Genomic DNA, 47,140 nt, shown 5'->3' with positions numbered 1-47,140 from the left:
AATTAGTGACAGAACCTCTCCACTAAATAAGGGCAAGTCCAATCGGCGTGACGCTCCCGGCGGTCGCCGATCGTGTCGATCGTGACATTGTGCCGGATGCAGGTGACGACGTCCTGGAGGATCCGGCGGGCGGGCTCATGGAAGAGGACGTCGTTCGTCACCACGGTCGCAACTCGCATCTGGGTGGCCAGGTTCGACAGCTCATGAAGGCGGAGCTGGTCATTGGGCCGACGGCGCAGCGTCAGCGCCAGGTAGGCCCGATCGCCGAACGCGTCGCGCAGGCGGCGCAGCCGAAGGCCGCATTCCTCGTCGGCGAGATCCGGCACGAGAACGGCGATCAAGCCTTCGCCGTAGGCGACGAGGTCCTGCCATTCGAGCACGCACTTCGCCTTTCCGCCGCGCCGCTTGCCGAGCGACAGAAGCCGGCACAGACGGGAATAAGCGGGTCGGTCGGTTGGATAAACCAGCACCGACATGCCGTCGGTGAGGTCGAGACGGCAGCCGACAATCAGACGAACCCCGGTCGTCTTCGCCGCTTCGTGGGCCCGGACGATGCCGGCGAGCGAATTCCGGTCCACCACGGCCAGCGCTTCGATCCCGGCGAGCGCGGCTTGGGCGAACAACTCCTCGCAAGACGAGGCCCCCCGGAGAAAGCTGAAATGCGAAGTGACCTGAAGCTCGACGTAGCGGGGCTCGCTCATCCGAAGACCCCGTGAATGAACCAGCGGTGCGAGCCTGTGGCGGTGTCCTCGCCGTCGCCGGCGCGAAACAGCCAGTAGCGTTCGCCGGCGTCGTCCTCGACCCGGAAATAGTCGCGGACGGCAACCAACTCGGCATCGCGCTTCCACCATTCGCCAAACACGCGCTCCGGCCCGTCGCCACGCCGAAGGCGGCGGCGGATGCCGCGCCAGGTGAAAGACACCGGCGGATGGTCGGGAAGCAACGCCACGGTCTCGACCGGCTCAGGGGCCGGCAGAAGGCGGGAGGGCCGCGGCCAATGGCCGGGCCAGCCCGCTCCCGTATCGGCCGCTATCGCCGGGATACGACAGACAGATCGCTCCGGAACATCGCTGGCGACCGGTGCAAGCCGATAGAGGGCACGCTCGCCCACGCGGTTCATCAAGGTGTCAATTAGATCGGAGACGTCCGGGGTGCTCTCTTCGACCAGCGAGCTGACGATCTGCTTGCACTCAAGCGGCTCAGCGACGCTTGCGGCGAGGGTCATCACCTCGATGCCGAAGCCGGGCGAGATGGTCTCGATCTTGTCGCACAGGAGGCGCGTCAGCCGCTTCACATCGCGGACCGGCGTGGCCATGCCGACCCGCACGGCCTGGGCTCGGCTGTCGACGCGGTGGCAGATGAGATCGAGCCGGCGAGCGCCGAGGCCGCCTGCCTCCAGACGTTCGCAGAGCTGGGTGACGAGCTTGCCGATGTAACGGGCGATGGTCTCTGCCGCGCCGATCGGCTCGGCGAAGGCACGGCGTACCTCTATGAGATCGGCCGGGCGGACCGGCTCGATAAGTTCGGCTGCAATGCCCAAGGCCTGGTCCAAGCGTCGGCCGAGTTCTGGTCCGAAGCGAAGGGTGAGCGGCGCGCGCGGCTGCGCCAGAAGATCGCCGACCGTTCGGAAGCCGAGCGTGCGCAGTGCGGCGACAGTGGGGGCCGGAATGCGCAACGCCTCAAGCGGCAACCGCTCCAAGACGGACGGGCCGTGCCCCTCGGGCGCGATGACAGTCGGCAGCGCTGAAAATCGGGCCAGCGCATGGGCTGCTCCCCAGGTGTCGGCGATCGCGCCTCTCGCGGAGATCCCGGACATGGCGAGGCGCCCGATCAAGCCGTCCAGCATGACAGTCTCGCCGCCGTGGAGATGATCAGCGCCTGTCGAGTCGATGATGAGGCCGTCGTGCGGATCGGGGGCGACGATTGGTGCATACCGGAGAAGCCACACCGCGAGACGCTCAAGCGCCTCGGCGTCGGCAGCGGGATCGGCATCTTGCACAATGAGGCCGGGCACCAGCACTTGCGCCTTGGTGACGGGCATGCCGGCGCGCAGGCCGGCGGCCCGGGCCGCAGCATCCGCCGCCAGCACCACCCGCCTGTTCCCGTCGCGGCCAATCAGGACGAGCGGCGCCTCAGCCGGAGGCGCCGCGTCGCCAGCCTTCCGCCGAAGCCGGTCCGTGGACCAGCTCGGCAGGAAGAGCGAGACGACCCGTGTCATCGCACGCCTCCAACTCGAAATCTGCACTTTCGCCCGCTCGCGCGCGGATGAGTTCAACCAGCCAGCGGGCGCGGCCTACGCCGGGAACCGGTAGCGGCGTCGAGGGCAGCACGGAGACGCGCCAGCGCGTCATCGCCGCGGTAGGCTGCCCGAAATCCGTCGCTTCCGTCTGTCGCCGCCAGCGCCGCAGGGCGATGCCGAGCGATCCGGTGCCCTCTGCAGCCAACTGGAGCCGCCGTGAGGCCGTCATGGAAAGGCGGGCGACCTCGCCGATGACAGCCCCGAGGCCGCCGTGGCGCAATCCTTCTTCCATGCAGGCGAGCACAGTCTTGTCGTCGCCAGCTTCGAGGTAGATCACCCGATCGCTCGCGAGGCCCGCCTGGGCGATGGCCGGCGCGAAAAGGTCTGCGCGCGTGATGCACCAAAGGATTTTGCCCTTGGTGCGAGCGGCGAGGCCTGCGCTGAATGATGCTGCCGCCGCGCCATCGACGGCGCCATTACCGCCGCCGGCTATCTCATGCAGCGCGCCGAGCGCGAGGCCGCCGCCAGGTAGTCGCGAATCCACCTCGGTGATCCCGAAGGGGAGAACCGATCTGGCGCGCCGGCTTCTGCCTTCGATCTTTTCGATCTGCGCGCGCAAGAATTCTATGGCGGGCTCCGGCCGCAAGCTTCCTGTTGACCTCCGGGAAGAGCTTCGTCATCATGTTCTCCATTTGTTCTCTCTTTGGCGGCTAAGAGTCAAGCGCCTTTCATCCGGAGCAAGGGTTGCAGTCGAACAAGTCGTATTGATTTGGCGACCGCTGCGTCTTTCGCTGTGCGCCCAACTCTCTAGCGACGTGGACACGCTCTGAGTGTATGATGTGTGAATCAGAATTGGGCGCGAGGCACAACCTTCCAACGACCGGCACGACGTAGTCGTTCAAGGGACGAAAGTAGAGTTTGTTCGTCAGCGTCGTTGGGGAGGCGCGACGTGCCGTTGTACGAAGAGTGGTGCGATACCACGAAAGAAAAAGACGAGCGCAAAGAGTATTGGTGCCTCGTCGAAAAAGCTGGCGGGCGTGATGCTATCCGCGAGTCGCTGGCGGAGACTGTCCGCTCTCATTACGACCGGCTTGATCGCATTGCGGATGATGTTGCGCGCCTGGGCTATGAGGGCGCCGCCGAAATCCTCCGCGCGCAGCTTCCGCAGACGGCAAAGGGACGCTCTGGCGATCTCGGTGAGATTCTTGCGACCGAGCTTGTTGAGGAAGGAATCGGCCTCCGCGTTCCTGTTCGCCGGCTCCGCTACAAGGACGGACGCAATATGGCGATGCGAGGCGACGACTTCATCGGCGCCGGATATGGGGCTGGTGACGACGGCGAACTGTGGCTCCTCAAGGGCGAAGCGAAAAGCAATCGCGTCTTGGGTAAAGCGACCGTCACGGCGGCGCGCAAGGTTCTCAATCGGGACAGCGGGCGATGCACGCCAGACTCGCTGTTGTTCGTCGCTAATCGCTTGCTGGAAAGCAACGAGGCCGAAGACGTCGCGCTCGGGCGGGCGATCCGCGATGAGATAGGTCTGAAAGTGCCGCGCGCGGGCCGCATTGACCACATGCTGTTCACAATGTCGGGCAACGCGCCGCCGGCCGCGCTGAAAGAGGACCTCGACGCGGCGACTACCAACCGCGACCAGTTCGTGGTGAACCTCCGCATCGAGGACCACCAGGACTTCATCAAGGAGATGTACGAAGAGGCGGAAGACCTTGGAAACGATTGACGAACTGCGGACTTTTCTGACCGCCGCCACCCAGGACGGAATTCTGCGTCGGTTGCTCTACCGAGGAGCCGCTTGGTCGTTGATCCGGAGCGATGGCGTGTTGCCGGCCGACGCGCCAGCGCTGGGCGCGACGATCGAGACGGACTTGGCTGAGCACGGTTTCGCGCTGCTGCGTGGCGCGATGGCGCTTCGCACCGTCGAAGGCGCATCGCCGCTTACCAGCAAGGCTTTCGAGCGAGCGGCCAACGCGTTCGAAGCTCTCGTCCGCAATGGAGACCCGGAAGCGCCGGATCGTGGGTTTCGCAGGACAATCGCGGCGGCCGCCTATCATCTCGCCGGCTATTCGGCCGTTGCGTACTCGCTGTTCAACGAAGTGCCTGGCGATCTCAACGCTGCGCCCGGCGAGACAGCCGTCATGTTGCTCATACTGCGGGACCTTGATCGGCTCCGCGGCTATGTCCGCGACTGGCTGAATGACGAAGCGCATGGCGATGCGCAGATGTCGGCCGAGCTGCGCGGCGAGGAAGCCGATCCCGACGAAGTGCTGGCAACGATCCTCAACACTACGATCTGCCGCGCCTTGGCTAACTTCGAGTTTGCGCTTGCCACCGGCGATGAGGAGCCGCTGGAGACGGCCCGCAGCCTGCTGGCCACCGCCATCAGTCTGGCGGACAACGCCCAGAACGTGCCGCTCTGGTGGACCTCGAACCTCTGCCGCCATCTGATCGATGATCTTTGGTCGCATTCGCTGCACCAAAATCTGCCGATCGATCCGCCGGACGGAGCCGAAGAGCGCTATCCCGAGCTTCGGCAGCTTTTCATCGGCTCGCTGTTCGCGCGCAAGAGTTCCGAGGTCGAGCTGTGGCCGTCGCAGCGTGAAGCGGCGCGTCGATCGACGGATATGACCGACGATCTCGTTGTGGCGCATCCGACCAGCGCCGGAAAGACGCGCGTTGCTGAGATCGCCGCGATGATGACGCTATCGGCTGCGCGTCGCGTCCTGATCGTCACGCCGCTGCGGGCGCTCTCAGCGCAGACGGAGCGCTCGTTCCGCAAGACATTCGCGCCCTTGGGCTTCAGCGTTTCGTCGCTCTACGGCGCAAGCGGATTGTCCGCTGGGGACGAGGACGCGCTGCGGTCGCGAGAGATCATCATCGCGACGCCTGAAAAACTCGACTTCGCGCTTCGAAGCGACCCAAGTTTGATCGACGACGTCGGCCTGATCGTTCTCGACGAAGGCCATATGATCGGCCCGAGCGAGCGCGAAATCCGCTACGAAACGCTGGTTCAGCGCTTGCTCCGGCGTGGTGACGCCGCCGACCGGCGGATCGTGTGCCTGTCGGCCATCCTTCCGAGCGGCGATGAGCTTGACGATCTGACCGCGTGGATACGATCCGATCAGCCCGGCGAACCCGTGCGGTCGGACTGGCGGCCGACGCGCCAGCGTTTCGGCATGCTGACATGGCGCGGGCTCGATGCCCGCCTGACACTCGATCTTACAGCGAATGGACCGTTCATCGATCGATTTGTCGTTCAAAAGCCGCCCCTTGGTCGGGAGAAAAAGCCGTACCCGCGCGAGGCCGGTCATCTCGCCTTGTTCGCCGCGTGGGAGTTTGCCGGTCAGGGCAAACGGACCCTGATCTTCTCTACGCAGGCCAATTGGGTCGAGGGCTACGGCAAGCGGGTGGTCGACCTGTGCCGCAGAGGCTATCTGGAGCCGCTTCTCGAAGACGAAGGCCCGATCGCAAGGGCGCTGGAAGTCGGGAAAGAATGGCTAGGCGAGGATCATCCCGCCGTTGCCAGTCTGAAGGTCGGTGTCGCCATCCATCACGGTCGCCTGCCTAGCCCATTTCTGCGCGAGCTGGAGGTCCTCCTATCGGAGGGTGTGCTGAAGGTGATCGTCGCGTCTCCGACGTTGTCTCAGGGCCTCAACCTCAACGCGGCGGTGCTGCTCGTGCCGGCGCTCTACCGTTCTGGGGAGCTCATCACCGGCGAGGAGTTCGCGAACGTCGCCGGTCGAGCTGGCCGAGCGTTTGTCGACGTCGAGGGCCTCATCGTCCACGTGATGTTCGATCGGGTTGACTGGCGCAGCGGCGAGTGGCGCCAACTGGTCGCCTCGTCGAAGGCGCGGACGTTGCAAAGCGGCCTGATTCAGATCGTCGCAGAGATCCTGGAGCGCCTGACGCGCGAAGGCATTCTCGCGCGAGCTGACGCCTGGGAGTATCTGGCGAACTCAAGGGACGGTTGGAAATCAGAGGCGGAAGAAGCCGCGGTGGCCGCCGAACTGGCTGATCCGGGCGCCGACGATGATGACGAGAACGAAGACGAAGGCGAGGAAGGGGATAGCGGCGGCGACGAAGAGGAAAACATAGAAGAAGAGCCGCTGTCCCAACTCGTCGAGCGCCTTGATGCGACCGTCTTCGGTTTGATCGAAGCCCTGGATGCTGATCGAGCGGATCTGCCGCGTTTGCTGGATGAGGCGTTGCAGGGGTCGCTTTGGGCGCGCCAGATCGCTCGCGAAGGCGAAGCAACAGTGGCGCAGCATCGGAAGGTCTTCGAGGCTCGCGCCCATCTGATTTGGAGCGTGACGACGCCGCAGGCGCGCAAGGGCCATTTCGCGATGGGTGTCGGCCTTGAGGCGGGCCTGGCTATAGATGCGATGGCGGACGAGTTGGGAGCGCTAGTGGATCGAGCCGATGCCGCGTCGCTGCCGGGTGATGTCGATGAACTCGCCGACGCGCTTTCTGGTCTGGCCGAGCGGCTGTTGGTCATGCGCCCATTCATTCCCGACAAAAGAAACGCGCTCCCGGCAGATTGGCGAAGGATTCTCCGCCAGTGGGTGTCGGGTGCGGAGGTGGCCGAGATCGGCCCCGACAATATGCGGGTTGTCGAGGAAGCCTTCACCTATCGGCTGGTCTGGGCGCTCGAGGCGATCCGCACGCGGCGCCTTTCGCTCGGATGGTCGCCAGACATCATTCCCGGTGGCGGGGCGGCCGCGCTCGAGACTGGCGTGCCGCGGTTTATGATGTCGATGTTGATCCGCGCTGGCTTGCCGTCGCGTCGCGCTGCGATAGCCGCGATCGAGAGTGCCGAGCCCATCTTTGTGACGCCGGCCGAGATGCGAGCTTGGCTGGAATCCGATGAGATTACCGCATTCACCGATCTGGGCGATTGGCCGACGCCGGATACCGCGGCGCTCTGGGCGCGGTTTAGAACCGAAGCCCTGAGTGGCGGCATTCAGAAGTGGAACGTCGAGCCCAACAAGCGCCTTCTCGATGTGCCCGCTGGCGAGCGAGCGCCCGGGCCTGGCTTGTATCGGATCATCACGGATGCTGGGGACGGACAGACTTGGCTCGCGACGCCGGACTACCGGCCGTTGTTCCAGTTCAAGAAGCCCGCCGTCGATCCAAAGCCGAGTCTTTTCTCAGGTCGAATTCCTGGCCGGACCACGCTGGTGGACGTGTTGCGAATTGGCCGCGGCAAGATGAGGTGGCCACGCGCGGACGCGTAAGCGGTGCGTTCAGTGACTGTCGCCATCGGTCAAGATAAGTATAACGCGAAAAAGGATATGCGGATGTAACTACCGCGGACCAGGATTGGGGGAATCTGGCAGTGCATATTGAATTTCTAGAGATCGCCAATTTCAGGAAGTTGTTGTCGACAAGGGTTGATCTATCTACCACGACCACACTCTTCGTTGGGGCGAACAATAGCGGTAAGACATCGGCGATGCTTGCGCTACGGCGCTTCCTGTCGCCGCGCCGCTGCCCGTTCGAGATGCACGATTTCACGTTGTGTCATTGGCCCACGATCATTGCCCTGGGCGAGGCGTGGATCGCTGCCCGAAACGCTGAGGAAATCGTAGACCTCGTCGTTGACCCCTGGGTGAGCGCGTTGCCGACGCTGGATCTGTGGCTGCATGTCGAAGCGGGGGAGATGCACCACGTTCGCGACCTCATCCCGACCTTGGATTGGGAGGGGGGACGACTCGGCGTCCGATTGCGCTATGAGCCGAAGGATCTTGCGCTCTTGTACAAGGAGTACATGGGGGCGGTGAGCGATGCCGAGACGATGAGGGCAGCAGCCGCCGCGGCCGCCACGGCGGAGAATCCTGACGCTGATCCACCCGCCACTCCGCCTAAGCTGACGATCTGGCCCGAGAGTCTGGTCGATTTCCTGAGTAAACGTTTGTCCACGCACTTCACCATTCGGGCCTATTCCCTGGATCCGGGTCAGCTTGTCGCCCCCGCAAAGTCTCTGGCGCGTCCGCAGGTCCTTCCGGGCGGTTCTCGGCCGATCGACGGGGACCCGCTGAGCGGCTTGATCCGTGTCCATGATATCCCGGCGCAGAGGGGCTTCGGTGAGGAACAGCAGGCTGCTGAGGAGGAGGACGCCCCGGTGTCGGCAAGTGGCAGTCGGCTGTCCGATCAGCTCAGAAGCTACTACGCCAAGCACCTCGACCCGACGAAGGGACCTGATCCGAAGGACCTCGGCGCGTTGCAGGCGATAGAAGCCGCCCAGGACGCGTTCGACCAGCGGCTGACCGAGAGTTTCAAGGCAGCGTTCACCGAGGTCGAGGGCATGGGATACCCTGGCGTGACCGATCCGCGTCCGCGCGTCTCGACGCGCCTGAAGGCTATCGACGGTCTCAACCACAATGCGGCGATCAGCTTCGAAGTGGACGTCATTGCCGAGGACGGCGCGGCGACGCCCGTGTTGCGGTTGCCCGAGGCGAATAACGGCCTCGGCTATCAAAACCTGATCTCGATGATATTCCGGTTGATGAGCTTCCGTGACGCCTGGATGCGCGTCGGGAAGGCATCAACCGGTGCGACGGTGACCACGACCGAGCCTCTCCATCTCGTTCTGGTCGAGGAACCGGAAGCGCATTTGCACGCGCAGGTCCAGCAAGTCTTCATCAAGAAGGCTTACGCGGTGCTGCGTGCGCACGAGGACCTTGGTGACGACCAAAAGCTGCGCACCCAATTGGTTGTCAGCACCCATTCGAGCCATGTCGCGCATGAGACGTCGTTCTCTTGCCTGCGCTACTTCCGGCGGCTGCCTGCGGGTATGGCCGCGAAAGTGCCGGTCTCCACTGTTATCAATCTGTCGGAGGTTTTTGGTCCGGGCAGTGAGACGGAGCGTTTCGTGACCCGATATCTTCGGGCCCAGCACGCGGATCTGTTCTTCGCCGACGCGGCCATTTTGGTGGAGGGGCCAGCGGAACGTATGCTCGTCCCCAATTTCATCCGGGCGCACTATGACGAGCTCAACCAATGCTACATCACCCTGCTTGAGATTGGAGGAAGCCACGCGCATCGTCTCAAGCCTTTGATTGATCATCTCGGCTTGCTGACCCTTATTATCACTGACCTGGATACGCTGGATAAAACGGGGGGCGCCTCCGTCCCACCCGCGAAAGGTGCTAGTCAGAAAACCAACAATGCGACGTTGAAGACATGGGTGCCAAAGCTCGACGACGTCGATGAGTTGATGCGAGCTGATGCCGCGACGAAGACGCTACATGAGGACGACGACCCGCTATTTGCTGTGCGGGCCGCGTATCAGATCCCGTTGGGTCTGACATCCCTGGGTATTGTCGGACCGGAGGTCGCATATCCTTATACGTTTGAGGACGCACTGGCGTTCGAGAATCTCAGCTTCTTCGCCGAACTGGATGGCACTGGCCTGGTCCGCAAGTTTCGCGATGCGATCGCTGATGGTGGTGGGGCGGCCGCGATCGGCGGGAAAATGTACCTCGCTCTCAAGAACGGCAAGAAAGCTGAGTTTGCGCTTGACGTTATGGAGGTTGAGAATTTCGACACGATCGTCGTGCCGCGCTACATCGCCGAGGGACTAGAATGGCTACTTGCGCAGCTCAAGAAAAAGCAGGTTGAGATTCTGCCTCTGGTCAAAGAGGCACCGCCCGAGGAGGAGATTGAGGCTGACTCGCCGGTCGAAGAGCATGTCGTCGCTGAAATCGAGGGGGCCGACGCATGAGCGCGGTCGACGACAAATTCGATTCCGAAGCCGATGAAACGATCCTCGCCTGCCTGAACGTCGATAAGCCGAGGAGCTTCTTTCTCTATGCCGGCGCCGGCTCGGGCAAGACGCGCTCGCTGGTCGAGGCGATACGGACGGTGTGTAAGGAGCAGGGGCGGCGGTTGTCGCTATCTGGTCAGAAGATCGGGGTGATTACCTATACCAATGCCGCCTGCGACGAGATCAAGCAACGGCTCGAGTTCGATCCTCGCGTAGAGGTGTCGACCATTCACGCATTCGCGTGGTCGCTGATTGCCGGTTACGACGGTGATATTCGCGGGTGGCTGTCAACTCGGCTCCTGGCGGATATCGCGGAGCTGGAAGAAGCACAGGCGAAGGGTCGGGCAAACAGCAAAGCTGCGTCGGACCGGGCTCGCTCGATAGAGAGCAAGCGGCGTCGCCGCGACAACCTCGCCGAAATTACGCGGTTTGTTTACAGCCCGACGGGCGACAACCGCACCAGAGACGCTCTGAGTCACGCAGAGGTCATCGCCATGACCTCCGATTTTCTCGGCGCGAAGCCGGGTTTGCGCCGGCTGCTGGTGACCCGCTTCCCCATTCTTCTGATCGACGAGAGCCAGGATACGAGCCGGAGGCTCATGGATGCGCTGCTCGATGTCGAGGCGGGATATCGCGAGGCCTTTTGCCTGGGACTCTTTGGCGACACGATGCAGCGCATTTACGCCGACGGTAAGGAGCGTTTAGCGGAGGCGATCCCGCAGGCCTGGGCTAGGCCGAGGAAGCGGATGAACCATCGTTGTCCCACGCGGGTTATTACGCTCATCAACAAAATCAGACGAGATGAGGATGACGAGGAACAGCAGCCGCGGAGCGATGCGAAACAGGGTGTTGTTCGGCTGTTCGTCGTCTCGCAGTCAATAGCTGACAAGAGCGCCGCAGAGGCCACCGTGGCGGCGCGAATGGCAGAGCTCACTGGCGATCCGAGCTGGGCGGCGGGAGCAGAGGCGATCAAGACGCTGGCGCTGGAGCACCTGATGTCCGCACGCCGGTTTGGCTTCGAACAATTCTTCGAGCCTCTCTATGCGGTCGAGCGCATCCGCACGAGCTTTCTACAAGGGACGGGGGCGGGCATCGGACTTTTCACGCGCGAGATACTGCCGCTGGTCACGGCCCTGCGCTCGGGAGATCGGTTTGCTGTCGCTGCGGTCGTTCGGCGCACATCTCCACTCCTCGAGCGCAAGGCGCTTGAAGCTGCAGGCGAGAAGCAGGTTGGCCTTCTCAGCGAGGTCAAGGCTGCTTGCGATGGCCTGCTGGCCTTGGTGAACGAGGATGAGAAGCCGACCGCGCGCTCGGTCTTGCGCTATGTCGCCGAAGCTAACCTCTTCACGATACCAGAGGTGCTCGTTCCGTTTTCCGCCGCCGATGCCGTCGTCGTGGAAGGCGAGGGTGACGCAGCCGGCGACGCCGACGACCAAGAAGAAGAAGTCGATGTCAAAAGCGAGTTGGGCGGTTGGCGGTTGGCGCTTGAGGCGCCGTTCGACCAGATCGAGCGATATGATCGCTACGTTCGGGGCCTCTCGCAGTTCGACACGCATCAGGGGGTAAAAGGGCTAGAATTTCCAAGGGTGATGGTTGTTGTTAGCGACGATGAAGCCCGCGGTTTCATGTTTGCTTACGACAAGCTTTTCGCGACAAAGGCGAAGAGCAAGACGGATCTTGATAATGAAGCTGCCGGCAAGGAGACAACGATCGATAGGACGCGACGGCTGTTTTACGTGACCTGCAGCCGCGCTGAAGAGAGCCTTGCCGTTGTGTATTACGCAGCTGATCCCGCGCTCGCGCGCGACGCAATGATCAGACAAGGTTGGTTCGAAGCCGGTGAGATAGAATTGATCTCATAGTGTATTGAGCGCGGGCGGACGCAAGCACCGAGAATGGCGTGAGACGCACCCATGCTCCTCAGCGGGCGGCGGGAGTCCAACCCGCCGCGATCGCTTCCGCCGCGCTGCAGAACCAGCGCTCGCCGTGCGCGGTGTCAATCACCGTGACGCCGTAGTCTCGCTGGCCAGGTGTGTGAAAGATCTTGCGACCTTTGGCGTTGATGTTGCCCTTCAGTATGCAGGACCCTGGCGGGGACTGCGGAGCCGGTCGCTCCGCTCGGGCGTCGGCGCGCCAATGGTCGGGCGGTTCGAACGTTCCAGCCCAGAGGCCGCGCTTGGCCGACCGGGCCTCCCGCTCGGCAGCGGCATAGGCTCCTCGGCTGAACTGGCGGTATTCGACCGCCCAGCCTTCGCGGATCATGGCCTCGCCAAGGTTATGGCCCGCGACTTTGCACTGGGCGACCATCCGGCCATAGCCGTCTCGGTCTTTTTGCCGGCAATCCACGGATCGGCCGCCGATCAGGGCGATCAGGCGCTCACGCGCCACTTCCCCGCATCTGAAGCCACGACCAGCGGCGTCTTGGCAGATCTGGAGGGCTTCGGGTGCATCTATGCCCCACAGCCGAACGCGCTCGCCGCCGAGCGTGAAGGTGTCGCCATCAATGATGTGCGTCGCGGGCGAGGCGGCGATGAGACCGAGAGCGAGCAAGGGAGGGCAGTGGCGAAGCTGCACCGCTAGATGTTTCCAGCCGGTCGTATGATCCGGGGGCGGCGCGTGCCTGGAATGGGCGGCGGCTGCGTCGCGGTCAGTAATCCCTCTTCGGCCGCTTTCTGCAGGTGCATGAACGTCATGCGATCGGCGATGTATTCGCCCAAGGCTTCAGGGTTCTCCTTTGACGGAATCGGCGCGTCGTATGTGAGCGGCAGGAAGGCTGTGAGCGCGATCCTGTAGAGCGGCGCGGCGTACTCGAAGATGGTGCGCTGAGGCGTGGCGAGCAGCAGCGTGCTCCGGTCCACGGGATTGCCGTGAAGGAAATCGTTTCGGCAAACATAGAGCGTCTCGACCAGCCATGACGCCAGAGTCCGTTTCACCTTCGTCTTCCCGCCGGTGTCATGTGCGAGCTGGCCGCTGGCCGGAATCGCCCACCGCGTCCGCTCGATCAGTTCGAACACCTTTTTGCGATCCGCCTGACCGCTTCCGCCCGGGTGAACCAGAATTTCAAAAGCGCTGACCCAGAGCGAGACGATCCGGCCGACATCATAGAACGTCGTGTCGGTCCCGGCAGGCAGCAGCGAAGCCTGGTAGGCCATGTTGAGAGAACGCATCAGCGCCACGTCCTCCCATGCCGGCTCATGGGCCCCATATCGGCGGCGCCAACGTGCCAACAGCGCGCTGAGCAGTGGTTCGTCGATGTCGCTCGCCGCGAGCGGCGTGCGGAAGATGGTCGGTGATGACTGGCCTCGGAAGCTAGACACCATATGCGTGCCGAGGATGGCCGGTGTGCTGCCAATGACGTCCTTGTAGTGCCGGTCGAGCATCCACGGGTAGATCGCGAAGGCCTCGCCGAACAGAACGCGGTGCCCGCGCGGATAGCGAAGCTCCATAGCGCGCCCGTGGGTGATGGCCGACAGTGCGACGGTGTCTCGGAAACTTCCCAGGGCGGCGACGGTGCGGAAGCTTGGTGGCGCATCGGCATCGAGTAGGAGGACGGCCGGCTCGAACTTCTCTCCGAAATTATCCGAGAAGCGATTGAGGAATTGCTTGAACGTCGGATGGGCGCGCTTCAGGGCCTTGACGCGAGGGTCATGAGCCGGCGCGATCGCCGCGATCTCGCAGTCGACGGCCTGGTCGAGGGGCACGTTGGGTAGGACGAACACTGGCGTCCATTCGACGGTCATACGCTATTCCTCAGGTGGCAGGCCTAGCCGCGGGGCTGTTCGCTCTTCCATAGGCGATGCTGCTCGCGCAGCTCCGCCTCGATGGCTGCTAGCCGGGCCCCGTAATCCAGGCCGTTTGGGCTTCTGGCGGCGACCTCGGAGGACGCAATGACGAGACGCCACGCGCCATAGTCGTGAAAGGGATTGAGTCCAATGACGTTGCCGAGCACGAGATCGCTGGGCGGCGGCGCGGCCAACAGCTTCGCGAAGGCTGTGGTCGCGGCGTTCATGTTCCAATCGGAGACGAACAACACCAGCGCGCAGAGGGCAAGCAAAACGGGTGGAGCGCCTTTCCATCGATAAATTTCGCGATGTCGTTTGCCGAAATCGATGCCACCGTTCGCAGCGACGAAGGTGCAGAGCGAGATCGCGGCCTCATAGTAGGGCTGGAGTTTGGTGGCGTCGAAAACCTCGCGCCCATGGTTTTTCCGGGCGAGCTCGGCCGCCTGTCGCCACGTCGCCTCTTCGAAAGGCAGGATGCCGCCTTTCACCAGATCGAACAGATCGAGGTGCTTTTCGGTGAATTGCTTCTTCGCGGCGGCTTTCCAATCGAAGGCCGGCATGTCGCCGTGGGATGGGTGGAACGGCCAGCGCTGATGGTAGGGATGTCGCTGTAGCGCCTGTGTCCATGGGATCGCCTCTAGCGGCAAGGACACCGTGAAGCGGGTGGCGGACTTGAGATCGAAAAACCACTGCCGCATGTCCCGGATGCGACGTTGGTCAAAGATACCCTGCTCTATGCCCTTGCAGACGAGAAGCCGAATCGCGCGCGTTTCCGCGCTCTTTTCTGATCCGAAGTCGAGAAGGCTATCCTGAGTCGAGCGCGTTTCGTCGTCGCCGTAGAATTCACAGAACGGATGATGGGCGTCGCCGCCGCTGGGATCGACAAATCTGAAATGTGCCTGTCGGAGAACCGCCTTAGAGGCCCGCGATCTTGCCGATCGAACGACGCCAGCACCGAATTTGCCGCACGATGAGCATTGAATATCGGCGCGGATCGCATCGCCAAACCCGCTTAGAAGTTCAGCCCCGTCGCGGTCCTGCGTTGGTTGTGCGCCGGTCATCAGGGTCGCGAGCTGGTCAACGTCGAGTTCGCGCGCGAACCTTATAGAAAATGCAGTTGCTGGCATTTGCCTTCCCCGGCGCCTTGATCGTATGCGCCGATCGAGCGACGCGATTACACACTACTTATCAATATTGGTGTTCTTCGTGGAGTGGTCAGTCGTCGGCGTTTATTGTCCTGAGATCAGCAAGGAAAGCCGTGCCGATTTCCACGGCCCGCTTGGCCGCGTCCGAGTCGACATCCACGCCGTGCGATGCCTCGAGCATGGATTGCACGACGCCGTGCATTTGCCTGATGCTGGCTGGAGAAACTCCCAGGCCTTGCAGTTTGCCGAGCATCTGCGAGATGCCCATCCGACGCGGATCGATGCCCTTAGCGACGACGAGTTCACGCAGGGCGCGCTCGATTTCGATACGAAGCTTGACGACCGACATGAGCGGGAATTCCCGCCCAAGCTCCTCGACCGTCGGAAGATCTTCTTGGAGCTGAGGAGGGAGCGCCTGCGAAAGTTGATATTGAGCCACCCCCATCGGCTTGCTCGAATCTCGCAAGGAGTACTCGACGATCACCTCGTTGCGTCCCTTGCACAGGATGATGCCGATCGTCGGCTTGTCGTCGGGATGGCGCAATTGCTCGTCCACGGCCGACAGATAGAAATTCATCTTGCCCGCGAACTCGGGTTTGAAATCCTCGATCTTCAGCTCGATCACCACGAAGCAGCGCAGTCGCAGATGGTAGAACAGCAGGTCGAGGTAATAATCCTGCCCGCCGACTTCGAGATGGTACTGGCTGCCGACGAAGGCGAAGCCCTTGCCGAGTTCGAGGATGAGCGAGCGGAGGTGTTCGATCAGGCCGCGTTCGAGATCGCGCTCTAGCATATCGGGGCCAAGCGAGAGGAAGTCGAACGTATAGGGGTCTTTGAGAATCTGCTGGGCCAGCTCGGATTGCTCGGCCGGAAGTGTCTGCGAGAAGTTGGTCAGCGCGCTTCCTTGACGGGCGAAGAGATTGCTTGCGATCTGGTGGGCGAGAACGTTCCGGCTCCAGCCGTGCTCAATTGTCTGCCGGGCATACCAAGCGCGTTCTTCAGATGCCGTGGTGGCATCGAGAAGGAGCATGTTGTGGCCCCATGGCAATTGTGCAGCAAGCTGCTGCACAAATTCGCCGTCGGGCCAGGCCTCTGCGAAGGTGCGCATATATTTCAGGTTTCGGGCTGAAAGTCCGGTCATCTCGGGAAAGGCTTGGCGGAGGTCCTCCGACAGCCGGTCGATGACCCTGGCGCCCCATCCCTCGCGCTCCTGCCGACTCAGAATATCGCGACCGATGGTCCAATAGAGCACCACCAGCTCGCGATTGACGGACAGGCCGGCCCGGTGGCGGGCAGCGGCGATCTTCTGCTTCAGGACTCCGACGAACGCGGCGTAGGTGTGTGCATTGACCTCGGTCGAGGGAGCGGAAGCCTTCGCTCGCCGAGAATGGACGGGTTTCGGCGGCCGAGAGGTCATGCGGCCGCTTTCAGGCGCTTCTTCGCCAGCATGGCGCGGACGAATTTATCCCATTTCGCCATGCCGGCGCGTTTCTCGACCATGTAGTGCCAGCGGTCGTAGTGCTTGGAACTGACATCTTGCAGCGCGTGGTTCTGCAGGCGATCGCGAATTTCCTTTGGCACGCCTGCCTTGCCGGCGAGCGTCTTGAACGTGCGGCGAAGATCGCGGTTTGTCGCATACGGGATCACGCCGCGATCTCTCTGCCGCCAGACAAAGCTGTACAGAGTGCCGTGGCTGACCGGCTTGGACGGGTCCTTCGCGGAGGGGAAGAACCAGCCGTACTCGTTCGGCTTGATCGATTCGATCAGTTCAGCGGCGAGCAACGGTACAGGGACGGCGTGCGGCTGGAGGTTCTTAGTTTTCGACCAGTCTATGATCCGCTCCTTGGCGTCCCATTGATCGACATGAAGCCGCGCAATCTCCTCGACGCGTTGGCCGGTCAGCATGATGAGTTGCACTGCTCGTGGATAGGAGGGGTGAACCGGCGTGTCGGGGTGGTCCAGCCAGCAATAGAGCTGAACAAACTCGTCTTCGTCGAGCCAACGCGTGCCTTGGACCTTCGGCTCGGTAGGAATGCCGGTTGCCGGGTTGAACGGAAGCCGGAAGCGCCGAGAAGACTGCTGCCGATAGTCGTTGTCGGACTTCATGCCCCAACTGAATGCCGCATGGAGATAGGAGCGGACATGATCGGCCATTGATTTCGCGCCGCGCTCGTAAATCGGCCGTATCAGCTCGATGATCTCCTCGGCCTCGATCTCGCGGGCGAGGCGGTTACGTCCGAGCGTATCGGCGATCTTGTTGAGGCCCTTTTCCGTTTCCTTCCAGGACGGCTTCCCCGCGTCCTTGAGCGCGGCAACATAGCCTTCGAACAGATCGGCGACCGTGCCGGGACGCGTATCGGTCGCAATTTTGATGCTCCGGCCCCTCTGGATGACGTCGGCGAAGTCGCGCTTGAACATCTCGCGCGCCTGAGCGAGCGACATGGAAGGGTACGCGCCGAGCTTCTTTTTGGTCCGCTTTCCGTCACGCCACTGCTGCGCCATCCAGTCCGCTGTGACGCGCTTCGGCATGGGCTTGAGGACAAGCACGAGGCGACCGGTGCCGCGGCCTTCGCCATCGGCGAGATTTTCCTGCTTCTGGCTTAGCTCAACCCGCTTCAACGCATGTCGGATCGCGGTGTCGGTCAGGCTTGGCATGGCGTTTTCTCCTGTTCCGCAACTGGGATCGGTCGAGGAGAAACGGGGATCGTTTGCTGGGATCGGAAAGCCGCTTTCAACCCCTCTAACCGCTCCCAATTTGCCATAACCGCCCCCTGTACGCAATGCGCGAAAAGCGGCTATTTCATTGATGATTCAGCGGTATTCAGCGTGATCGAACGTGATCATTGAGGGGGTAGTGGGATGGTTGTGCACCAGAATAATGGCGGTGGCGGAGAGTTCCAGAGCCCGTTTGACCACTTCGCGCGGATAGACCGGCGTGTGGTCCACCGTGCCCGTCTGCTGGACTTCATCGGCAATCAGTTTGTTCTTCTTGTCGAGAAACAGGATGCGGAACTGCTCGCGGGTCTCGTAAGCCATGGCCGCGGTGCAATATTCGATCACCTTGTTCCAAGAGCCGAGTACTTCGCGCTCCATGACAGTGCTGCGCGCACTTCGCTTGGCGACAGCCTCTACAAGCTTGAGTTCATGCGCCACAGTAGGACCGGCGCCGGGAACTTCGGCAATCAGCTTTTCGGGGGCGGCCAGTACTTCGGCAATCGAGCCGAACCGCATCAGCAGAGCTTTGGCGAGCGGCTTGGTGTCGGCGCGGCGAATGGCGCGAAACAACAACATTTCGAGCAGTTCATAATCAGCCAGCGCATCGGGAGTATCCCGAAAGCGCTGTTTGAGACGATCACGATGTCCGGCATAATGCGGCTTGTCGATCTTCGGCGTAAGTTGAAGTGTATCACTGAAACCGGGCAACTCAATGTTACCCGGCTCATTCTTGCTCTTTGCCATCCTGTTTAAACCCCCGCAAAAACAGACCAGACAATTACCGAGAACTATATCTCTTCGTTGTTATCTCATGGAAGATGGGCCGAAGACATTGGCCGGAGAGAGTGTAAATATCTCGCAGCCATCCTTCGTAACACCCACCGTATGTTCATATTGTGCCGTCAGCGAACGGTCTCTGGTAACCGCGGTCCAGCCGTCGGCGAGGACCTTCACGTGCGGCTTGCCGAGATTGATCATCGGCTCGATCGTGAAGATCATGCCTTCCTTGATCTCGACACCTTCATTCGGCGTGCCGTAATGGAGGATATTCGGCGCGTCATGGAACAGCTGCCCTACGCCGTGACCACAGAAGTCGCGCACAACGGAGCAGCGCTCGCCTTCGGCAAAAGTCTGAATTGCGGCACCGATAGCGCCGGTTTTCACGCCAGGCTTTACGGCGGCAATCCCACGCAGAAGGCTTTCATAGGTGACTTCAAGCAGCCGCTCAGCGGCGCGCTTGATTTCGCCTACCACATACATGCGGCTTGAATCGCCGTGCCAGCCATCAAGGAGATAAGTCACGTCGATATTGACGATATCACCCTCGCGCAGTGGCTTCTCGTTCGGAATGCCATGGCAGACGACGTGATTGATCGACGTGCAGGTTGATTTCGTGTAGCCGCGATAGTTCAACGTTGCCGGAAACGCGCCGTGATCCATGCCGAACTCGAACACGAAGCGATCGATTTCATTGGTGGTCACGCCCGGCTTGACGATATCGTTGAGGGCATCGAGACAGCGTGCCGTCAGGTTGCAGACCGTGCGCATACCCTCGAAAGCCTCGGGGCCATAGAGCCTGATCTGGCCCGTATATTTCATGGGTGCGCTTGTTGCTTCGATATAGGTTACCATCACTCGATCCGTCTTAATCTACTCAATTGGCACCAGCTTACTGGCATCAATGCTTTTGTCCGTTATGTGGCACCGAACGGCCCAAGCCTCAACCCCGTTTGCACGCGCACGTTCAAAAGCGCGTGCGTAAGTGGGGTCGAGATCACCCGAAATGCTGAATCAGCTGCAATCGTTTCGCTGGATAATAAACAGCATCACGCCCCGATGACCAGCGGCAACAACGTCGACGAGTTCATCAAGATGTTTTGCGCCTCGCGCCGTCACCGTATCGGGGAATTCCGCCAATCCGAGCGTGCGAATAAAGTGTACATTCTTGACCTCGACATAGGCTCGCTGGCGCGGGCCGTCATCCAGTAAAAGGTCGATGCGCGAGTTGCGGCCATATTTCTGTTCACGCTTGAGGCTGGCATATCCTGCGAGGCCAGGAATAAGACCCTTGAGGATTGCTTCTTCGGCGATCCTGTTCGGCAAGCCGGTGTTCACGCCGACCAGTGTGTTATCCGCTTCGACAATCTGCAGCGTATGGGCATATTTGCGGTGAGGAGCATCCGAAACACTCAGCCAGACGCGAGAACCTGGAGCGGTCAATCCGAGCATGGAGCCGGTATTGGGCACGGAAGCAGTGATGAAGCGCCCATCGTCAAGTGTGACGTCGGCCAGAAATCTTTTGTAGCGGCGTTCCAGCCTGCCGGTAACCAAAGGTGTTTGAAAAATCATGTGCCGATTTAGAGTAGTTCGGCGCGTGCGCGAAAGGCTTTTCTGATTACGTTGCGAAATTAGTCAGTGAACGAGAGCAGTTGGCCTAGAACAGCGCCTTAACGACGTCGGCCCAGCTCATATCCGCACCGAGAACCATTGCTGCTGCAACGAGACCGGCGCCGAGAAAGGTGAGGGTGGTTCTTGTTTCGCTTGTCATTATTCTTCCCCATCAAATCACTTGTTCGAAGTTGGGAAGAATTTCGCGGGAGAATTTGCCCGGATTGTGATGCGATAATGGCTATTCCGGGCAATTTGCGGGCTTTTTACAGATAGGGTAAACGCCGCCCCGCTTTTGTTACTGTTTTACCCAATTGAAGACGAGTTCCTCGCGGAAAGCGAAGCGGACGACGTGACTTGCCACGACCTCTTCGAGGCGGGCGAGGTTTTCTTCCGAGGTTTCAACCGTTGTGGTCAGTCTTTCCGCATCGGCATCGAGAATCACGAGACGATTCTCGCCGAGATCGATGGTGCCGTGTTCCGGCGTGAATTCGACTGCGAATTTGTGCGCCCAATGTTTGCAGAGCTGCTGAAGGTAGCGGCTGGCATGGGCGGTGGGAACGATTGCTGTTGCTTTCGACATTATGCTGTCCTTTCGAAAAGGTTGCAGCCCGGCGCGTAACAGCATCCTGGCAATTCAGCCAGTAATATTTGCGTCAATTCTAAAGGAAAAGAAAAACCAGCAATGGTACGCCCAAGGGGAATCGAACCCCTGTCTGCGCCGTGAAAGGGCGCTGTCCTAACCGCTAGACGATGGGCGCCTGCTGGTGTGGGGCGCTTATAGTCAGGAAATTTCTGACATGCAAGCCCCTTTTTTCACCTGTCTGTGAATAAGTTCAGGCAGCACGAAACGGCGCCAATCAAGCGCTAATGGATTGAATTATAAGGGAAAAAGAAAAACCAGCAATGGTACGCCCAAGGGGAATCGAACCCCTGTCTGCGCCGTGAAAGGGCGCTGTCCTAACCGCTAGACGATGGGCGCCTGCTGGTGTGAGTGGGCTTATATTCAGGAAGGTTCTGACTCGCAAGCCCCAAAAAACACTTTTCTGAAAAAAATCGAATGTACTGCAAAAATGGGGGAAACTTCGGCGGGTGGATTCCTTATTTCCTTGAATATAAAGACAAAAGAAAAAGCCGGATCATATGATCCGGCTTCCGTGTATCCTTGGGACGCCTCTTTTTTAGCCCTTGCAGCGCCAGTTCCAGTCGCGTTCCGGCCCAACGTCGACGTGAACCGAAGTCGTGTGGCAATAGGTGCCGACGCCGCCACGTCCCGACATGGACCGGGCGAAGCGAGCGACTTCCCACTTGGAAACGCCGTCGATCTGAATATCTGCGGCTGCACAGATCATATGGAGCGATTTGCGGGCACCATTGACTTTCCGGTTATAGGACGGGCTGCGATAGCCCGAAGTTACCATTACCGGACGGCGGAAATGCCGCTCCATGGTTTTCAGCATGGATACGAGTTGCGGCTTGAGACAGGCAACATCGACGGTCTGTCTTTGTACTTTCAGGCCATTGGGCGCAAGGCGGGCAAGACCCGGAGCCGAAGCAAGTGTTACGCTCGCAAATTCATCATCTTCGTTCGCGTCAATATCGCTATCGTCATAAAGACTGTTGCGATGCTTGATTTCAACGCCGCCATTGGGGCGCACGCCCGGCAGCGAATAATTGTATTCATGCTTCGCAGATGGCGAAACCGGTTTGGCGACAGCAAGCTTCTTGTTTTCGGTTCTGTCTGAGCGTTTTCCGGTCGATTCGTCCGAGAAAAGTCGGGATATGCTGCCTTGCGAAGCCGTTGGGCGCTGCGGCGAGGCGTAAGCGCTCTTCGTGGAGCCGAACAATGAAGCGACCTGAACGGGCTTTTCAGCTTCGGCAGGTTTTGCCGCTGCGGTTTGCTGTGTTTCTGCAGCTTCGGCAGGCTTTTCGTCCTTTGCCGGTTCCTGCTGCTTTTTCGTGGTTTCGGCTGGAGCGGCTGCCGCAGGTTGTTCTGCGGCTTGCGCAGGTTCAGGTTCAGCGGGCTTGTTGCCACCGAACATGCCGAAAAGCGATGAACTCTTCGGCTGCTGCGGGGCGAGGGCTGCTACCTGTGCCGGCTGTTGTTCCGTGGCCGTTGCAGTCTCGACCGGTTTTGCCTGCTCTTTATTATTGGTGTTTGTCGCTTCAGCCACTGTGGCGGGTTTAGTTTCGCCCGGCTTGGCTTCGGCCTTTTTCTCTTCTGTCGACGGAGTTGCAGCCGTCGCTTCTGCGGCAGCTGTCTGATCGGCGGCACTTTGCAATGTGTCCGCAATCATGGAGCCACCGGTTGCAGAGGTCATCTGGAGCGGTTTGCCGTCAAGGCCTGTACCGGTTGACGTGCAGGACGCGACAAGAAGCGCAAGCAAAGCCACGCTGCCTGAAAGAAACCTGCCGGTGGTCCGGTGTGTAGAATGCGCAAATTTCAACAGTCTGCTCCAGCTCGATTTCCCTGACCAGTTTGGCGACCCGAATCCATTCGGGCCTACCTGGTTTCGGGAGATCGGCTCTCCCGTGCGAGGCTGACATCATCCCTGATGGCTATCGTCCCCACAGCTCCCGACTGTTCGTGCCGGGAAAGAAATTCAGAAATATCAGCGTGTTATGATGGTCACTTCAGAGTTATGACTGTCATTTCGCTGTATTGGACAAATCACCTGATTGGCAATTGGTTACCAATTTTTAAGTTTTTTAATCGCCGAGCGCAACTATTGATGCACATTTAGAGTTAAAAGACTTCGCAGTCCGTGCGGAATATTCGACAATAACGAAATATTACTTTATGTAACCATTGGTTACATTCGCCGTTCCTATCCGTCGCGCACGATAGTCTGCGAGCCCTGATCCGGCTTCACGGCAAGGCGAATTTCCGATTTACATCACTCACTTGTTGACAGGGTGCCTCGACTTGGTGCTATCCCTTCGCAATTGCTTTATCTTTGTCTGGTGTTGTGGCCAACGGCACCTTATGCGGCATTAACCGGGAACAGAAACATGACCAATCGCACGCGGCAGATCGCCAATCTTTTGCTGGCAGCAACGGCGGCGGCGATGCTCACGGCATGCGCGGGCGGAAAAGAGTTTCAGGGTACGCCGCAGGAAGGTGCTTCGCGCACCGGTGTTTTCCCCACATTCGGCCATATGCCGAAGGCTGCGACCACGCAGATCACCGCAGAAGAAAAGCAGCAGCTTACAACCAAGCTTGATGCCGACCGCACGCGTCTGGCGGCATCCAGAGGCACTGGCGCCGGCTTCACGCCCGCCGAGGCTGCGAGCTTGCGTCAGCAGGCGCAGCAGGAAACGGACGCTACCCTGAAACAGATCGAAAGCGGGGAAGAGTAAATCCTCTTCCTTGGTTTTTTGGCGCGCATCTTATCCGAAAACCGTTTCACACTTTTCGGGATGTGCTCTAAAGACGAAATCCGCGTTCTTTGACGCGGCAACACGTCTCGACCCGATTCGAGAACAGGTGTATAGCTCCATTGCGGCGCATACGCGCCATTACGTTCAACCCTCCACTGGAACAGGATCATGTCGGAAGAATTCCATAAAGTCCGTCGTCTGCCCCCTTATGTCTTTGAACAGGTCAATCGTCTGAAGGCATCGGCGCGAGCGGCGGGTGCCGACATCATCGATCTGGGCATGGGCAACCCCGATCTGCCGACCCCGCAGAACATTGTCGACAAGCTGTGTGAGGCCGTGCAGGATCCGCGCGCGCATCGTTACTCCTCATCCAAGGGGATTCCGGGGCTGCGTCGCGCGCAGGCACAATATTATGCGCGCCGCTTCGGTGTGAAGCTCAATCCCGATACGCAGGTCGTTGCCACGCTCGGTTCCAAGGAAGGTTTCGCCAATATGGCGCAGGCCATCACCGCGCCGGGCGATGTGGTTTTGTGCCCGGACCCGACCTATCCGATTCACTCCTTCGGCTTCATCATGTCGGGCGGGGTGATCCGTTCAGTTCAGGCCAAGCCGGATGATACCTTCATTCCGACACTTGAGCGCGGCGTGAAGCACTCGATCCCGAAGCCGATCGCATTGATCCTGAATTTCCCGTCCAACCCGACGGCCTATGTAGCAACGCTTGATTTCTACAAGGATGTCGTCGCATTTGCGCGCAAGCATGACATCGTCATCCTGTCGGATCTAGCCTATTCGGAAATCTACTTCGATGGCAATCCGCCACCGTCGGTGCTGGAAGTGCCGGGCGCCATGGATGTGGCGGTGGAGTTCACCTCCATGTCGAAGACGTTTTCCATGCCGGGCTGGCGCATGGGGTTTGCGGTTGGCAATGAGCGCCTGATCGCGGCTCTTACCCGCGTGAAGTCCTATCTCGACTATGGTGCGTTCACACCAATCCAGGTTGCCGCGACGGCAGCGTTGAATGGTGACGGTTCGGACATCGCCTATGTGCGCAATGTCTATAAACAGCGCCGCGATGTGCTGGTCGAAAGCTTCGGTCGGGCGGGCTGGGATGTTCCGCCGCCAGCGGCAACCATGTTCGCCTGGGTTCCGATCCCTGAACGCTTCCGTCCACTGGGTTCGCTCGAATTTTCCAAGCTTCTGGTCGAGCAGGCCGATGTGGCCGTTGCGCCGGGCATCGGTTTTGGCGAACACGGCGACGATTATGTGCGTATCGCGCTGGTCGAGAACGAACATCGCATTCGTCAGGCCGCGCGCAACATCAAGCGGTTCCTCTCCACCAAGGATGAGAACCTGCAGAATGTGATACCGCTCGAAGGTCGTCGCGGATAATATTTCAAAAGGCTACGGGCGGCATCATGCAGCCCGTGGCATCCCACCCGATAAGCCACTCCATACAGAAGGTCGATATAATGAGTGATGCATTACGGATCGGCGTTGCCGGGCTCGGCACCGTTGGTGCTTCGGTGTTGCGTATCCTGCGTGACAAGTCCGAAATGCTCACGCGCCAATGCGGCAAGCCCGTAACGGTTACGGCGGTCAGTGCCCGCGACCGCACGCGGGACCGCGGTATCGATCTTTCCGGTATTGCCTGGTTCGACGATCCGGTGGAACTGGCCAAATCTGCCGATATCGACGTTTTCGTCGAGCTGATCGGCGGTGAGGACGGCCCGGCCAAGGCTTCCGTGGAAGCAGCTCTGCGCGCCGGTCGCCATGTCGTCACCGCAAACAAGGCCCTGCTTGCGCGCCATGGCGTTGCGCTTGCCAAGATCGCCGAAGACAAGGGCGTTCTGCTCAATTTTGAAGCGGCTGTTGCGGGTGGCATTCCGGTCATCAAGGCGATGCGTGAATCGCTGACCGGCAATACGGTTTCGCGCGTCTATGGCATCATGAACGGCACCTGCAACTATATCCTGACCCGGATGTGGGAAGAGGGTATTTCGTTTGAAGACTGTCTCAAGGACGCGCAGCGCCTCGGTTATGCTGAAGCTGATCCGACGTTCGACATCGAAGGCAATGATACGGCGCACAAGCTGGCGCTCCTGACCAGCCTTGCCTTTGGTACGCAGATCGCTGCCGACGATATCTATCTGGAAGGCATCAGCAATATCTCGCTGGCCGATATTCGCGCCGCTGATGAACTCGGCTATCGCATCAAGCTTCTGGGCGTCGCGCAGAAGACCGATACGGGCATTGAACAGCGCGTGCACCCGACCATGGTGCCGACCTCGTCGGTCATCGCGCAGGTTCATGGCGTCACCAACGCCGTGGCAATCGAAACCGATCTTCTGGGCGAGCTTTTGCTTTCCGGTCCCGGTGCAGGTGGCAATGCGACGGCTTCCGCCGTGATCGGCGATGTTGCGGATATCGCCAAGAGCCGTCCGGGTTTCCAGCACGGTCCTGTGTTCGGTACGCCTGCCAAGGCATTGCAGCCTTACAAACGGGCCAAGATGCGCAAGCATGCAGGCGGTTACTTCATTCGCCTGACCGTCCTTGACCGCATTGGCGCTTTTGCGGCCATTGCCAAGCGCATGGCTGAAAACGATATTTCGCTGGAATCGATCGTCCAGCGTCCACCAATGGATGGCGCAGCCAACGAAGGCATCAAGACGGTCATCCTCGTCACGCATGAGACGACTGAAGCAGCCGTCAAGAAAGCGCTGGAAGCAATCCTCAAGGACGATCATCTGGTCGATAAACCGCAGATGATCCGCATCGAACGCGCCGGGTGAGAACCGGCGTGCCTGCCTCTCTTGCAGGTTGGATTCACCTTTGTTATGAAAGCCGGGTCGGATTTGATCCGGCTTTATTCGTTTCAAGAGACAAAACAGGAAAAGGAGGGCTGTATGATGTATGTGACGCGTCATGATCATCACCGTCAGCACGGCCCCGATTTTGCCCTGCATAAGTAACTTGTGCAGGGCGGAAAAAGACTGAAATCACTGTCTTGTTCTGCCTTTTCCTGAAGGCGCGGTCGTTGAACCGCTGCCGGACATTCGCCAGCACATCTATTCGTGTCACGGTTTGGAAACCGGACATTCGTGCGTGGCAGAATTGGGCTGATTGCCATGTCTCTTGTTTCTATCCAGAATCTTTCCCTGACCCTTCATGAACCTCTGTTTGCCAATCTCGATCTCGTCATAGGCGAGGGCGAGCGGCTTGGCATCGTCGCTGCCAACGGGCGCGGCAAGACCAGTCTTCTGCGTCTCCTTGTCGGGGAGGGCGATCCGACACTTGGCACCATCACGCGGTCGCGCGGGTTGAAGATCGGCTATGTCAGCCAGTATGTGCCCGAAAACCTGTTGAACCGCAGTTTCTATGAGGTCGTGCTGGATGGGCTTGACGAAGAAGAGCGCGATTATGAAAGCTGGCGCGCCGATATCGTGCTGGATGACCTCAACGTCACCGAAGAACTGCGGCAGCGCTCCATCGGGCAGTTGAGCGGCGGCTGGCAGCGGCTTGCACTTCTGGCGCGCGCTTGGGTTTCCGAACCTGATGTTCTTCTTCTCGACGAACCAACCAACCATCTGGACCTTGAAAAAGTGCGGTTGCTGGAAGACTGGCTGAATGCGCTGCCGCGTTCGGTTGCGGTGGTCGTCAGCAGTCACGACCGCGCTTTCCTTGATGCGGTTACGAAGCGAACGCTGTTTCTGCGGGCGGAAAAATCACCGGTTTTCGCCTTGCCATATAGTCAGGCGCGTGTTGCGCTCGATGAAATCGACGCGGCCGATGCCCGGCAATTTGAAAAGGACATGAAAACAGTCCAGCAGTTGCGCAAGCAGGCGGCGAAGCTCAACAATATTGGCATCAATTCGGGTAGTGATCTGCTCGTGATCAAGACCAAGCAGTTGAAAGCGCGGGCCGACAAGATCGAGGAAAGCGCCAGGGCGGGGCATGTGGAGCGCTCAGCCGGCAAGATCATACTGAGCAGTCGAGGCAGCCACGCCAAGGCGCTGGTTGTTCTCGATCAGGCCGAAATTGCCACGCCCGATAGGCGGCTTCTCTTCAAGACAGGACAGCTTTGGATCAATCCCGGCGACCGTATTGTTCTGCTGGGGGCCAATGGCATGGGCAAGACCCGGTTGCTGACGCTCGTGCGCGAGGCCATCCTTGCGCCGGATCAGGCACAAGCCGGTATCAAGGCAACGCCGTCACTGGTGCTTGGATATAGCGATCAGGCCCTGTCGGAACTTCGCTCGAACCGGACGCCATTCGAGACGATTGCAAGAAGGTTCGATATTGGCGACCAGCGGACGCGATCCTTGCTGGCCGGGGCGGGCATGACGCTTGAAATGCAGGCCAAGCCGCTGGAACGCTTGTCTGGCGGGCAGAAGGCGCGACTTGCCATGCTGGTTCTGCGACTGACCAATCCGAACTTCTATATTCTTGATGAACCAACCAATCATCTCGATATCGAAGGTCAGGAAGCGCTGGAGGTGGAACTGCTGCGCAACGAGGCGGCGAGCCTGATCGTCTCGCATGACCGCAGTTTTGTTCGCAATGTCGGCAACCGTTTCTGGATGATCGAAAGAAAAAAGCTGGTCGAAGTGGAAACTCCGGAGTTTTTCTTTGATGGAATCGGAAGCTGATTGCCCGCAACATCTTTTGGTTGTTTAACAATTTCTGCAACTTCTGGCCGGGTGTGGGCGTTCACATCCGGCCCGGACATGAAACGAAGCGTGTATAGCTTAAATCGATTAAGAGTTTGAGCGTACATTGTTTTTAGCTCTCTCGCCCTTGCAGGGGGCGGGGGACTTTGACAAAAGGTTTGCACAGTGTCGCTATAAGAGGCGGCAATCGCGGGCTTCATGTGCCGCGTCCACGCAATTCGAATTCAGGACTTTGTTCAAATGGCCAAGACCGCAGAGCAGCACCCCCACGGACTGGATCGCATTCTCACACTCGAACTGGTCCGCGTGGCCGAGCGTGCAGCGGTCGCCGCGGCGAGGCTGCGTGGCCGTGGCGACGAAATGGCTGCTGATCAGGCCGCCGTCGATGCCATGCGTCAGGAATTGAACCGTCTTCCGATCGCCGGAACGGTTGTTATCGGTGAAGGCGAGCGTGACGAAGCGCCGATGCTCTATATCGGCGAAGAAGTTGGCACCAAGCAGGGACCGGACGTCGATATCGCGCTTGATCCGCTGGAAGGCACCACGATTTGCGCCAAGAATCTGCCGAACTCGCTTGCTGTCATCGCGATCGCCGAGAAGGGCAATCTGCTTTATGCGCCTGATGTCTACATGGAAAAGATCGCTGTTGGTCCGGGCTACTCGAAGGGCGTCGTGGACCTTGATGCCAGCCCGACGGACAACATCATGTCCGTCGCCAAGGCGAAGGGCGTGAAGCCGAATGAAATCACCGCCTGCATCATGGATCGCCCGCGCCATGCCCGTTTGATCGAGGAAGTGCGGGCGACTGGCGCTGCCATCCGCCTCATCGGCGACGGGGACGTGGCCGGTGTGATGCACACGACCAACCCGGACGAAACCGGGATCGACATCTATATCGGCATTGGCGGCGCGCCTGAAGGCGTTCTGGCTGCGGCAGCGTTGCGCTGCATTGGTGGCCAGATGCAGGGCCGCCTTCAGCTCAATACCGATGAAAAGATCGCTCGTGCCGCGAAGATGGGCATTGCGGACCCCAAGAAGGTCTATTCTCTGGAAGAAATGGCCAAGGGCGACGTGCTTTTTGCCGCTACCGGCGTGACGGATGGCAACATGCTCTCCGGTGTGAAGTTTGCCCGCGACTATATCCAGACGCACACTATCGTCATGCGTTCAAGCTCGCAGACGGTGCGTGAAATCAAGGCAAGGCATCAGGATCTGTCCAAGTTCTAGGGGATTGCGCGAGAACGGTTCAGCCTAAATCTTGGCAGGATTGAGCGTAGAATAGTCAAAGGTGGCATTGCAAAAATGCCGCCTTTGTCATGTTCTCGTTATCTCAGGTTTTGGGCATAGACTGCAATGCTTTCAGAACCAGCTTTGTGATATCCGCGTGGATGTCCGCACGCGGACGGCGGGCATCGTCACTGCAAATGGGGTCTACCTCACCAGCAGATTTGAGCCGGTCTGCAGCGCCTTTCTTGCATTCGGGCAGAAAGCTGAAATGGGTTGCGCCAGCGACAGTGACATAAGTTCCCTGCGGTGTGATCGATGCCAGCTTATCGGCAACCACTCCCGTAGGGATTGTCTCAACTTCTCCAAGATTGATGAAGCTCATGGGAATTGAAATCGATGCAAGGCTTTGTGCATCGTAAGCTTGCGCGAGGCCGGGGTCGATCATTATGGCTGACGCGATGCGGCGGTCGAGATTGGATTGCTCGAAGCGGCTCTTGTCCACTGAGCGCAGATCGACTTTATCGACTTTTATCTGCTTATCATCTCGGTAGCCGACGCCGCCAGCATACCATGCGCAGTCCCACTTGCCGTAGGTGTCGCAATAACGGGCATAAGCTTCGAGATTGGCTCTTGCCCCCGCAATTTCCATTGCTGCGGCGCCGCCGAGCGAGAAGCCGAGAACGCTAATCTTGTTTTTGTCGATTATTCCGCTCCATGCGGGATCTGTAGTCATCGTATCGATTACTGCTGACAGGTCGCCTGTGCGTTGCCAGATTTTCGGCGTGTCTTGTGGGGTGGAATCACCGCTGGTCGTGCCGGGGTGATTGGGGGCCGCGACGATAATGCCTGCCTTGACTAGTTCGGTTGCAAGCCAGGCCATACCCTGAGCGCGGCCGCCGGAGCCATGCGACATGACAAGCAGTGGGAAGCTACCCTTTTCCGGTGTGGCGTCGATTACAGCCGGAGCGCCTTTGAAAATTATATTGTCCCCGATAAGGGTAGCTTTGCCATCGATTGCGGCTGGGTACCATACACTGACTTCAAGATTGCGGCCCGGTTCAGCGCCGCTGATTTTGATTTCTCGCTGGCCGACATCATGGGCCTGGCTGGGTACGGCGATAAAAAGGGTGAGAAGGGCGCTGACGATATGAAAACGAAGCATGGTTATCTCCCGTGGTTGACAGAACACGGAAAACGTCACCTGTTTTCGTGAGAGTTGCGTCCTTAATCATGATTCAGGTCGTTTCTAATCGCGATTTCGGCCATGATCGGTTGTCTGCATATTGATCGTGTGTGCTTTATGATTTTCATTCCTTTGCCATTCGTCTCCACACTTTTGCTTCTGTTACTGCTGGCCGTATTGCTGCACCGTTTCGGTTGGAACGGAGCGAACCGCCCCTTCCTTTTCGTGTTGGGATTGAGTGCCTTGCAATCCCTCATTGTAGGACTGCGCTGGGGCTATGGCGTTACAGAACTCCGCTATGTTTTACCTGTTCTGGCCAGTTGTTTGCCGGGACTGACGCTCACGAGTTTCAGAAGCCTGATCCATCGGGATGAAGCAGGCGATAACGTTCTTGGCTGGTTTCACGTGTTGCCGCCATTTGGTGTTGCTGCACTTGTATATTTTGCACCGGGTCTGATCGATCTGGCGCTAATCGGACTTTACGTTGGCTATGCATTTGCCCTGTTGTTGCTTGGGCGCTCAGGTCCAGATGCATTGGATGCGGCACGCCTGGATAGTGCGGTGGCAGCGCATCGGGCTCTTGTCATTGCTGCCGCATCGCTGTGCCTTTCTGCCTTGTTTGATCTGGTGGTGGTTCTGGATTTCCAATGGCAGAAAGGCGATTCTGCGGCTGCGATCATCGGCAATGGCAATCTATTGGGTCTGTTTCTCATCGGTCTGACAGCGTTGGTGGCAGCCCGCGCGAAAGTCGCGCCGGAACTGGATTTTGAAACAGCACCACCCGAACCAAACGCGGAAGCAGATCGCAATGTTCTGGACAAGATCGAAGCGCTCTTGACTGAGCAAAGACTTTTCCTGGATGAGAACCTGACGCTATCGCGGTTGGCGCGGCGCGCCTGCATTCCGACACGTCAAATATCGGGAGCCATCAATCGGCTGACAGGCAAGAATGTTTCCCGCTTCATCAATGACTATAGAATTGCCGAAGCTTGTCGGCGGCTTCAAAAGTCCGACACTTCTATAACGGCTGTAATGTTTGAATCCGGATTTCAGACCAAATCGAACTTCAATCGCGAGTTTCGACGGGTGACGTCGCTTAGTCCCGCTGATTGGCGAGATAAAAATCGTCTGTCTTGACCGTTTGCCGCCTTTTGTGTCTTTAGAAACTTATGACGACAGAGCGCTTTTTCCTCGGAATAAAACAATCCGCAACCGGACAGAAATGGGTAGACCGGCTTGGCCTGCGGGAGGCCAATACGGCGCTTGCCATTGCGCAGCATCACGGCATTTCCGATCTTGTTGCACGCGTGCTTGCCGGGCGGGGGGTGTCGGTAGAAAGCGCGCCGGAATTTGTCGATCCGACGCTGCGCAATCTCATGCCCGACCCGGCGACGCTCACAGATATGGAAAATGCGGCAAGCCGTATTGCCGATGCCATTCTGCGTCGCGAGACCGTGGCCATTTTTGGCGACTACGATGTCGATGGGGCGTGTTCTTCCGCCTTGATGGCGCGTTTTCTCAAACATTACGGCATTCAGCACTCCATCTATATTCCTGACCGGATTTTTGAAGGTTACGGCCCCAATCCCGATGCCATGCGCGATCTGGTCGCCAAGGGTGCGACCCTTATCGTCACAGTCGATTGTGGCACCAACAGCGCACCGTCGATTACAGCCGCCAAGCAGGCTGGAGCGGATGTCGTCGTGCTCGATCACCATCAGGTCGGCGGCGATCTGCCTGAAGATGCGGTGGCTATCGTCAATCCCAACCGGGAAGACGATATTTCGCAGCAGGGGCATCTTTGCGCCGCAGGCGTGGTCTTTCTGACATTGGCACAGGTGACCAAAATCCTGCGTGAGCGCGGCAAGGGACCAGGCCCTGATCTTCTTTCCCTGCTCGATCTGGTGGCGCTGGCAACGGTTTGCGATGTGGTGCCGTTGACCGGCGTGAACCGCGCTTTCGTCGTCAAAGGACTGGTCGTTGCTCGGTCGCAGAGCAATGTCGGCCTTGCGGCTTTGGCGCGCGTTGCCCGCATTGGCGAACCGCTCAATGTCTTTCACCTCGGCTATCTTATCGGGCCGCGCATCAATGCTGGCGGGCGTATCGGCGATGCGGGGCTTGGCGCTCGATTGCTCACGCTGGATGATCCCGCAACCGCGGATCGTATTGCCGTGGAACTTGACCGGCTCAATCAGGAGCGTCAGGCCATGGAAGCCGAGATGCTTATGGAGGCGGAAGCGGAAGCTTCGCTGGAAATATCCGGCGGTGCGGGCGCATCGGTGATCGTGACGGCAAGTGACCGCTGGCATCCCGGTATCGTCGGGTTGCTGGCCTCGCGGCTTAAGGAAAAGGCCCGGCGGCCAGCCTTTGCCATTGCTTTCAACGCCAATGGTGTCGGATCGGGTTCCGGTCGCTCGATCATGGGGCTTGATCTCGGCAAGCTGGTGCGGGGCGCGGTGGAACGCGGGCTGCTCGTCAAGGGTGGTGGCCATGCCATGGCGGCCGGTATCACCATCGAGCGCGCAAATCTCGGCGCGTTGCGGGCTTATCTTGAAGAAGAATCGGCGCATATCGTTTCGCGCCTGCGCGAAAACCAGAGCCTGTCCATCGACGGTGCGCTGGCCGCATCGGGCGCAACAGTGTCGCTCTACGAAGCCTTGCAGAAGGCTGGGCCCTATGGTTCTGCGCATCCGCAGCCTATATTGGCGCTGCCGCATCATATATTGGCCGATGTGCGTGGCGTGGGGCGCGATCATGTGCGTGTCGCGTTGCGTGGCGCGGATGGAAAGCGCGTCAATGCCATCGCCTTCCGGGCGGCGGAAGGCGATCTGGGGCGCTTCCTGTTCAACAATATAGGTCAGAGCGTCCATGTGGCAGGCAATCTGTCACTAAATCATTGGAATGGCTCGGTCACGCCTCAGATACAGATTCTGGATGCCGCTTTGCCTGTTTAAAGTTTCGGGCTCGTTTGAAGGTTCTGGGTCCATTTGAAATTTCTGGATTTTTTGTCTTCACGCTCTTGTGAGGTGTGGGGGCGAATTCCCATATGAGCACTGATTTAAACATTCAGACATGACTCTAAGTGGGAGAAACCGATGCCGGGTTCCGGAAGCCGCCTGACCAAACTGACAGCTGCAATGGTATTGGGGCTGATTGCCTCTTTTGCTGCGGTCGATTTCGCCGAGGCTCGCCGTGCGGGCGGTGGCGGTTTCGGCAGCCGTGGCGCGCGCACCTATCAGGCGCCAGCGCCGACGCGCACTGCACCTAACAATGCCGCGCCGATGGAACGTTCGATGACGCCGAATACCGGCGCGACGCAGACCAACCGTCCGGGCGCAACAGGCACGCAGAATGCTGCGCAGGCACAGCGTTCCGGCGGTATGTTCGGTAACTTCGGTCGTTCCATGCTGGGCGGTCTTCTCGTCGGTGGCCTGATCGGCATGCTGCTCGGCAACGGCCTTGGCGGTCTTGCCGGCATGTTCGGCCTGTTGTTGCAGGTTGCGGTGATCGCGCTCATTGCGATGTTTGTCATGCGTATGTTCGCAAATCGTCGCCAGCCGGCAGCGGCAGGCGCCGGTAACACAGGCGCGCAGCCTTTCGGTGCGGCAAAGACAGCAGCCCCGCAAGCTGGTTCACAGGCCGGTTTTGGTGGTCGTACGCCTTCGGTGAACCCGTTCGAGACCAAGCAGGCAGCCGCTCCGGTCACTCCCGCCGCTTCGGCGGTTGAAGATGAACCGATGGATGTCGGTCAGGAGGATCTGGATCGTTTCGAACAGATGCTTGCTGAAGTCCAGACCGCCTATGGCCGTGAGGATTATGCAGCGCTGCGCAAGCTCGCTACCCCGGAAGCCATGTCCTATCTGGCGGAAGAACTGGGCGAGATCGCTTCCAGCGGCATGCGCAACGAAGTGAAGGACGTCAAGCTTCTGCAGGGTGACGTTTCCGAAGCCTGGCGCGAAGGCGATGTCGAATACGCAACCGTTGCAATCCGCTATTCGGCGATCGACGTGATGCTGGATCGCAATACCGGCGCTGTCGTCGAAGGCAATCCGGATGAGCCGGTGGAAAGCGTTGAACTCTGGACGTTCACCCGCACGGATGGCGGTGAATGGCTTCTCGCAGCCATTCAGGGAACGGAATAACTGTTCAGTATTGAGAAAAAGCCCCGCCCTTGTGGCGGGGCTTTTTTTATTACCAGCTACCGATATTTTCGGCTGAAGCCCAAGGCTCCTGCGGCGCCAGACGGTCGCCTTTCTGGATCAGTTCGATGGAAATGCCATCGGGCGATTTGATGAAGGCCATGTGCCCGTCACGCGGCGGACGATTGATGGTGACGCCCGCATCCTGCAGCTTCTGGCAAGTGGTGTAGATGTCATCGACCATATAGGCGAGATGGCCGAAATTGCGGCCGCCCGTATAGGTCTCCGGATCCCAGTTGAAGGTGAGTTCCAGTTCCGGCGCCCGCTCTGCCTTCGCCCGATCCGTATCGGAGGGCGCAGCAAGAAAAATCAGCGTGAAGCGGCCTTTGTCATTTTCAGTGCGGCGGATTTCTTCGAGGCCGAGTTTGTTTACATAAAAATCGAGAGATTCGTCGATGTCGCGAATTCGGACCATCGTGTGCAGATAGCGCATAGTCTTTTCCTCGGCTGTTGTAATTCGGGCGGTTGACGTTCGGGAAACGCAAGGACATCGAATCCGATGTCGGAGGCCGAACGTCAAGTTATCATGGACAGAGTGACGTTCAAAAATTTTGAGCAGCAGATGTGACCGGAAATGTCCTGAACATGTCATTGCCAAATTGACGACCGGCCATATTTCAGGTGGTGGGTCAGTTTCAAACGCTGCTGTGCCGGGAAAAGTAACCATGAAGTTGTGAAGTCTGTGGTCTTCATGGGGACGGATGCAAGTTTGGGCTTGCCGCCTCCGGTTAAGGAAGTGTTATTCTTTGGACAAGAATCAGGTCGGAATCGCAACGGAAGAACAGAGGAGGGGCGAACGCATGGCGGACAAGTCTGTGTCTAATGACCAGTTTCACAGCCAGCACGCCTCGGAAGAGCTGGGCGATATCATCGAAGTCTCGGGCCATATCAAATGGTTCGACGTAGCCAAGGGCTACGGCTTCATTGTTCCAGACCAGCCGGGCCTTAATGACATTCTTCTCCATGTGACGTCACTGCGCCGCGACGGCTTCCAGACTGCTCTGGAAGGTGCACGCATCGTTTGTGAAGTTCGCAATGGCGATCGCGGCCTGCAATGTTTCCGCGTCCTGTCGATGGATACGTCTACTGCCGTTCACCCGGCGCAGATGCCGCCACAGCGCACTCATGTGACTGTTACGCCGTCGAGCGGCCTTGAGCGCGTGATCGTCAAGTGGTTCAACCGCACCAAGGGCTTCGGCTTCCTGACGCGCGGCGAGGGGACGGAAGATATTTTCATCCATATGGAAACGCTGCGTCGTTTCGGCATGATGGAGCTGCGCCCCGGTCAGGTCGTGCTTATTCGCTTCGGCGAAGGCGACAAGGGCCTGATGGCGGCTGAAATCCATCCGGATATCGGCACGGCAATCCCGGTTTCGCATTAGAGCATGTCTCCCGAAAGTGGGAGCCGGTTTCGGGGTAAAGACATGCTTAAAAACAAATGGATAGAGCGGTTCCAATGATTCCGCTTTAACCAGGACGGATCTAGGGCGCGACCGTTAAAAGCGCGCCAAATTTCTCAATTCTTGTAACAAGCAGGTGAAGGCCGCTTTGTGCGGCCTGAGCGGTCTTGTCGTCACTCTGTCCCGTTGCTAGGTTCCAAGCCTGTTTGTTTACAAGCCAGTTTGTTTATCTGAGTGGGCAGGGTATGGGCCGCATTTTTCTCGCTTTTGCATTTGTTTTCTTCGCATTCGTTGCTCAGGCCGATGAGACACAGCCGATGCGGCTGCCGGTCGACAAGGAACCGCTGACATTCATTACCTCCAATGGCAACAAGGTAAATTTTGCGCTGGAAGTGGCTGAAAGCGACGATGCGCGTGTGCGCGGCCTGATGTGGCGCACGGATTTTCCCAAGGATCGCGCCATGATCTTCGTGTTCGGAGAAATGCGCCGCGTCATGATGTGGATGCAGAATACACCGTCGCCTCTTGATATGGTTTTCCTTGATGACAAGGGACGCGTATCGGCCATTCACGAAAATGCGGTGCCATTCTCCGAAAATATCATTTCATCTGAAGTTCCGGCAGCGTATGTCGTGGAGGTTCTGGCCGGTACGGTTAAACGAACCGGCATAAAGATTGGTGACAAAGCGGTCCATCGCGTGATTTGTGGCGAATGCCGGTCGTGACGCTGCTGTAATAAAATCAAGAGGAATAATCAGGTGAGTGCCCTCGATATCGAATATTTCGAACATGACGGTTTGCGTCTGGCATATCGTCAGGACGGAGAAGGCGATCCGATCCTGCTCATTCATGGCTTTGCTTCTTCAAGTCTCGTCAACTGGGTTTCGCCCGGCTGGTTCCGCACGCTGACCGAAGCCGGATACCGCGTTATCGCCATCGATAATCGTGGGCACGGGCTTTCCGCGAAGCCCCACGACGCAGACGAATACACGCCGACAAAAATGGCGGCTGATGCCGCAGCCCTGCTCGATCATCTCGGGATCGAAAAGGCGCATGTCATGGGCTATTCCATGGGCGCACGCATCACCGCATTTCTGGCGATTGAACACGCCGAGCGCGTTCATAGCGCTGTTTTCGGCGGGCTTGGCATCGGTATGGTGACTGGCGCTGGCGACTGGGAGCCTATTGGCGAGGCGCTGCTTGCAGAAGATCCGACCACGATCACCCATCCACGTGGGCAGATGTTCCGGAAATTTGCCGACCAGACGAAGAGTGACCGTATCGCCCTTGCAGCCTGTGTGATTACCTCCAAGGAGCTGGTTCCCGCCGCTGCGATTGCACGCATTATGCAGCCTGTTCTCGTGGCCGTCGGCACGACCGATGATATTGCAGGCAGCGCGCAGGAACTCGCCGATCTTCTGCCAAATGGACAGGCCGTCGATATTCCGGACCGCGACCATATGCTGGCCGTTGGTGACAAGGTCTACAAGCAGGCGGTGTTGCAGTTTTTGAAAGAAAATCCGCTCTGACGGGAATTTGATCTTGGACAAAGAGCGCGCCGACAGGGCGCGTCAAATTCGGCTGTGTCAAGGCAAACCATTTTAAGTTATGCTGCGCGCCGAACTCGTATTGCGGCGTGGGGACTGAGCGAAAGTTCGGCTGCCGTCTCCTCCTCGCGCGGTGCAAAACTGGAGTATGCATATGTCCGTTCGCACATCAGCGAAAGCGACCCCCGGTCTGGGTCAGGTCGATCCTATCTGGCATTCCATCCGTGCCGAAGCGGAGGAAGCCGCCAAGAACGATCCCGTATTGGGCACGTTCCTCTATGCGACGATCCTCAACCAGCCGAGCCTGGAAGATGCGGTCATGCATCGTATCGCCGAGCGTCTCGGGCACGCCGATCTGAGCGCCGATATTCTGCGCCAGACCTTTGACGCGATGCTGGATGCCAATCCTGAGTGGTCGCAGATTGTCCGCGTCGATATTCAGGCGGTTTATGATCGCGATCCGGCCTATAGCCGCTTCATGGACCCTATCCTTTATCTGAAGGGTTTCCATGCGATCCAGACCCATCGTCTGGCGCATTGGCTTTACCATGAAGGCCGCAAGGATTTTGCCTATTACCTGCAAAGCCGCTCGTCATCGATCTTCCAGACCGATATTCATCCGGCCGCACGGCTTGGCAGCGGCCTTTTCCTTGATCATGCGACCGGACTTGTGGTCGGCGAAACAGCGTTGATCGAAGACAATGTTTCGATTCTTCACGGTGTCACACTCGGCGGTACGGGGAAGTCGAGCGGCGACCGTCATCCGAAAATCCGTCACGGTGTGCTGATCGGTGCTGGCGCGAAAATTCTCGGCAATATCGAAGTCGGTCATTGCTCGAAAATTGCAGCCGGTTCGGTGGTTCTGAAGCCTGTTCCGAACAATGTCACGGTAGCCGGTGTGCCGGCCCGGATCATGGGCGATACGGGTTGTGCCGAGCCTTCCCGCGTCATGGACCAGATGCTGGGCGAAGGGATTTAGGCGATACATCGTATCGTTGCAGCTTGAACAAGGCCGCTTGCTGGTTTTTTCCAGTATGCGGCCTATATTCTGTCTAAAGAGGCTATTGGACGCCAACATCCCTTGAGTCCCCGTTTATCGGGGGTTTACATAGGAAATTGCCGGGTGCAATAAACCGGCTCAATTCAATATCAGGAGAAGCCGGTTGAAACCCGAAGAACTCAAAAAACTGGACGCCTATTTCAAACGGACTTTCAATAATCCCGGCCTGCAGGTGAAGGCGCGTCCGCGCAAGAACGACTCCGCCGAGCTTTACCTCAACGACGAATTCCTGGGCCTGGTCTATAAGGACGAGGATGAAGGCGAACTCTCCTACAATTTCTCGATGGCCATTCTCGACGTCGATCTTTGATCGGTCGCGGTAATCGCGTCGCAAACGACGCTGATGCCGGGCAGGGATGTTCTTTGACGCCCTTTCCTATGGAGAGGGCGTTTTGTTGTCCAGATATGACTCCAGATATGACTAATGAGGATTCATGAAGATCATCGCTGCCACGCTGGCCCTTTCTGTCATGCTGCCATCAGTCGTCCGTGCGCAGGCTATCGAGGATGACGGAACCTGCCCGAAGCTCGCAGAGAACTTCAAAACCATCTATTTCGGATTTCCCGATATCAAGAAGGATTCCATCGAGCGGATTGCGAGCTGGAAAGCCTCTTGCGCGAGCAAGGCGCCCGTCGGCAAGGAAAATGTCGTCGCTTTATGCACCGCCCATATGACGAGCGAAGGCAGCGTTTTCTTCTGGATCAAGGCGGGCGTGGAATCAGAGCTGAGCGGTTATGAGATTTGCGATTATCCCTGAGAACGCCAAATAGTTTTGACCCTTGGGTGTCTTTATGAAATTCGGTTTTTCATTGGCCATGCTTTTGGTGGCCCTGTCCTTAGCGGCGCGCGCAGAAGTCCTCGGCACTATCGAAACCGAACAGGACGATGGCTCACGGTCGGTCATTGAGATTCTCGATGAACCGCAAAGCATCGGGAAATGCGACGGCGCTTTCGCCGCCGCAGCCTATGTCATGGACCACAACTACTCGCTTCTCGCAGGAAAAGGATGCTGGAAGCTTCTTGGGTCGGCAGAAATACTAAAGCTGGAAATCGTGCTGGCTGCCACGGAGGAGCATCTTTTGAGCGGCGTTCCGCTCAGCCAGATCAAGTTCGCTGAAGACGGTCGCTCCAAATTTCAGTATCTGGTTGGGCAATAAAGCGTGTCGCGCTTTATCAAATTTGAAAGGCACGCTTTAAGCTTTTGTTTTCAAGCATGTCTTTATCCCATCGTAGCGGGGATCAGAAATCAGTCCAGTGAACCGATTTCCCCGCGGAGGCGGTTCCCACTTTTAAGCAACATGCTTTGAGATCAGTCGATCTGTTTCGTATCGTTTCCCAGAAGATGCGCGTTCGCAAAATCGACAATCGCCTTGTCCAGTGACTTCCATTCGCCAAGCATGGAGCGGGGGAAGCGATAAAGTATCTGCAAGTCGCGGCCGAACTGGACGTCGCGCTCGCATGAATTGAAGCTTTCCGCACCGCTATCCGCAAGACATCGTGCAACGAATTCCGGCTTGCCGCTGCTCGGATCGGACAGGACCAGTTCCTCGCCCTTATAACCGCTGCTTTCCAGAAAACGGTGTACCGTCAGGTTTCCGGGGGCGGTTTCCCCGTTCGGGTCTATCAGCTCGGCATAGATGGGCAGATAGCGCCCGCTCATGTCGCGGGACATGGTTCGCTGTTCGATAGACATGAAAATGAGATGCCGCTTCGAAGTGAGAAGGTTGAAGATAGCGCGGTCGCGTTCCGTATAGCCGGTAAGCCCCGGCCAGCGGGCATAAAGATCGAGACGCCCCGTCACCCCGTCACGTCGCTGGTTCGAAAAGCGGATCATATTGGCTGGAATCGACAGGACATTGTTGCCAATGATGATTTCATAACCGTGCGTGCTGTCGGAGTGTCCGCCGCGCGCAATCAGCGGGCCAAGCAGACGCCCGCCAACATTTACGGCAACCGAAAGCAGAATCAGGACGATAACCGCCAACAGCAGCCAGCCGAAGAGGCGGCTTCCCATTTTCGAGGCGGTGTAATCTGGTGCTGTTTCCATCTGGGTGTCATGGTGATGATATTGCAAAAGAATATCGGTCTTTTATGGTTAACAGAGCGTGAAGTCGTGCTTGTATGACGGCTTGAAACGGCTTAGCGATTCAATATCGAGTTTGCTGATGGAGGAAGAACATGCCGATCTATGCATATAACGGGCACAAGCCGCTATTCGCGGACCGCAGCAGCAACTGGATCGCGCCTGATGCGACCCTGATCGGCAAGATCGTTGTGGGTGAGAATGCCGGGTTCTGGTTCGGTGCCGTATTGCGCGGCGATAATGAGCCGATCACCATTGGCGATGACACCAATGTTCAGGAACACACCATCATGCATACCGATATCGGCTTTCCGCTCACAGTCGGTGCAGGGTGTACCATCGGGCATCGGGCCATTCTTCATGGCTGCACCGTCGGCGACAACACATTGATCGGTATGGGAGCCATCGTTCTCAACGGCGCGAAGATTGGAAAAAACTGTCTGATCGGGGCAGGGGCGCTTGTGACCGAGGGCAAGGAAATACCGGACAATTCGCTGGTCGTCGGTTCTCCTGCGCGAATCCTCCGGGAACTGGACGATGCTGCGGTCGAGAAACTCAGACTTTCCGCGGAGCATTACGTCGAGAAGGCCCGGTCTTTCATGCGTGGGCTGGAGCCGGCCTGAAAATAAAAAGGACGGGGCCAGAGGGAGACTGACGGCCCGTCCTTGTTTGTTTTGTCTTTTGGTTAGTTCTTGATGCTGCCGACCAAGAGTTCGCGGTCGCTCTTGATTGAAACCCAGCTACCGGTGTTCGTGGTCGACTGGCGCTTGAGATAGGTATAGTCGGTCTTGTTCCAGGCGAGGACGCGGGTATCGAGATTGTCGAGAATGAAGTCACCGCGGTCGGTGCGAACGGTCAGAACCGCATGGCCTTCACCGTTTGGCTGACGGACCACTGTGAAAAGCAGCGTATTTGCCGGGATGCCGAGCGCCATCAGTTCACGACGCTTCAAAAGCATGTAGTCGTCGCAGTCACCGACTGTTGTCGGATATTCCCAGTATTCCTCGCGACCCCAGGCTTCCATATCGGTCATCGGCGCAATCTTTTCGTTGACGCTCGCATTGACCGCGATGATCTGTTTCCAGATTTCCGGTGTCAGCTTCAGCATATTGCTGTTGCGGCTGGTGATGTTGCATTCGGACTTGTAGCGATCGCAGAATTCGTAGTGGCCTATCGGCTGCGAAGTGCGTTCGCCGGTCGTCATCCACGGTGAATTGGAGGCGGGGCTTGCTGCCTCTGCCAGTCCGATTCCAAGCAGCATCAGGATGGCTGCGATGATTGTTTGTTTTGTCATTCTTTTGTCTCCCTGTTGGAGACCAAGATGACTTAGACAATTTGAAGGCACGCAAATTTGCGCGCGAAAATGCGAGTCAAATTCGATTAAAACTGCAAATAACGCTGAAACTTTTTGTCAACGAACGGACAAATTCAGGGCAAAATGGGCTGTTTTTGCGGCTTTTTCGTGAATGCGGGCATTTCGTGGTTTGCCATTCCGTAACCTTGACGCGCGTTCATCTTTTGGGCGGATGCTTTCAGCCGAAAAGATTGTCCAGCGTTGTGCTGGTCTGGATGGTGGCGAACTCGATTGCAAAGCCGCCTTGGAAATGACGGACGACAGTTCCCCGGATCGGTCCAAGCATGACGCCGCTCTTGATCGCGGGCTTGAACTCGCTTTCGATTGCCGCACCGGAAAGCGAAAGGTCCGCAATGCGGCACAGTCTTTGGGCGCCATCGGCAAAAGTAATGTTCTGCTGGGTCTTGCGTGGCACAACACGTTCGTGACGGCGATCTTCGGGCAGGGCAAGTTCGTGCTTGTTGGCAAGCCAGGTCAACTGTGCGGAAAGCTTATCTTTCTTCTGTTCGGAGGTCGACAGGAGAATGTGGAAGCCTTCGGATGTAACCTCGTTGGCAATGCCTTCAATCCGTCCCACGTGATCGATATAGGCGATGATCCGTTCGCCGTTACGCGGCGTTGCAATTCCGCTCATCAGGGCAGTTCCGGGCGACATACGCTTGATGATGCAGGGAAATTCGCTGCGATTTTCCAGCATGTAGCGACCGTTGAGATCGACATTCACGGCGTTGAAATTTTCCTGCCGCACATTGCTTGCAGTAGATGCCGCAGCAAATCTATTCATCAAAGCCGATCCATCTCGAAATTGGGTACTCTTATTATCCGTCACAATACAGTAGCCGTCGATAAAGAGAAATCGCGATTTCAACCCTACGTCAGGCTTTGCCGCCCTTGATGACGCGCAATTTCGGAGCGGCGTGCTCCTGTGGCTGCGTCAGGCGAACATTCGTCCATTCCCGGCCTGTTCGGGGTGCATTCACCGTGATGGCAGCCGATTTTCGGATGTCATCCGCAAGAATCAGATCGGGCGCCACCGGGTCGATGGAATTCAAATGCCCGAGGACGATTGGATCGGCTCCGACCCATGCGACGGAATCAAGCACGGCGATGCTGCCAAGCAGGCTGATCTGCCCGTTTGGCGCCTCCAGCGGGGCGAGAAACATTTCCAGCCCGAGGCTTCGCCCGGACATGCTGATTCCCACATGCGACACGAGGGCAGGGACTTCCAGGCTATTTACATTTTCCGACAGTTCGCCAAGGGCTGCCCGGTCTCGCTCGGACCAGAGCGAGAGAAACCGTGTGTTCTTCAGTTCCCGACCGAAAAGGGTGCAGATGCGTGTTCCCGCCAGACGAAACGACAGGTCGCCGTCTTTTTCAGCCTCAAGGAAGAAGAGGTCGGACAGATGGCGCCCGAGCTTGCGCGGCTCGATCTGTTCGCGCATCGGCGTGCGAAAGAAACCGCTTTCAGTGCGGGCCAAGCGCTGCCATTCGGCGAAAATCGCGATCGTACTGCGGTGTTTCATCATGCGCCGTTGATTTGTCCGTTGCACGCGGAGGCTGGCTCCGCTGTTGAACGCATTAAAATAGTATTAACGGCGAGGATGCCAGTTTAACCCTTTCTTCATCCACCGGGCTCGTTCGTTAAGGTTAATAATAAGTAATGGTTGCACGGCACTGAAAGACGCGCTTTGATAGGGCATCAGACGAAGCCTTTGACTTGGTTGGCGTTTTTCTGAGCTCCAGATTTAATTTCGCGAAAGATTTCTGTTCGCGTGAAGGCCGACCGGGAACCTCCGTCGGCCTTTATTTTTAACAAATTCTGCCCTATCAACATGCATCGACCAGACGCAAAAGGCTCCTTCGGTCCAATTGCGGTGCTTCGCATAAAATAGAAAGCAGCAGTTCATGAGCGTTCCCCAGCCGGAAATGAACGGCAGTAACCGCCGGTCGGGCGGTAGTGAGCCGATGTTCAATATTCCGGGCGTTGTTCTCGCTCTGATTGGCCTCTGCGCCGCAGTCTATATTTATCAGAACTACCTCATCAGCGAGCAGCAGAACTATGAATTCATGCTGAACTTCGCGCTCATTCCGGCGCGGTTCTCGCTGGCGGACGGGTTCACCGATCCCGCCGCACTTTTTACGCTCATCAGCTATTCCTTCATGCATGGCGGCTTCGCCCATATTGCCGTCAACATGATTTGGCTTGCGGCTTTCGGTTCCCCGTTGGCCGGGCGCATCGGTACCGGACGAATGATCGTTTTCTGGATATTCACTTCGGTGATTGCCGGGTTGACCCATTACGCGATCTATCCGGACAGCGTTTCGCCACTGGTGGGCGCATCGGGCGCGATTTCGGGAATGATGGGTGCAGCGGCGCGTTACGGTTTTCGTCGCATCGGCCATGGACGCAGATCGGAATTCGCAGGCCCCGTTCTTCCGGTGGGGCTGACCCTGACGCTGAAGCCCGTCCTGACTTTTGTGGGTGTCTGGTTCCTGATCAACATTATTACCGGTCTTTATTCGACTGGCGGGGCGGACCTTTCCAGCATTGCCTGGGAAGCGCATATTGGCGGCTTCATTGCCGGCTTCTTCGGTATTTCACTGATGGACCGACCACGCAGCTATGATGCCGTGCTGAGGCGATAGGGTTCTGCACTCTTTTGGCTTTGACAAAGCCTTCTCCCCATTTGATGCCACTTGCTAATCGGACGATCGAAGCGCACCATCATGGAACGTGGTGGGAGGAGCTGCGTTCTGCTTCATATGGCGTTTGAACGCCAGAAGCAGCGAGTGCTAAATCTTGGAGGGACTTTGGCATGACCGTAAGATCGATTCTCGAGACAAAGGGCAGGGATGTAGTGGTTATCGCACCTGCCGATACACTATCCCATGCTGTCGCCATGTTGAACAAATACAAGATCGGCGCTCTGGTGGTGTGCGACGAGGCCGGTCGAATCAAGGGAATCCTGTCAGAGCGCGATGTGGTGCGTGCTGTTGCCGCTCAAGAAACCAAGGCCATGAGCATGCCGGTCACCGAGGTCATGACGGCAAAAGTGCAGGTTTGTCGCGAACATCACACGATCAATCAGGTGATGGAAATCATGACACGAAGCCGATTCCGCCATATGCCGGTGGAAGAGCATGGCAAGCTCGTGGGAATTATTTCGATTGGTGACGTTGTGAAGCGGCGCATCGAAGATGTTGAGCGCGAGGCGGAAGATATTCGCACCTATATCGCCACTGCCTGAGAGCATTTCCAGCGAAAGTGCGAAGCGGTTTCGCGTAGGATAATGCGTACAAACAAAGAGATAGAGCGGTTCCACGCTTCTGTTTGAGCTGGAACCGCTCCGGGTCATCGCGATTCGATATCTGTATCTCCCGGCAGGGCAACCGGCCGGGAGGCATTTCATTGAAGAGTCATACTCGAATCAACGTGCGCGCAGATATCGCTCAGCAGCATAAAGCGAGATTGCAGCCGCATTCGATACGTTGAGCGACTTGATTTCGCCCGGCATGTCGAGGCGGGCAAGCGCGGTGACTGTTTCGCGCGTCTTTTGACGCAGGCCTTTGCCTTCTGCACCCAGTACCAGGGCGATTCGTCCGCCGGACAAGGTGGCTTCCATTTCCTGTGGCCCTTCCGAATCAAGGCCGATAGTCTGGAAGCCGAGGCTGTGCAGTTCTTCAATCGCTTCGGCCAGATTGCGCACTTCGATATGAGAGATCATTTCGAGTGCACCGGAGGCGGCCTTTGCCAGAACGCCGGTTTCCTGCGGGCTGTGACGGCTTGTCGTAATCAGCGAGCCAGCACCGAAGGCGACGGCTGAACGCATGATAGCGCCGACATTGTGCGGATCCGTCACCTGATCGAGAACGAGAAGCAGCGGGCTGTCCTTCAGTTCGGACAGTTTACGGGCGCGCAGCGGTTCAGCTTCTATCATGACGCCCTGATGGACGGCCTCGGAACCCGTTTCCTTGTCGATATCGCGCGGATCAACGATTTCGACAGGGAAGGGGAGAGATTCAGCCTCCCCGATCTCAAGTCGGGCGAATCCGTTTCGCGTCGCGCGCATGCGCAATATCTTGCGTTCCGGGTTTTCCACGGCGGCGCGGACTGTATGCAGGCCATAAAGCCGTACGGTTCCCTCAGTCACGGCGTCTGCCGAAATGGAAGGACGCTGCGGTTTGCGCGGTGATTTGCCTTCGGTCACGGCCTTCTGGTCGCGATGCTGGCGGCGCAGGCGCGCATAATGAGAATCTTTTGGGGTGCGGGGCGAGTTTTGATCGGTCATGGCGTGCTTATAACTCTTTAGGTGAGCGGAAGATAGCGACTTCACCTGTGATTGCTATCAGGCTGTTCTGATTGCAAAATAATCTCTGATAGCTGGAAAATCCTGAGAAATGCGGGCGTTTGAGCCTATGGAACAGGAGCGTGGAAGAGGATCTTTCCACGACGTTGTGGACGGACATGCATTCTTTTCGCTTTTACCCTGTTGACAGGGGATAAGCTTATCGTCATAAGGCCCCTCGCGGATCGACGGCTGGCCCAACAGTCAGCCAGAAGCCCCGCGGAAATGCCTAGTCGCTCGACTCTGCTGATAGTGATATCTGGAGGGATGCCCGAGTGGTTAAAGGGGACGGACTGTAAATCCGTTGGCTATGCCTACGTTGGTTCAAATCCAACTCCCTCCACCACTGTCGGATCAGAGTTAAGAGTGCGCGGGTATAGCTCAATGGTAGAGCAGCAGCCTTCCAAGCTGAATACGCGGGTTCGATTCCCGCTACCCGCTCCAAATTTTTCAGAGCGGTTTGGCGTGTAAGGAATCATCGACGGGCGGTTCGCCGTTCCGTTTTGGCATAAATGCTGGCCCGGAAGCCAAAAGGCTTTTGTGCTGGCGCTTGAGCGGTTCTAGAACAAAGAGAACAACGGCGATGGCAAAGAGCAAATTCGAACGTACGAAGCCCCACGTTAACATCGGCACGATTGGTCAC

The 47,140-nt window shown here is 58.3% G+C and carries 40 protein-coding genes, 4 tRNA genes and 2 pseudogenes; 24 read left to right on the top strand and 22 right to left on the bottom strand.

The window, feature by feature from the left end:
* Window positions 1-41 precede the first annotated feature (41 nt).
* The 3 genes and pseudogenes from CES86_RS05220 to CES86_RS05210 all read right to left on the bottom strand — a co-directional run.
* Window positions 42-701: pseudogene (locus tag CES86_RS05220) on the bottom strand (PHP domain-containing protein); the annotation flags it as partial.
* Complete coding sequence (locus CES86_RS05215) at window positions 698-2,218, bottom strand: Y-family DNA polymerase (protein ID WP_088217381.1); 1,521 nt, start codon at window positions 2,216-2,218, stop codon at window positions 698-700. The pseudogene CES86_RS05220 and the gene CES86_RS05215, both read right to left, overlap by 4 nt.
* The gene (locus tag CES86_RS05210) at window positions 2,133-2,858 is read right to left on the bottom strand and encodes an ImuA family protein (RefSeq protein WP_223850347.1); all 726 of its coding nucleotides are present in this window, start codon (window positions 2,856-2,858) and stop codon (window positions 2,133-2,135) included. The genes CES86_RS05215 and CES86_RS05210 overlap by 86 nt, the downstream gene beginning before the upstream one ends.
* Before the next feature lie 330 nt (window positions 2,859-3,188).
* Between CES86_RS05210 and CES86_RS05205 the strand changes: the two genes are divergently transcribed.
* From CES86_RS05205 to CES86_RS05190, 4 genes are all read left to right on the top strand, one after another.
* Window positions 3,189-3,974: a Hachiman antiphage defense system protein HamA gene (locus CES86_RS05205; RefSeq protein ID WP_088217383.1), complete on the top strand. Its 786-nt coding sequence runs from the start codon at window positions 3,189-3,191 to the stop codon at window positions 3,972-3,974.
* A complete protein-coding gene (locus CES86_RS05200; protein WP_094513806.1) occupies window positions 3,961-7,485 on the top strand; it encodes a DEAD/DEAH box helicase in 3,525 nt (1,174 codons plus the stop codon). Before CES86_RS05205 ends, CES86_RS05200 begins: the two co-directional genes overlap by 14 nt.
* A 101-nt stretch (window positions 7,486-7,586) precedes the next feature.
* Window positions 7,587-9,974 carry an AAA family ATPase gene (locus CES86_RS05195; protein ID WP_088217385.1) on the top strand — a complete coding sequence of 796 codons (2,388 nt, stop codon included), beginning with the start codon at window positions 7,587-7,589 and terminating at the stop codon, window positions 9,972-9,974.
* Window positions 9,971-11,878, top strand: coding sequence for a UvrD-helicase domain-containing protein (locus CES86_RS05190; RefSeq protein ID WP_088217386.1), 1,908 nt, complete (start codon window positions 9,971-9,973; stop codon window positions 11,876-11,878). The genes CES86_RS05195 and CES86_RS05190 overlap by 4 nt, the downstream gene beginning before the upstream one ends.
* Before the next feature lie 58 nt (window positions 11,879-11,936).
* Here the strand turns inward: CES86_RS05190 and CES86_RS05185 are convergent, their stop codons facing one another.
* The 12 genes and pseudogenes from CES86_RS05185 to CES86_RS05130 form a co-directional block, all read right to left on the bottom strand.
* Complete coding sequence (locus CES86_RS05185; RefSeq protein WP_217872224.1) at window positions 11,937-12,590, bottom strand: thermonuclease family protein; 654 nt, start codon at window positions 12,588-12,590, stop codon at window positions 11,937-11,939.
* 2 nt (window positions 12,591-12,592) lie between these two features.
* Window positions 12,593-13,756, bottom strand: coding sequence for a hypothetical protein (locus CES86_RS05180; protein ID WP_088217387.1), 1,164 nt, complete (start codon window positions 13,754-13,756; stop codon window positions 12,593-12,595).
* A 23-nt stretch (window positions 13,757-13,779) separates the two neighbouring features.
* Complete coding sequence (locus tag CES86_RS05175; protein ID WP_088217388.1) at window positions 13,780-14,925, bottom strand: hypothetical protein; 1,146 nt, start codon at window positions 14,923-14,925, stop codon at window positions 13,780-13,782.
* Between the two features lie 88 nt (window positions 14,926-15,013).
* Entirely contained in the window at window positions 15,014-16,360 is a 1,347-nt protein-coding gene (locus CES86_RS05170; RefSeq protein ID WP_094513803.1) for a PDDEXK nuclease domain-containing protein, read from the bottom strand.
* Window positions 16,357-17,598 carry a tyrosine-type recombinase/integrase gene (locus tag CES86_RS05165; RefSeq protein WP_088217391.1) on the bottom strand — a complete coding sequence of 414 codons (1,242 nt, stop codon included), beginning with the start codon at window positions 17,596-17,598 and terminating at the stop codon, window positions 16,357-16,359. Before CES86_RS05165 ends, CES86_RS05170 begins: the two co-directional genes overlap by 4 nt.
* 156 nt (window positions 17,599-17,754) lie before the next feature.
* On the bottom strand, window positions 17,755-18,402 hold the full coding sequence (locus CES86_RS05160) for a JAB domain-containing protein (RefSeq protein ID WP_308669807.1): 648 nt from the start codon (window positions 18,400-18,402) through the stop codon (window positions 17,755-17,757).
* Between the two features lie 60 nt (window positions 18,403-18,462).
* On the bottom strand, window positions 18,463-19,290 hold the full coding sequence (gene map / locus CES86_RS05155) for a type I methionyl aminopeptidase (RefSeq protein WP_094513801.1): 828 nt from the start codon (window positions 19,288-19,290) through the stop codon (window positions 18,463-18,465).
* A pseudogene (gene sfsA / locus CES86_RS05150) lies at window positions 19,290-20,007 on the bottom strand (DNA/RNA nuclease SfsA). Before sfsA ends, map begins: the two are co-directional and overlap by 1 nt.
* Before the next feature lie 337 nt (window positions 20,008-20,344).
* Window positions 20,345-20,629, bottom strand: coding sequence for a DUF2218 domain-containing protein (locus CES86_RS05145; protein WP_029928870.1), 285 nt, complete (start codon window positions 20,627-20,629; stop codon window positions 20,345-20,347).
* A 103-nt stretch (window positions 20,630-20,732) separates the two neighbouring features.
* Window positions 20,733-20,807: transfer RNA gene (locus CES86_RS05140), tRNA-Glu, on the bottom strand.
* 146 nt (window positions 20,808-20,953) lie between these two features.
* Window positions 20,954-21,028, bottom strand: a tRNA-Glu gene (locus tag CES86_RS05135).
* A 199-nt stretch (window positions 21,029-21,227) separates the two neighbouring features.
* Window positions 21,228-22,493, bottom strand: coding sequence for a YcbK family protein (locus CES86_RS05130; protein ID WP_010659875.1), 1,266 nt, complete (start codon window positions 22,491-22,493; stop codon window positions 21,228-21,230).
* A gap of 565 nt (window positions 22,494-23,058) precedes the next feature.
* On the opposite strand from CES86_RS05130, the gene CES86_RS05125 reads away from it, so the two are divergent.
* The 5 genes from CES86_RS05125 (at window position 23,059) to glpX (ending at window position 29,324) form a co-directional block, all read left to right on the top strand.
* Complete coding sequence (locus CES86_RS05125; protein WP_010659876.1) at window positions 23,059-23,406, top strand: hypothetical protein; 348 nt, start codon at window positions 23,059-23,061, stop codon at window positions 23,404-23,406.
* Between the two features lie 189 nt (window positions 23,407-23,595).
* Window positions 23,596-24,819, top strand: a complete 1,224-nt coding sequence (locus CES86_RS05120; RefSeq protein ID WP_010659877.1) for an LL-diaminopimelate aminotransferase — start codon at window positions 23,596-23,598, stop codon at window positions 24,817-24,819.
* Between the two features lie 80 nt (window positions 24,820-24,899).
* Complete coding sequence (locus CES86_RS05115; protein ID WP_010659878.1) at window positions 24,900-26,219, top strand: homoserine dehydrogenase; 1,320 nt, start codon at window positions 24,900-24,902, stop codon at window positions 26,217-26,219.
* A 336-nt stretch (window positions 26,220-26,555) separates the two neighbouring features.
* Window positions 26,556-28,076, top strand: coding sequence for an ABC-F family ATP-binding cassette domain-containing protein (locus CES86_RS05110; protein WP_029928869.1), 1,521 nt, complete (start codon window positions 26,556-26,558; stop codon window positions 28,074-28,076).
* Between the two features lie 261 nt (window positions 28,077-28,337).
* Window positions 28,338-29,324 (top strand): class II fructose-bisphosphatase, encoded by a 987-nt coding sequence (gene glpX, locus CES86_RS05105; protein ID WP_010659880.1) that lies wholly within the window; start codon window positions 28,338-28,340, stop codon window positions 29,322-29,324.
* A gap of 103 nt (window positions 29,325-29,427) precedes the next feature.
* On the opposite strand, the gene CES86_RS05100 is transcribed toward glpX, so the two are convergent.
* Window positions 29,428-30,486 carry an alpha/beta hydrolase family protein gene (locus CES86_RS05100; protein ID WP_029928868.1) on the bottom strand — a complete coding sequence of 353 codons (1,059 nt, stop codon included), beginning with the start codon at window positions 30,484-30,486 and terminating at the stop codon, window positions 29,428-29,430.
* 138 nt (window positions 30,487-30,624) lie between these two features.
* Between CES86_RS05100 and CES86_RS05095 the strand changes: the two genes are divergently transcribed.
* From CES86_RS05095 to CES86_RS05085, 3 genes are all read left to right on the top strand, one after another.
* Window positions 30,625-31,644, top strand: coding sequence for a helix-turn-helix domain-containing protein (locus CES86_RS05095; protein WP_010659882.1), 1,020 nt, complete (start codon window positions 30,625-30,627; stop codon window positions 31,642-31,644).
* Window positions 31,645-31,676: 32 nt separating this feature from the next.
* On the top strand, window positions 31,677-33,461 hold the full coding sequence (gene recJ, locus CES86_RS05090; RefSeq protein ID WP_029928866.1) for a single-stranded-DNA-specific exonuclease RecJ: 1,785 nt from the start codon (window positions 31,677-31,679) through the stop codon (window positions 33,459-33,461).
* A 141-nt stretch (window positions 33,462-33,602) separates the two neighbouring features.
* The gene (locus tag CES86_RS05085) at window positions 33,603-34,649 is read left to right on the top strand and encodes a Tim44 domain-containing protein (protein ID WP_010659884.1); all 1,047 of its coding nucleotides are present in this window, start codon (window positions 33,603-33,605) and stop codon (window positions 34,647-34,649) included.
* Window positions 34,650-34,698: 49 nt separating this feature from the next.
* On the opposite strand, the gene CES86_RS05080 is transcribed toward CES86_RS05085, so the two are convergent.
* Window positions 34,699-35,139, bottom strand: a complete 441-nt coding sequence (locus CES86_RS05080; protein WP_010659885.1) for a VOC family protein — start codon at window positions 35,137-35,139, stop codon at window positions 34,699-34,701.
* A 367-nt stretch (window positions 35,140-35,506) separates the two neighbouring features.
* On the opposite strand from CES86_RS05080, the gene CES86_RS05075 reads away from it, so the two are divergent.
* From CES86_RS05075 to CES86_RS05045, 7 genes are all read left to right on the top strand, one after another.
* On the top strand, window positions 35,507-36,088 hold the full coding sequence (locus CES86_RS05075; protein ID WP_010659886.1) for a cold-shock protein: 582 nt from the start codon (window positions 35,507-35,509) through the stop codon (window positions 36,086-36,088).
* Window positions 36,089-36,351: 263 nt separating this feature from the next.
* Window positions 36,352-36,831, top strand: coding sequence for a DUF192 domain-containing protein (locus CES86_RS05070; protein WP_029928863.1), 480 nt, complete (start codon window positions 36,352-36,354; stop codon window positions 36,829-36,831).
* Window positions 36,832-36,864: 33 nt separating this feature from the next.
* Window positions 36,865-37,635, top strand: coding sequence for an alpha/beta fold hydrolase (locus CES86_RS05065; protein ID WP_043063106.1), 771 nt, complete (start codon window positions 36,865-36,867; stop codon window positions 37,633-37,635).
* 172 nt (window positions 37,636-37,807) lie between these two features.
* A complete protein-coding gene (gene cysE, locus CES86_RS05060; RefSeq protein WP_010659889.1) occupies window positions 37,808-38,632 on the top strand; it encodes a serine O-acetyltransferase in 825 nt (274 codons plus the stop codon).
* A 184-nt stretch (window positions 38,633-38,816) separates the two neighbouring features.
* On the top strand, window positions 38,817-39,023 hold the full coding sequence (locus CES86_RS05055; RefSeq protein WP_010659890.1) for a DUF3126 family protein: 207 nt from the start codon (window positions 38,817-38,819) through the stop codon (window positions 39,021-39,023).
* Window positions 39,024-39,147: 124 nt separating this feature from the next.
* Complete coding sequence (locus CES86_RS05050) at window positions 39,148-39,471, top strand: hypothetical protein (RefSeq protein ID WP_012091896.1); 324 nt, start codon at window positions 39,148-39,150, stop codon at window positions 39,469-39,471.
* Window positions 39,472-39,505: 34 nt separating this feature from the next.
* Window positions 39,506-39,871: a hypothetical protein gene (locus tag CES86_RS05045; protein ID WP_029928859.1), complete on the top strand. Its 366-nt coding sequence runs from the start codon at window positions 39,506-39,508 to the stop codon at window positions 39,869-39,871.
* Between the two features lie 152 nt (window positions 39,872-40,023).
* On the opposite strand, the gene CES86_RS05040 is transcribed toward CES86_RS05045, so the two are convergent.
* Window positions 40,024-40,761: a hypothetical protein gene (locus CES86_RS05040; RefSeq protein WP_029928857.1), complete on the bottom strand. Its 738-nt coding sequence runs from the start codon at window positions 40,759-40,761 to the stop codon at window positions 40,024-40,026.
* Between the two features lie 131 nt (window positions 40,762-40,892).
* Between CES86_RS05040 and CES86_RS05035 the strand changes: the two genes are divergently transcribed.
* Window positions 40,893-41,420: a gamma carbonic anhydrase family protein gene (locus CES86_RS05035; RefSeq protein ID WP_029928855.1), complete on the top strand. Its 528-nt coding sequence runs from the start codon at window positions 40,893-40,895 to the stop codon at window positions 41,418-41,420.
* Between the two features lie 62 nt (window positions 41,421-41,482).
* Here the strand turns inward: CES86_RS05035 and CES86_RS05030 are convergent, their stop codons facing one another.
* From CES86_RS05030 to CES86_RS05020, 3 genes are all read right to left on the bottom strand, one after another.
* Window positions 41,483-42,091: a transglutaminase-like cysteine peptidase gene (locus CES86_RS05030; RefSeq protein WP_010659895.1), complete on the bottom strand. Its 609-nt coding sequence runs from the start codon at window positions 42,089-42,091 to the stop codon at window positions 41,483-41,485.
* Between the two features lie 238 nt (window positions 42,092-42,329).
* Complete coding sequence (locus tag CES86_RS05025; RefSeq protein ID WP_010659896.1) at window positions 42,330-42,935, bottom strand: PilZ domain-containing protein; 606 nt, start codon at window positions 42,933-42,935, stop codon at window positions 42,330-42,332.
* A 91-nt stretch (window positions 42,936-43,026) separates the two neighbouring features.
* A complete protein-coding gene (locus CES86_RS05020; RefSeq protein ID WP_029928851.1) occupies window positions 43,027-43,674 on the bottom strand; it encodes a PAS domain-containing protein in 648 nt (215 codons plus the stop codon).
* Window positions 43,675-44,056: 382 nt separating this feature from the next.
* Here CES86_RS05020 and CES86_RS05015 point away from each other — a divergent pair, with 382 nt between their 5' ends.
* Window positions 44,057-44,797, top strand: a complete 741-nt coding sequence (locus CES86_RS05015; protein WP_029928849.1) for a rhomboid family intramembrane serine protease — start codon at window positions 44,057-44,059, stop codon at window positions 44,795-44,797.
* A gap of 170 nt (window positions 44,798-44,967) precedes the next feature.
* Window positions 44,968-45,399 (top strand): CBS domain-containing protein, encoded by a 432-nt coding sequence (locus CES86_RS05010; protein WP_010659899.1) that lies wholly within the window; start codon window positions 44,968-44,970, stop codon window positions 45,397-45,399.
* 180 nt (window positions 45,400-45,579) lie between these two features.
* Here CES86_RS05010 and rlmB read toward each other — a convergent pair whose 3' ends face one another.
* On the bottom strand, window positions 45,580-46,440 hold the full coding sequence (rlmB, locus tag CES86_RS05005) for a 23S rRNA (guanosine(2251)-2'-O)-methyltransferase RlmB (RefSeq protein WP_094513798.1): 861 nt from the start codon (window positions 46,438-46,440) through the stop codon (window positions 45,580-45,582).
* Between the two features lie 318 nt (window positions 46,441-46,758).
* Here rlmB and CES86_RS05000 point away from each other — a divergent pair.
* Window positions 46,759-46,843: transfer RNA gene (locus CES86_RS05000), tRNA-Tyr, on the top strand.
* A 24-nt stretch (window positions 46,844-46,867) separates the two neighbouring features.
* A tRNA-Gly gene (locus CES86_RS04995) sits at window positions 46,868-46,941 on the top strand.
* The last annotated feature ends 199 nt before the right edge of the window (window positions 46,942-47,140 follow it).

Source organism: Brucella lupini (genome assembly GCF_002252535.1).
Classification (GTDB): Bacteria; Pseudomonadota; Alphaproteobacteria; order Rhizobiales; family Rhizobiaceae; genus Brucella; species Brucella anthropi.
This window is presented reverse-complemented; position numbering and strand designations above follow the sequence as displayed.

What these genes read in the sequence shown, in the direction of transcription:
- CES86_RS05215 (WP_088217381.1), bottom strand. Translation starts at nt 2,218, where the DNA reads ATGACACGGGTCGTCTCGCTCTTCCTGCCGAGCTGGTCCACGGACCGG.
- CES86_RS05190 (WP_088217386.1), top strand. Translation starts at nt 9,971, where the DNA reads ATGAGCGCGGTCGACGACAAATTCGATTCCGAAGCCGATGAAACGATC.
- CES86_RS05180 (WP_088217387.1), bottom strand. Translation starts at nt 13,756, where the DNA reads ATGACCGTCGAATGGACGCCAGTGTTCGTCCTACCCAACGTGCCCCTC.
- CES86_RS05175 (WP_088217388.1), bottom strand. Translation starts at nt 14,925, where the DNA reads ATGCCAGCAACTGCATTTTCTATAAGGTTCGCGCGCGAACTCGACGTT.
- CES86_RS05170 (WP_094513803.1), bottom strand. Translation starts at nt 16,360, where the DNA reads ATGACCTCTCGGCCGCCGAAACCCGTCCATTCTCGGCGAGCGAAGGCT.
- CES86_RS05165 (WP_088217391.1), bottom strand. Translation starts at nt 17,598, where the DNA reads ATGCCAAGCCTGACCGACACCGCGATCCGACATGCGTTGAAGCGGGTT.
- CES86_RS05160 (WP_308669807.1), bottom strand. Translation starts at nt 18,402, where the DNA reads ATGGCAAAGAGCAAGAATGAGCCGGGTAACATTGAGTTGCCCGGTTTC.
- map (WP_094513801.1), bottom strand. Translation starts at nt 19,290, where the DNA reads ATGGTAACCTATATCGAAGCAACAAGCGCACCCATGAAATATACGGGC.
- CES86_RS05145 (WP_029928870.1), bottom strand. Translation starts at nt 20,629, where the DNA reads ATGTCGAAAGCAACAGCAATCGTTCCCACCGCCCATGCCAGCCGCTAC.
- CES86_RS05125 (WP_010659876.1), top strand. Translation starts at nt 23,059, where the DNA reads ATGACCAATCGCACGCGGCAGATCGCCAATCTTTTGCTGGCAGCAACG.
- CES86_RS05120 (WP_010659877.1), top strand. Translation starts at nt 23,596, where the DNA reads ATGTCGGAAGAATTCCATAAAGTCCGTCGTCTGCCCCCTTATGTCTTT.
- CES86_RS05115 (WP_010659878.1), top strand. Translation starts at nt 24,900, where the DNA reads ATGAGTGATGCATTACGGATCGGCGTTGCCGGGCTCGGCACCGTTGGT.
- CES86_RS05110 (WP_029928869.1), top strand. Translation starts at nt 26,556, where the DNA reads ATGTCTCTTGTTTCTATCCAGAATCTTTCCCTGACCCTTCATGAACCT.
- glpX (WP_010659880.1), top strand. Translation starts at nt 28,338, where the DNA reads ATGGCCAAGACCGCAGAGCAGCACCCCCACGGACTGGATCGCATTCTC.
- CES86_RS05100 (WP_029928868.1), bottom strand. Translation starts at nt 30,486, where the DNA reads ATGCTTCGTTTTCATATCGTCAGCGCCCTTCTCACCCTTTTTATCGCC.
- CES86_RS05095 (WP_010659882.1), top strand. Translation starts at nt 30,625, where the DNA reads ATGATTTTCATTCCTTTGCCATTCGTCTCCACACTTTTGCTTCTGTTA.
- recJ (WP_029928866.1), top strand. Translation starts at nt 31,677, where the DNA reads ATGACGACAGAGCGCTTTTTCCTCGGAATAAAACAATCCGCAACCGGA.
- CES86_RS05085 (WP_010659884.1), top strand. Translation starts at nt 33,603, where the DNA reads ATGCCGGGTTCCGGAAGCCGCCTGACCAAACTGACAGCTGCAATGGTA.
- CES86_RS05080 (WP_010659885.1), bottom strand. Translation starts at nt 35,139, where the DNA reads ATGCGCTATCTGCACACGATGGTCCGAATTCGCGACATCGACGAATCT.
- CES86_RS05075 (WP_010659886.1), top strand. Translation starts at nt 35,507, where the DNA reads ATGGCGGACAAGTCTGTGTCTAATGACCAGTTTCACAGCCAGCACGCC.
- CES86_RS05070 (WP_029928863.1), top strand. Translation starts at nt 36,352, where the DNA reads ATGGGCCGCATTTTTCTCGCTTTTGCATTTGTTTTCTTCGCATTCGTT.
- cysE (WP_010659889.1), top strand. Translation starts at nt 37,808, where the DNA reads ATGTCCGTTCGCACATCAGCGAAAGCGACCCCCGGTCTGGGTCAGGTC.
- CES86_RS05050 (WP_012091896.1), top strand. Translation starts at nt 39,148, where the DNA reads ATGAAGATCATCGCTGCCACGCTGGCCCTTTCTGTCATGCTGCCATCA.
- CES86_RS05045 (WP_029928859.1), top strand. Translation starts at nt 39,506, where the DNA reads ATGAAATTCGGTTTTTCATTGGCCATGCTTTTGGTGGCCCTGTCCTTA.
- CES86_RS05040 (WP_029928857.1), bottom strand. Translation starts at nt 40,761, where the DNA reads ATGGAAACAGCACCAGATTACACCGCCTCGAAAATGGGAAGCCGCCTC.
- CES86_RS05035 (WP_029928855.1), top strand. Translation starts at nt 40,893, where the DNA reads ATGCCGATCTATGCATATAACGGGCACAAGCCGCTATTCGCGGACCGC.
- CES86_RS05030 (WP_010659895.1), bottom strand. Translation starts at nt 42,091, where the DNA reads ATGACAAAACAAACAATCATCGCAGCCATCCTGATGCTGCTTGGAATC.
- CES86_RS05025 (WP_010659896.1), bottom strand. Translation starts at nt 42,935, where the DNA reads ATGAATAGATTTGCTGCGGCATCTACTGCAAGCAATGTGCGGCAGGAA.
- CES86_RS05020 (WP_029928851.1), bottom strand. Translation starts at nt 43,674, where the DNA reads ATGAAACACCGCAGTACGATCGCGATTTTCGCCGAATGGCAGCGCTTG.
- CES86_RS05015 (WP_029928849.1), top strand. Translation starts at nt 44,057, where the DNA reads ATGAGCGTTCCCCAGCCGGAAATGAACGGCAGTAACCGCCGGTCGGGC.
- CES86_RS05010 (WP_010659899.1), top strand. Translation starts at nt 44,968, where the DNA reads ATGACCGTAAGATCGATTCTCGAGACAAAGGGCAGGGATGTAGTGGTT.
- rlmB (WP_094513798.1), bottom strand. Translation starts at nt 46,440, where the DNA reads ATGACCGATCAAAACTCGCCCCGCACCCCAAAAGATTCTCATTATGCG.